Source organism: Archangium lipolyticum (assembly GCF_024623785.1).
GTDB lineage: Bacteria > Myxococcota > Myxococcia > Myxococcales > Myxococcaceae > Archangium > Archangium lipolyticum.
The window spans coordinates 1-57,671 of record NZ_JANKBZ010000042.1 but is presented as its reverse complement, the minus strand read 5'-3'; the positions used below and the strand labels follow the sequence as shown (position 1 = coordinate 57,671).

Here is a 57,671-nt window from a genome sequence, read left to right as displayed (position 1 = left end):
CCCGCTCACCACGAGCGCCTCGGTGGCGCAGCTCGGCGCCTTCTTCCAGGACCGCTGGACCGTCAACCGCCAGCTGACGCTGGTGGCCGGTCTGCGCGCGGACGTGGGCCGGATGTACGCGGACAACAACCAGTTCGTCACCAACCTGGTGGGCATCGGTCCCCGCCTGTCGGCGACGTACGACATCACCAATGACCGCAAGACGCTGCTCAAGGCGCACTACGGCCGCTCCAACGAGGTGGGTGATGTGTATGTCGCGCAGCACGCCAACCCCGAGCCCATCCAGATGGCGGCCAAGGTCGTCAACGGCGCCTTCGTGGAGTGCACCCCGGACACGGTGCTGGACCCCAGCAACACCAACTGCACCCGCTCCGGTGGTCTCGCCCGCCGCACCTTCGACAAGACGCACACGCCCCCCAGCGTGGACGAGCTGAGCCTGGGCCTGCACCGCGAAATCACCGAGGGCACCGTGCTGGGCCTGGACGTCACCTACCGCCGCTACAACAACCTGTGGGTCGACGAGGAGGTGAACCAGATCTGGGACGCCTCCGGTACGCGCGTGGTGGGCTACGTGGACCCCACCAAGACCGGCACGCAGGTGCTGGTGCACAACCCGGACGACGCCTGGCGTGACTACAAGGGCATGGACCTGTGGGTGCAGGGCCGGACCGGCGGGTGGGACCTGCTGGCCAGCTACACCCTGGGCTTCAACAACGGCACCGTGGACACCTACTTCGACGGCTACGGCGCCAACCCGCGCATGAAGTACCTGTTCGAGGGCGCGACGCCCGACGACATCCGCCACACCTTCAAGGGCTCGGTCAACTACAGCACCAGCTTCGGCCTCGACTTCGGCTTCCGCGCCCGCTACCTGACGGGCACGCCGCTGTGGATGAACCAGTCGGTGTCGTACCCCGACAGGACCACCCTGTACCGCTCGCCGCGCGGCACCGGCTTCTCCACCAACCGTGGCACGCCGAACTTCAACGACCCGTCCACCATCTCCGAGCTGCGCAACCCGGACCAGTTCGTCCTCGATGCCCAGGCGCGCTACGACATCGGCCGGCTGTTCCAGATGTCGAACAAGCTGGAGCTGACGTTCATGGTGGTGAACGTGCTGAACAACACCGACCCGACGTTCTATTACGACCGTTGGGCGCCCTCCAACAGCGACTACGGCCTGGTGTCCGGCCGCAGCCGCCCGCTGCAGGCGGAGCTGCTGCTGCGCTTCCGCAACTAGCGTCAAAGTCAGACACGTTGTGAATCCGGGGCCCTCCGCGAGCAATCGCGGGGGGCCTCTGGTTTTCGTATACGGTGCCTCCCATGTCCCTGCCCCGGTCGAGCGTCTTCCTTCTTTCCCTCTTGCTGTCCCTCGCGTGCGCCGCGCCGGCTCCGGCCGTGCGCGCCTCCGCTCCCGAGTCCACTCGTGCCGGGTCTCCTGACCTGGTGCTGGTGGAGAGCGTCCCCGTGGAGACGACGCTGGACCACGCGGACATCCCCGATGCCAGGGACGTGTGGCCGGAGATGGTGAACGGCGCCACGCGGACGCTCGACATCTCGCAGTTCTACGTGAGCAACGAGCCCAACAGCCGGCTGGAGACCGTCATCCAGGCCATCGAGGCGGCGGCGGACCGGGGCGTGAAGGTGCGGCTGCTCGCGGAGGAGAAGTTCTACAAGACGTACCCGGAGACGCTGGAGCGGCTGGCGAAGCGGCCGGGCATCGAGATGCGCAGGCTGGACACCGCGAAGTCCATGGGCGGCGTACAGCACGCGAAGTACTTCGTGGTGGACGGGCGCGAGGCGTACCTCGGCAGCCAGAACATGGACTGGCGCTCGCTGGAGCACATCCAGGAGCTCGGGCTGCGCATCCGCGTCCCCGAGGTGGTGCGCTCGCTGGCCGATGTCTTCGAGCTGGATTGGGGGCTCGCGGCGGGAGGCACCGCGCCGGCCACGGTGACGGCGGTGGGCGGTCCGTTCCCCGCGAACGTCTCGGGAGGCCCGGTGCGCGTGACGCCCGCGCTGAGCCCCCAGGGCTGGCTGCCGGACCCGGGCACGTGGGACCTGCCCAGGATGGTGAAGCTCATCGACGGGGCGAAGCGCTCGGTGCGGGTGCAGCTGCTCACATACCGGGCGCGCGGGCGTGACGGGAGCACCTTCCCCGAGTTGGAGGAGGCGCTGAAGCGGGCCTCGGCGCGCGGGGTGAAGGTGGAGCTGCTGGTGGCCGACTGGGGCAAGCGCAAGGGCACCATCGAGGGACTCCAGGCGCTGCACGCGCCGCCGGGGCTGACGGTGAAGCTCGTCACCATTCCCCAGTGGTCGGGCGGGTTCATCCCGTTCGCGCGCGTGGTGCACGCCAAGTACATGGTGGTGGATGGCGAGAATGCGTGGCTCGGCACGAGCAACTGGGAGCGTGACTACTTCACGCAGAGCCGCAACGTGGGCGTCATCGTGGAGGGCGCGCCGTTCGCGAGCCAGCTCGAGCGCTTCTTCTCGGACACCTGGTCGAGCCCCTACGCGGCCGAGGTGGACCCGAAGGCCACCTACACGGCGCCGAACATCAGCGGCTCGCCCTGAGCCACGGAAGAAAGCCGCTGGCTCGCTCCAAGGGGGCGCGCCAGCGGCGGGGTTCATCACCGGAACAGGGAGGGGCTCTTCACCTGGGGGTGCTCCTGAATTGGGGACCCAGCAGCCGCTTCAGCGCTTCCTGCTCGTCCCAGGCCGACGTCGGCACGGCGGGCTCCACCTCCACCCGGCGGGAGGCCAGTGGCAGCCGGATGGCGGGGTCCCCCAGCAGGATGTAGTTGGCGAGATCCTGGCGCTGCATCCACAGCCGGGCCTTGTCCGCCGGATCCACGGAGGATGGACGCCCATCCATGAGATCCATCTGCTCCTGGTTGTAGAGCATCGCCAGCTCGCTGCTCGCCTCGTTGAGGAACTGCAGCAGGGTGCTCAGGGCGACACCGGCGCGGCTCCCCTGGGCGAGCGCCCTCAGCAGTTCGATGAAGCGCGAGGGCGTACGGCGGCCCTTGTCGTTGAAGCTGTAGGACCAGGCCAGGTCCACGTGCCCCATCACCGCCAACGGCCCGTTGGGGTTGGCCAGCGCGGCCTTGGGCAGCGCGGCGATGAAGGGCTGCTCCCCCTGCTGGGGCAGCGCTTCGAAGCCCCTGCGCGCATTCGGGTCGGTCGGGGGGAGCTGGCGCAGCCAGTGCGTGTAGCTGCTCCGCGAGGGCGTCCCCGCGCTGAAGCACGCGAAGCTGAACCAGACACCACCCGGCAGGAAGGGCCGAGACGCGAGCGCCTCCGCCGACAGGAACCGCCCGTCCGGCAGCTTCAGCTCTCCCTGGTGCGCGAGCCGCTTCTCGGGCTTGTCCCAGCCGCCCGAGGGCCGGCCCCTGCCGTGGCTCAACGTGAACAGCACACCCGGCCCGGGCCGCTCCGCGTGGGACAGGAGCTCCTCGATGGACGCGGCCCCCTCCCCTCCCAGCTCGAGGATGTCCGCCGCGGGGAAGTCGTCCAACTGCTGGCGCTCCCGGCAGGCCTCGACGCTCGGGGCGATCAGCATCTCGTACCCCATCTCCGTCGCGCTGGTGCGGTCCCGCGAGGTGTAGAAGAGCATGCGCGCGCTCGCCTCTCGCGCGGCCGCGTCCTCCCACCGCAGCACCTTCTCGACATAGGCCTCGTAGCCCGCGTCCGACGAGAAGGCCAGCCGCCCCACGAAGGCATCGGTGGTCAGCGCCTGCTGCAGCTCCAGCGGCACCTGGTGCAGATCCCCCAGGAGCAGCAGGTAGCGCGGGCGGTTCTTCTCGGACATCTTCTCGTCGCGGAAGATCTCCCTCTTCCATTCCGCGGCGAACGCGCCGTCCATCACGGACGGGACGCGGTAGATCTCCACCGGCGCACCTCCCTGGGACGCCTGGCGCAGCCGCCGCAGCGGCTCGACGAGCGCCAGGAGCTTGTCACCATCGCTTCCCTCCGGGACCACCAGTCCCCAGCGCTGGGCGGGCAGGTCGTTGGGATCCTTCGTCGCGTCCCACAGGTCTTCCGGCAGCTCGACAGCCTGGGGCCGTGGAGCGCGCTGGAGCGTCTCCGCCTTCAATCCCTGGCCAGGCGCGGCCGGGCGTTCATCGTCATGAGCGAGCAGCAGCTCGAGTGTCATGGGTTCCCCCTCCGTTCCACGGTGAATCCATCCCGTCGCGGCTCACGGGTCAGTGCTGCGCAGTGACCTCCTGTGTGCTCGTGCGGAGGGTGCTCTCGCCGGTGGCGGGCGGAAGCGAGCGCGCATCGAAGGCCTGGGGGTGCGCCGTCCTGACGTACTGCTGCAGGTAGTCCAGCGGCGGCCAGTCGCAGAGCCCCACGTAGATACCGGCATCCCTCAACCGGGCGACGAAGCCATAGAGGTGCTCGCCCACATTGCCCCTGGCCACGAAGACGAACAGGTTCACGCCCGGTTCCGGGGCGCTGGTGCACACGCCCAGGGCCAGGAATTCCTCATGGCCGGGCAGCGGCATGATGAAGACCTTCCGCAAGGAGATGTACTGCGCGGGCCAGATGGGCTCGTCGGAGATGGGCACGGACAGCACCTCCTCCCACAGCAAGTGACCCGAGCCCCCCGCGTAGGAGATCCTCCCCGCGTCGGTCGAGCCCTTGGGCGGATCCGTCTCCTCACCATCGAAGGGGTCGTCGGAGGTGTACCGCTTCACGAGGGGCCACGGCAGCGGCACCCGCTCGTAGAGCTCCACGCCGGCCCCGGACCGCTTCATCCGCTCCAGGAAGTCCCCGAGGCGCTCGCCCACCCGGCCCCTGGCCACGAAGAGCACCGTGTTGGACGGGCCGAGCACGCCGAAGGCCACGAACTCGGCGGGGTTGGGCAACGGCATGAGGAAGACGCGCCGCGAGCGGTCCTCGACCCCGCGCCAGTAGGGGTAATCCACGGAGAACTTGAGGTTGTAGAGGACCGGCTCCTGATGGCTCATGACTGGCTCCTGTGCTGGGAAGGGTGGATTCGCTCCACCCGTGCACAAGAACGGCCCCGGCCCGGTTTGTTACCTCACCCTCTTTTTTTCCTCTCACTCGAAGAGGAGCACGCTGTCGAGCCACGCCGTTCCCCGGCCGGCGCGCAGCCACTGCACGCGCTCGTCACGCAGCGCGAGGGCCGGCGCCGTCCCCGAACGGATGCGCTCGCGGACGGCGTTGAAGAAGGCTCCCGCCTCCAGGTCCGGAATCTCCACTGTCGCCGCGAGCACGCCGCGAGCCCCCGCCTCGATGAAGGAGGCCGGGAGGCTGAAAGGCGTGTCGAACGAGTAGGCCGTGTGGGCGGCGTGGCAGGCCACGAGCACCACGAAGGGAGCACCCCGCAGGGAGGCGGAGCGCACCCGCGGCACGCTCAGCTCCGGGCCGTCCTGCTCGGGCGCCAGCAATAGGTAGGAGGTGTTGGAGTAGCCATCGACGATGCCGTGGGCCACCAGGTCGATCTCCGTGGCGTCCCTCATGGCGGAGAGGACCCGGGAAGGAGTCGCCTCGGTCCCCGAGAGCGTGACGCGCTGCTCGTCGGGGCCGAAGACGGGGGTCCAGGCATTGAGCCGCTCGAGAGAGCTCTCGGGTGGCAGCTCCGCGTCCACGTCGAAGACGACGAGGTGGACCGCGGGCCCCACACGCGAGGCGCGGGGAGCAGAGGTGCGCGTCAGGTAGCTCCAGGCCATCTCCGGCGGGAGCAGCCCCGCCCTGCCATGGAGCGGAGGCCGGGCCAGCACCTCCACCCGCGGGCACGTGCGCAGGGCCGCCAGGAGCTTCTCCGGCACGAACCCGTCGAGCCGCTGGGGCAGCGGCTGGCGCCGGGACTCGTCGAAGTGACCGAGCAGCTCCCCGGAGGCGCCCCGCGCCAGGAGCAGCGTCCGCTCCGAGTCCGCGGTGACCGCCAGCAGACACTTCCCTGGCAGCTCCATGCCCCGCTCGCGCGCGAACAGCTCCAGCGCTTCCGGGAAGGCGCCGCGCCGGCCCGCGTCATGCAAAAGGGAGGTGTAGCTGTAGGCGCGCGCCCGCCGCGCCCCCGGGTCATCCTCGAGGCCCGGAGCCGATGCCTCCTCGATGGCGCGCTGGAGCAGGGCACGCCCCCGCGCCGCGTCACGCTCGATGTAGAAGCGTCCCTGCATGTGCGTGGCGACCGCGCGCTCGCCCGCGCCCAACGTGGGCCTGGCCGCATCCAGCGCCCGGTTCAGGTGGGCCTCGTCCCCGGGCTCGCTCTTCAGCCGCGAGATGTCCGCCAGGGAGAAGGCGCCGCCGTACAGGAGCGGAAGACCCGTGGCCAACGCGGAATCGATCTCCCGCCGGGCCTCGTCCACCCGGAGCTCCCGGAACGCGATGCTCGCGAGATCCTGGTGGGCACGGCGCCGCATGTCCGGATCCTCCCGGCCCCGCTCGAGGTACTCCCCCAGGTAGGCGCGCGTCAGCGCCGCGTCGTTCACCACCCGGGCGATCCGCGAGAGGTTCCACAGCAGATCATTCTCCAGCTCCCACTCGTTGTTCTCGCGAGCCGACTTCCAGCTCCGCTCGGTGTGGGTGCGCGCGGCGTCGACCATGCGGCGCTGGATGTAGAGGTTGGACAGCTCGCGATCGATGCAGAGGCAGCGGTACTCGACGCCGCGCGCCGTGCAGAGGCCGCGCGCGGCGAGGAGGGTCCGGGTGGCCTGGGTCCAGCGCCCGGCGGCGCTCTCGACCCTTGCACGCTCCTGCGCCGCGAGGAGCTGGAACCAGACGTCCCCCGTGGCGGCGGCCTTCGCCTCGTAGAGCTCCAGGTGGCGGGCGGTGGCGCCCATCTGGATGAGCGCGCCCAGGAGGATGTCATCCTCCCGCGACTGGAGGAGCGCCGCGAGGAAGCGCTCCCGCTCCTCCGAAGAGAGGCGCTTGTCGATCAACTCCGAATACTGGCGGGCGAACGGGGCGCGGCGCGAGAAGTCCGCCTCCGCGATCCGGTGCACGTAGCGCTCGAGCACGTCACCGCCCGCCCGCGCATCCAGCTCCCGGGCCACGGGCAGCAGCGCCAGCACCCGCTCCCGGTCCGGGGCCGCGCGGACGGCGTCATAGAAGAAGAGCCGCGAGATGGGCACCTCGCCGAAGCCCTGGGGCGTCACGCCCGGAGTGGCCTCGCGAAGGGCCCGGCCCGCCTCCCGGGTGGCCATCCACCGGGTGCGGCGCTCGAACACGGCGCGCTGGAGGGCCTCGGCCTTCCGTGCCGCCTCATCGGACCAGCCGGGCTCCTTCAAGGCGGCGACCTCGGTGAAGGCCTTTGCCGCCAGCAACGGCAACCCCAGCTCGCGCAGCGCCAGGCCCCGGTTCCACAGCGCCTGCGGATGACGAGGGTGCTGCTCCAGCACGTCGTCCACCAGACGGAGGGCCTCCTTGGGCTGGCCCTTGAGCAGCAGCGCCACCGCGCGGTCGTTGTCCAGCTCCGGCGAGTGCGCCAGCTTCTCCAGCTTCCGGAGCGCCTGATCCGCCAGCCCCTTGTCGTCGCGAACCAGGTAGGCCGCCGCGAGGCCGTGGGGATCCTCCCGCTCGAGCCAGGCCATGGCCTCGAGCGGCAGCTCCTCCGGGTTGCCCGCTCCGCCCATCATCTTCGGAGCCGGGGGACGGTAGACGTCGGCGCCGGGGTGGCCGAGACGCGCCTCCAGCAGGCGCTCGGTGCGCTGCGCCAGCCACACGTCCTGACGGGGCCTGGAGGGCAGCAGGAAGCGCACCGCCACCAGCACCAGCAGGGCCGCGGCGAGAGCGGCTGGCACCAGCACGACGGGCCGCCGCCAGAAGGCCACGGGCATGACGCGCGATAATGGAGCCGGCGCGCTCTCGGCTGCGTTCTCGGCGTGGCGGTGTGCCAGGAGCTTGAGCTGCAGCAGCTCCGTCACCTCGCGCTGGCACCGGGCGCAGTCGGGAAGGTGCTGGCGGAACGCCTCGGCGTGTTCGGGAGCCAGCTCCCCGTCCACGAACAGCTCGACGTTGTCACAGAGGCTGTCCATCAGTTCACTCCGGATTGGATGTGCCGCAGGAGGAACTCGCGCAATCTGGCGCGGGCATCGTGCAGCCGCTTGGAGACCGTGCCCACCGGAATGCCGAGGGAACGAGCGATGTCCTGGTATTTCTTCCCGGCCGCGTGCAACTCGAACGTGGCGCGAATCTTCGGGCTCAACGTCTGGAGGGCCTCGGAGAACTGCGCGTCCGTGAGCGAGTCATAGACGGGCCGGGAGTCGGGCTCATGCGCCACCACCACCTCGTTGCTCAGGTGGGGATCCTTCGCGCCCTGGGCCTGCACCCGCCGCCTGCGGCACTGGTCGTAGAAGAGATGGGTCAGGGTGGTGACCAGCCAGGCCTCGCAGCTGCGCTCGTTGGGGAGCGCCTCCAACTGGCCGAAGGTCTGGATGAATCGCAGCAGGGCGTCCTGCACGAGGTCCTCCGCGTCGGTGGCATTGCGGCAGAGGTTGTGGGCCTGGGCAAGCAGCCAGGCTCGATACCGCGTGGCGAACTCCCCGGCTCGTTGCTCGCTCTTCGCCTTGTCCATTGGCTGTGGTGGCCCCCTTCGTCGCCCCGGGTCCTGCTCACGGGGACGAACAGGCAGCTTTATGACACGGGCCCCACCTGTTGGGGAGGGTCCGTCCGGCTCGGTCTGGCCCCACGACGGGGGGACGTCCGGTTGCCGGGCCTCACCGAGAGTGCGCGCCGCGTTCATCGAGGGTGCTTCGTGGGCCTCGGGATCACATGACCGTGGAGGAGCCAGGAGCCGCATCAATCGTCTCGTTCGAAGGAGCCAGGGGGAGGACCGCGTGTCCTCCCCGCTCCGGCAAGACGCGAAGGGAGGGATTTGTTACCCGCGCCGCCGACGGTGGACGCCACGGGTAACAAACCAGCCCCCTCGCGTCTTTTCCTCGCGGGGGCGGTGATTCCAAACGAACGGCCCCGGCGAACCCATCACTGACATCTGGGGGGTAACATGAAGCGGAATCTGTCTGGGATGTTCTCCAAGCTGGGCATGCTCGTTCTCGTGGCGGTGCCGGTCATCGGCTGCGGTGTGGAGCCGGTGGAAGCGGAGTCCGAGGCCAGGCGGGCCGCGATGGAGGACGTGGGTGTCACCGAGAGCGCCATCTCCTACGGCGGGCACGACTACCTGTTCGTCAGCACGCCCAAGACCTGGGACGAAGCGCAGACCTACTGCCAGCTCGCCGGTGGCTACTCACTGGTGACCATCAACGATGCCTCCGAGGAGTCCTTCCTCCAGACCCAGGAGGCCGCCCGGGGGTCGTACAACTGGTGGATTGGCTTCAACGACAAGGGCATCGAGGGGGCTTGGGTCTGGGCCAACGGCTCGTCCTCGTACACGAACTGGGACCCTGGCCAGCCCGACAACTGGCAGAACGCGGAGGACTGCGCTGCCGATCGCCTCGGCGATCCAGCCTACAACTACTACTCCGATACCTGGAACGACTGGTCGTGCAACCATGCGTTCTCCTTCATCTGCGAGCGGAATCCGGTGCCCACGGTCAACCGGGGCAGCTTCTCCTACAGCGCCTCGAACACCGATAACGCCAAGGTCAACACTTTCAACCACTCGCTCCACCTGTTTGCCGGGCAGGTCTTCACGGCCGGCACCTGCGGCGTGCCGGGCTCTTCCGGCTCTGGCGACACCTACCTGCGCCTCAACAACCCGACCGGGAAGGAGATCGCCAGCAACGATAATGCCGGCGGGCCGTGCGGCCTGCTGTCCAACATCTCCATCGTCGTCCCGGTGTCGGGCACGTACACCCTGCAGGCCGGCTGCTACGGCTACACCAGCTGCGGAGGCACGGTGGCCTTCAATTACTGAGTAAACCGCTCCTGGCCCTCTCACATGAGCGTGGGGGGGGGAGAGGGCCAGGAGCGGTGCTGGAAACAACGTGGGCCGCCCGCCTGGCGGAAAACCCACGGGAAATGGGTGCAGGTAACAATCCCGCCGCCGTGCGTCCTCTTCGAGGAACGCAAGCGAGGGGGATTGCACATGAGGGCAGCACACCTGGAGGCGGAGAGCCCACGGCCCGAGTCCGACCACCGCGGGGAGCCGGAGGCCGGCCCTTACGAGCTGGTGCTGGAGCTGTCACGCGCGGACAGTCCCGAGGATGCCCATGACTTCCACCAGGGGCAACGGGACTACCTGGTGAGGGAAGGAGAGGGGGGAGTGAAGCGCGCCAGCCTCCCTTGGGGGGAGCTGATGGGAGACCTGGCGGCGCTGACCGGGGGAAGACCCGACGGGGAGATCGCCAGACGGTTGGGGGAGCGGATGAGGCGCTTCCTGGACGTGCTGGACTGGGGGGGACAAGAGGAGCGGCTGGAGCAGGGGCGCTGGAAGGGAAGGCAGCTGCGGCTGGTGATGCGCTCGTCGGCGGCGGAGCTGTACTCGCTGCCCTGGGAGCTGGTGACACTCGAGGGTAGCGGGCGACACCTGGCGGACGTGCCGGGGTGCACGCTGCGCTACGAGTGGCCCGGCGAGCGGGAGGAAGGGGCTCGCGGGGAGGCGGCGCACGAGGGACGGGTGCTCCTGGCCTGGTCGGAGGCGGGGGGAGGCGTGCCGGAGGACAAGCACCTGCGGGCGCTGGAGAAGGCCAGCCGGGAGGGAGGCTTCGCCTTCGACTCGCGGAGAGACGTGCTCCCGAGGGTGTCGCTGGAGAGCCTGGACAAGAAGTTGAGGGAGGCCCGGGAAGCGCAGGAGCCGGTGTCCGTGCTGCACGTGCTCTGCCACGGAGCACCCCTGGAGACGTCGGGCCCGGGCCACCATGGGCTGGCGTGGAACGCGCCCGAGGCCAGGGGCGGTACCCGGGAGCTGGTGGACGGAGTAGCGCTGGGGGCGGTGCTGACGCCCTACGCGGACACGCTGCGCATGGTGGTGCTGTGCGCCTGCCATGGCGGAGATGGCGGCAGGCTGGCCAGCTATCTGGGCAGCGTGGCGCAGGAGCTGCACAGGGCCGGCATCGACATGGTGGTGGCCTCGCGGCTGCCGTTGTCGATGGAGGGCTCGGTGCTGCTGGCCGAGACGCTGTACGAGAAGCTGCTGGTGGACTCCAGCTCGTTGGAGGAGGCGCTGGGGGCGGTACGGCGCCGGCTGAGGGTGGAGACGAAGGGCTTCGACTGGGCCTCACTGCAGCTGTACGCGCGCCGGGAGGGAGAGGCGGACTTGAGGCCGGTGGTGCTGCGGCCCTACCGCGGCCTGCTGGCCTTCGGGCCGAAGGACAGGCGCTTCTTCTTCGGGCGGGGCCGGCTGGAGGCGAAGCTGCTGGGGCGGGTGACTCAAGCGGCTCGAGGCCAGCGGCCACGCTTCCAGGTGGTGGCTGGGGCCTCGGGGGCCGGTAAGTCCTCGGTGGTGATGGCCGGGCTGGTGCCGCAACTGCCACGGGAGGAGTGGGACTCCGTGGTGGTGAGGCCCGGCGAGCTGGTGCGCACCAGGCCGGCGGCGGTGGAGGGACGCTCCGTCGCACTGCTGGAGCTGCAACACCGGCTGCACCGGCTGTGGGACCACGAGACGCCGCCGACGGGCGAGAGCGCCAACCTGCTGGAGGTCGTGGAGGAGGTGCGGCGGCTGAGGCAGGCGCGTCCGGAGCGCAAGCTGTTGCTGGTGGTGGACCAGCTGGAGGAGGTGTTCACACAACTGGGAAGCGAGGAGCGCCAGGCGTTGATGAGGGCGGTGTGGGCGCTGGCCAGGGAGCCGGAGTTGGGGTGCGTGGTGGTGGTGACGCTGCGGGTGGACCACTTCGAGCGTTGCGGAGAGGTGGTGCTGGATGAGCAGACGCGACTGGACACCGTGGTGTACGCCGAGGAGCACCGGCTGTTCGTGGCCCAGATGAGCCCGGAGGAGCTGACCGAGGCGATAGAGAAGCCGGCACACGCGGTGGGGTTGGAGCTGGAGGCGGGGCTGGTGGAGCGGCTGTGCGGGGACGTGGGGCAGGAGCCGGGAGCGCTGCCGCTGCTGGAGCATGCGCTGGACCTGCTGTGGCGGAGGCGGGAAGGCAGGAGGCTGACGCACCGGGCCTACGAGGAGATGGATGGCGTGGCGGGGAGCCTGACCCAGACGGCGGAGCGGCTCTACGAGGCGCTGAGGGAGGAGGAGCGCCAGGAGGTGAGGCGGCTGCTGGCGGAGCTGGTGTCGCTGGGAGACGAGACGAGACCCGACAGCCGGCGGAGGGCGTGGCTGGAGGAGGTGTGGCCCGAGGAGAAGGAAGCGCGGGCCGCCCTCGATCGGGTGTTGGAGAAGGTGGTGGCCGAGCGTCTGGTGACGCGGGGCAGCGAGACGGAGGGCGGCGGCCGGGCCTGGGTGGAGGTTGCGCACGAGGCACTCATCCGCCGGTGGGAGCGGTTGCGAAAGTGGCTCCAGGAGAACCGGAAACGGCTGCTCCAGTGGCGCGAGCTGCAAGCCATGGCCGAGGCCTGGCAGGGGCACCGGAAGGATGCGGACCGGGGCGAGTCGTACCTGGCGACGGGGGCGCGGCTGGGGTACGCGCGCAGCATCCGGAGCGAGCACCTGGGACAGCTGACGGCCTCGGTGAGGGAGTTCCTGGAAGCCAGCGAGGCGCGGGAGCGGCGGAGGGTGAGACGGCAGTGGTGCGTGGGCGCGGCGCTGGCGGTGGGGATGGTGGTGTTCGCGGGGCTGGCCCTCTATGCCTCGCGCCAGCGGGCCATGGCGGTGCACCGCCTGGAAGAGGCGGTCAGCCTGGCCAGGCAGATCCACTTCGTCACGAGCAAGAAGCTGGGGCCCATCGCTGGCACGGCGGCCGTGCGCAAGGAATTGTTGCAGGGAGTGGAGGGGCTCTTGAAGAGCCTGGAAGCGACCGACGAACCCGACATCCAGCTCGAGAGCATCCGCAATCACCTGCAACGAGGTGATGTGGCCATGAGCCACGAGAACACGGTGAGCGCGAGCGAGGAATACGGCCGGGCACTCGCGATCATCGAGCGTCTGCTCGCGTCCGATCCAGATGAGCCCATCTACAAACAGGAGCTCGCCGTCATCCACTCGAATCTGGGGGATGTCGCTCAAACCCAGGGCCAGCTCGCGGAGGCGCGCGGGCATTACGAGAAGGCGCTCGCGCTGAGCCAGGAGCTGTCCGAAGCGGAACCGACGAGCGCCACGCTGAAGCAGGGCCTGACCATCGGCTACAACAGGCTGGGAAAGGTAGCGCAGGCGCAGGACCAGCTCGCGGAGGCACGCGGGCATTACGAGAAGGCGCTCGCGCTGAGCCGGGAGCTGTCCGAAGCGGAACCGGCGAATGCCACGTTGAAGCGGTCCCTGGCCGTCAACCACGACAAGCTGGGAGAAGTGGCCCAGGCGCGGAATCAGCTCACGGAGGCGCGCGAGCATTACGAGAAGGCGCTCGCGCTGAGCCGGGAGCTGTCCGAAGCGGAACCGACGAATGCCACGCTGAAGTGGGGCCTGAGCGTCAGCTACAGCAAGCTGGGAAAGGTGGCACAGGCCCAGGACCAGCTCGCGGAGGCGCGCGAGCAGTACGGCAAGGCGCTCGCGCTGAGCCGGGAGCTGTCCGAAGCGGATCCGACGAATGCCAGACTGAAACGGGGCCTGGCCATCAACTACGGCAGGTTGGGGAAGGTGGCTCACGAGCAGGGCCACCTCGAGGATGCGCGCAGGCACTACGCGAAGGACCTCGAGCTGAGCCGGGAGCTGTCCGAAGCGGACCCGACGAATGCCACGCTGAAGCGGGGCCTGGTCATCAACTACAACAGACTGGGAGAGGTGGCTCGGGCGCAGGGCCGGCTCGAAGAGGCGCGCGGGCATTACGAGAAGTCGCTCGCGCTGAACCGGGAGCTGTCCGAAGCGGACCCGACGAATGCCACGCTGAAGCGGGACCTGACCGCCAGCTACAGCAGACTGGAACAGGTGAAGTAGGCGCGAGGCGCGGGAAGCCACTCCCGGAAAACAAAAGTGGGTAACAATCCTGAAGCCCCACGTCTTCTTCATGTGATTGCCGGATGAGGTCGCACAGCGGTCCTCGGCGCTCGCAATCACAACAACACCAACCCAGGAACGACTCATGAAGAAGAATGACATTGTCTCGCCGCGGTCCTGCTTCCGTGCACTCACCTTCCTGACCTTCGCCTCCCTGCTGGGCGCCTGCGGCGAGGGCATGCCCGAGCCGACCGAGCAGCCGGCTCCGCAGGAGCAGCAGGGCGAGCCCCAGGTGCCGGACGAGGCCCAGGGGCAGGACGAGGCGCCGGACGTCCACGCCCTCGCCACCTCCGACTTCGTCTACCCGCAGGAGACGAAGACCTTCGCCAGCAACTGGTTCTGGCAGACCCCGATCTTCATCAACAACGTCAGCGGAGTCGATGTGCAGGCCCACGTCTGGTGCCCGAGGTACGCGTGGGACAGGGTGGTGACGGTCCCGCCGGGGCAGACCGTGGTCCTGAACGGGCCCTGCGAGAGCACCCCCATCAACGTCCACAACAATGCCCCGCTGAATTCTGGCAACGCTCTGTACGTCACCGTCAACAACTAGGCCGTTCGTCGTGGAAGAGGGCCGAACACTGAAGGCCAGACGTCACCCCGAGGGAGACCCGGTCCACTCCGGCCTTCCTCGGGGTGATGTGACCGCCTCACGCCAGCATCCACCAGCTCCCGAGCACCACCGAACCGAACGAGGCCACTCCCGGCACATGCCGCAGCAGCGCATCGGGCTTCGGCATGGCGCTCGAGCCGGCCGCCAGGGCCGCCGTCAGCGCCGCCATGGCCAGCGTGCTGCCGAACACGAAGCCACCGAGGTACAGCGCCTGCCACATCCGCGAGGCGGACACCGCCGCCGGGAGCAGCAGCAGCACCGCCGCCGCGCCCGTCAGGCCGTGGATGAGACCGATGGAGAGCACGCTCCAGGTGCTCGCCGCGCCCTTGTCCGAAGCGCCCGCTCCGTTGCCCGGTGTGCGGCGGATCAGCCAACGGCGCAGGCCCACTCCCCCCGTCACCACCAGCGCGGCCCCGGCCAGGCGCTCGCCCCACGTCGCCAGGATGTCGAGCCGCAGCGCCGCGGCCACCACCGCCACCGCTGCCACACACAGAAGCGTACCCAGCGCATGCCCCAGCCCCCACACCAGCCCCACGCGCCAGGCCTTCCGGCGGATGCCCAGGGAGAGAGGGGCCAGGCTCAGCAGGTGATCCGGTCCCGAGATGGCGTGAAGCGCTCCCGATCCCAATCCAGCAAGTGCCGCGACCATGGCCTTCCTCCTGATGCACCAGCGGCCCACACACGTCGGCCTCTGTGCAATCAGGATGTGCGCCAGGGCCTCATAACGCCAAGACAACGTTTCCATCTGGCTGATAGGCCCTGGTTATCATCCCCTCCGCCCCCCCCAGCGGGCGAGCAGGCGCGCGACCCGGACTCAGATGCGTGACGCGGCGACGGGCAGGTTCCGCAGGCGCTCCATCTCCTCGGGGGTGATGGGGTCCTCTCCGCGCAGGAACCGCTCCAGGTGGCCCAGCGAGTCGACACCGAAGAAGAGCTCCCCATCGGCCACGACGGTGGGGACGCCGAAGCCCCCCAGCGCGAGCAGTTCCTCCGTGTTGCGGCGCACCTGGTCCTTCACGGCCGGCGACTGTGCCGCCTCGAGCAGCTCCCGCACATCCAGCCCCACCGAGGCCACGACCGCGCGCACCCGCTCCGGCTCCACCAGACCTCCGCCCCCGGCCCACACCGCCGCGTAGAGCGCGGAGACGAGCTGGTGCCGGGCCTCCGCGTCCCCCACGGCGGCCGTCACCCGGAGCGCGAGCAATGGATTGAAGGGATGGCTCGCGGGCATGACGAAGGGCACGCCGAGCTCGTGGGCGATCCGCCGGGTGTGCTTGTAGATGTAGAAGCGCTTCGCGGGCACCTCGGCGGGTCCCGTCGTGCCGAGCGCGTTGAGCATCCCCGCGAACAGCACCGGCACCAGCTCCACGGTGCGGCCGTGACGCGCGGCCAGCGCCGGCAGCTGTGTCCACGCGAGATACGCGTACGGCGAGACGTAGTCGAAGAAGAAGCGAAGGGGGGGCCGGTTCATGGCCCCGACTCTACGCCGTCCGGACACCCGCGCGAGGCTCGGGAGAGGACTGTGACGTCGAGCCCGCCCGGCTCCACACCAGCGCGAGTCCCACCACCACCAACACCAACGGCACCGCGCACAGCAGGTCCGTCAGGTAGTGGAAACGTCCCACCAGGGTGGCCGCGATGAGACCCAGGCCCGGCAGCAGCATCACGCGGAAGACGCGCCGCTCGAAGCGGAAGGCATACAGCAGCACCAGCAGCGTGACGCCCGTGTGCCCCGAGGGAAAGCAGTCCCGCGCGAAGGGCGGCGTGCGCATCACCGAGTCCAGGAAGGGCGTCAGCCACAGTCCCACCAGGGGCTCGGAGAAGGCGTGGGAGAGGAAGTAGCGCGGGCCGATGGCCGGCACCAGCGCGTAGCTGAAGTAGTTGAAGGAGAAGAAGAGGCTGAGCGCCAGCAGGTACTCGTCGAAGGAGCTCCGCTGCCCGGTGAAGTACAGCACCCCCGCCAGCGCCACCGGCCAGATGAAGTGGCCGTAGTAGCAGACCATCAGGATCTCCGTGAGCCACGGAGGCACCATGTGCCCGAGCAGCACCGAGGCCTGCGCGCCGAGCAGCAGCTGGTCCATGGCGGCGAGCTGGGCATCGCGCAGCACCGGGGTGATGGCATCCACCAGGGGGTTGAGCAGCCCGTGGCTCACGCTCAACACCGGCAGCAGCCAGAAGGAGGCCACGAAGGCCAGCATCCGGTGCTGGGGGAAGGTGGACTCCAGGGTCCGCAGCACCAGCGGCCCGAGCGCGAGCGCCAGGAAATACACCGAGGACTCCGTGGCCCCGGGCGCCCACCGCGCCGGCCCCGCGAGCGCCAGGGCCGCCAGCGAGCAGGACACCAGGATGACGACATCCACGCCTCGCAGGTGCACCTCCCCTCTCAACGCACCCGCGAGAGTCTTCTCGTGCAGAACCCGTCGGAGATGTCTCATCGCGCCGCCCACCCGTTAGTTAGCTAGCATCAACTAACTAATATTGATTGGGTAATCAAGGGGCCGGACCGCTCATCAGCGAGCGGCTCCCGCCAGTTCCCGGACGAGGTCTCGCCCGGCGAGAAAAGCCGCCGCCAGGAGCAGCAGCCCCATGGCCCGCACCACCCAGGACAACGCGGAGCGCGGTAGTTGGTCCTCATAGCGGCGGAGCAGCCAGACGAACAGCAGCTCCCAGCAGGCCACGCCCGCGCCCGCCGCGGCGCCGAAGGGGAGCGCGAGCACCTCGGAGAAGGTGAAGAGCTGCCGCGAGTAGAGGAAGGCGACGGCCGCGCTCCACGTGGCCAGCAGGGTGGGGTTGAGCGCGGAGAGGGTGAAGCCGAGCAGGAAGCCCGTGACGTGCCACCGGCTGGAGGGCGCCACCTCTTCCTCCGCCTCGGGCTTCCACCGGAAGAAGTACACCCCGAGCAGCGCCAGCACGGCGGCGCTCACCCCGTGCGAGATGGGGAGGATGACGGGCCTGTCCGCGAGGAAGGTCGTGAAGCCCCAGAAGGCCACGGTGGCATAGAGGGCCTCCGCCAGCGCCGCCCCCAGGCCCACGCGCACGGCCACGCCGTAGCGCTTGCGCACCCCCAGGGAGAACACCAACACCGCGATCGGACCGGTCAGCGGAATGGAGCCGATGAACCCGAACGCGAAGGCCATGAGCGAAGTGAAGAACAACTCAGTCTCCTTCCGTCTCCGTCACCTTCTCGCCCAGGCTCTGCAGGCGCGAGTAGAGGCGCCTGCGCGTGATGCCCAGCAGCTTCGCCGCCGCCGTCTTGTTCCCCCCGGCCCGCTCCAGCGCCGCGTACAGCAGCTCGCGCTCGAAGGCATCCAGGTTGAAGCCCTCGCCCAGTACGTCCGCCGCCCGCACCGCCTTGCCTCCTCCCTTCGACAGCGAGGGACCCCCGGCCCCCACGTGCTCCGCCGCGATGTCTCCCTCCCCCGACAGGATGAGCGCGCGCTCCAGCGCGTTCTCCAGCTCGCGCACGTTGCCCGGCCACCCGTATCCCGTCAGCCGAGCCTCCGCGTCCTTCGACAGCTTCGACGCCGGCAGCCCTTTGCGCGACAGGAAGGCCCGCGCCATCGGCACGATGTCCTCCTTGCGCTCGCGCAACGGCGGCACCTCGATGCTGAAGACGTTCAGCCGGTAGTAGAAGTCCTCGCGGAACCTCCCCTCCCGCACCGCCGCCACCAGATCCCTGTTCGTCGCCGCCACCACGCGCACGTCCACCTTGCGCGCCTGCGTGCTGCCCAATGGAACGAACTCGCGCTCCTGCAGGAAGCGCAACAGCTTCACCTGCGTGGCCGGTGTCACCTCGCCAATCTCGTCCAGGAACAGCGTCCCCCCGTCCGCCGCCGCCAGGTGCCCCGCCTTGCGCTCCGTCGCTCCCGTGAACGCCCCCTTCTCGTGGCCGAACAGCTCCCCCTCCAGCAGCGTCTCCGGCAGCGCCGCGCAGTGCACCTCCACCAGCGGCCCCGCCGCGCGCTTGCTCGAATAGTGGATGAGCCTCGCCAGCTGGCTCTTCCCCGTCCCGCTCTCCCCCAGCAGCACCACGCTCGCGTCGCTCGCCGCCACCTGACGCGCCGCCCCCAGCGCCTGCTTCATCCGGGGGCTCTCCGCCACCAGGTCCGGCGTGAGCCGCCGCACCAGCCGCTCGCTCTTCGTCTCCGCCGCGCGCTGCTCGGCCAGCCGCCTCACCCGCAGCCGCACCTCGTCCATCGCGAAGGGCTTGGTGAGGTAGTCCGCCGCCCCGGCCTTCATCGCCGCCACCGCGTTCTCGGCGCTCCCGTACGCGGTCATCATCACCACCGAGGGCGGCGTGGGCAGCGCCTGCGCCGCCTTCAGCACCTCCAGCCCGTCCACCTCCGGCATCCGCAGGTCCGTCAGCACCACGTCGAAGCCGCCGCGCGCCAGCTCCACCAGCGCCCCGCGTCCGCCCGTCACCCGCGTCACCGCGTGGCCGTCCAGCTCCAGCGCCTCCGCCACGAGCTTGCCGAGCTTCACCTCGTCGTCCACCACCAGCACCTGCGCCATGCGTCACCTCCCGCGCGTCCGGGCCCATCATGCCTCGGACCCGGACACCTTCCGCCATTCCGAGGGGACCCCCCACCCATCCCTGGCCACGGAGCGGACGACCGGCTCGCTCCGGACAGGTGCGCCCCCGTCAGCCGCACCCCGGCGTCTGGCCGCCGCGGCAGTCGAGCACTCCCTCCTGGATGGGGAGGTCGAACACGATGCGCAGCGGGATGTTCGTCCTGGCGCTGGCGTAACAATGATCCGGAAGCGGGGCATCCTGCGGAGGATGCTCACAAGCCTCGTCCGCCGTCTGACGGCCGACGAGATTCACGATGGCCGTGCGGATCTCCCCCCGCAGCCGTCCATCCTGGAGGCCCGTGAGCTGCACCTGGAAGTCCGGCTGCCCCGCCCGGTGCACCACGCTGCGCGTGCCGATCCGCCAGCCGGCGGCCTCGAGACCCTCCACCGCCCTCAGCTCGTAGCTCACGTGTTCGAGGTGCTCGCGCAAGGAATCCAGCGTCATGTCCTTCACGACGATGGGATCGAAGCTGAGCGACAGGTGGATGCCGCTCGCGTCGTGCTTGTACAGGCGGTAGCTGTCGTTCTCGTCACAGACCACATGGAGGGGGCAGTGGATGACGAGCCCTCGGGCCGGATCCGTTTCACGCAGCTCGATGACGCGCTCCCTGCCCTCCTGCTCGTCCGCGAAGGACTCCATCCGATCCTGCACGGCGTCCTTGGACTCTCCACAGCCCGAGAAGATGACCGCCGCCAAGATGCCCATGATGAGGTGTCGCATGGCGCCCGGGCGAAGCAAACGCCAGGCCAGCCCTCGAACCCCCTGAGAGCTCACGCCTCTGATGCCTCGGTGAGCACGAGACCCTGACAGGATTGTCAGACTTTTCGCCATCGCGGCCCCACCCCGAGCCCGCGTTCTTGGCGGCGCCAGGGGGGCTCTCCAGCTTCTCGCGACGAGAAGCGTGGGGATGAGCCCCGCGGGGCCTCGTGAGGAGCATCCGCACATGAGAGTCACTCCCTGCGGGCACGGTCATCGAGGTGCTCTCCACCTATTGGTGGGATGGCTTCATGCGGGTGCGCGTCCGCCCTGCCTGGTGAGTCAACCCTCCTCCTCCTCCTCTTCCAGCTTGAGCTCGGGCCGATGGATGCCTTTCAGGTTCACCAGGCAGCCCATGTCATCGACGCCAGGGAAGCTGTGCGCGGGGACATCCGCGAGCACCACGCCCTGGTTCGTCAGGAGCCTGACCTGTTCCTCCAGGATGGGATCGAACCGTTCGAGCTCGTGCCCCTCGTTCTGGTACTCGCACTTCTTGACCCAATAGAAGAGAGCCCCGTCCCGATCGCGGATCACCAGATCATCGATCCCAGGCGCGGGGACCTTGAGGCAGTCATCATTGGGATCGATGGGCTGCGGGCCCTCCGCTGGCTTGTGCTGGATGGGCTTTCCGGGCCTCGGCGGTGGACGCCGGATGCCCCCCAGGTTCACCAGGAAGCACTGGGCCCCAACCCCTGGAATGCTGCCCACGGGAACATCCGCCAGGATCACTCCCTGCTCCACCAGGTGCATGGCCTGGCCAATCATGGAGGTGTCGATCTCATGGCTCTTGTTCTGATATTCACTTTTCTGGAGCCAATAGAACCTGTCATCCCTGCCGAGGATCACCAGGTCATCCATGCCTGGCGGGCGGGGGCGCAGGAGCTCCTCGTCGTCTTCTTCGGGTAGCTGCGGGTTTCCTGTCACATCGGGCTGGTTTTCCATCACGCCTCCTTGCCTTCACCGTGAAGGAACGGGGTTCTTCTTCTTCTTCTTCGCCTTTGGCTTCGAAATCGCCTCCCAATCACACATCAGCATCTGTCTCTCGGTGTCGGTGAGGAGCCGCCTGACGGCGGAGTAGCGCCTGCTCTCCCGCAGCCCCACCATCTGCCTGTAGAGGTCATTGGCATCCCCGAACCTCCAGATGTGCATGATCTCGTGTCCGGTGGGGACCCGAGCCACCACGTCCGCGGGTAGCGGGAGCTTTTCGCCGGCTGCCATGAAGTCCCAGGCGAACTCCTCGAGCAGCATCGTCATTTCCTGGATGTACGCCGGCAGCGCGTCGTGGCTCAACTTGATGGTGACGTTCAGGAAGTAGTCCGGGACGCGAATGGCATCCAACTGGCGATTGAGATCCTCCTTGGACTTTTTCAAATCCTTTTCCACGTCGCTCAACCTCCTTAGGAAGGTCTTCTCCCTGTCGTTCAGGATGGAGCGGGTGGGCAGGCTGGCGATGAGCTCCTCGAAAGAACGGACCTCCTTCTCGAGACGCGAGACCTCCTGGCGTGCCGCGCTGCTCGCGTCCGCATCAGCGACGGCACTCGTCCCTTGAGGACCCGAGAGTCTATCTCGAGCCCCGGCCAGCCTCTTCCGGGTGTTGTCGAGATCGGCTTGAAGCTTGTCGAACCGGGCGAGCTGCATCCTGTTCGCCTCACGCTCCCTCTGGAGCTGCCTTCGACTGTTCTCGAGGCCGAGCTGCTTCATGTGCTCCTCCATGAAGTCTTTCAGGAAGGTCTTGTATTGCATCGCGGGGAGCAACACCCCGTCCACCTCGTCCCCCTCTCGCCCCTCATCGCAACACGCCTTCAGTTCCTGATACTCGTCTTGCGCGCGCAGCTTCTCCAGGATCCTCTGCGCGCGTTCGAGATCGTTCGTCGGGATGCCATAGATTTCCAGGACGCGCTCGGGAATATCCGTCAAGGCATAGCCCACCAACACCCGGACCCATTTGAAGTGGTGCCGAAGCCATGCCGCCTGCCAGGTGATGGCGTTCATGAAGACCGCCATCTTCTCCGGCTTGACCGTTCTGAAGGTGCGCAGGATGAGGAAGCGTGAGACCTGCAACTCACTGGGAACGCCATTCGACATATCCGAGATACCTCCCTCCGGTGTTCATAGGAACCGCAACTCCCCGGCGATCCCGACCGCACGCCGCAGGTGCTCGAGCGCCGCCTGCCGCTGGCCCTGACCCCACGCCTCGAGCGCTGCCCTCAGTGCACCGGCCAGTGGCTCGGGCAGGGGAATCTGCGTCGGGTCCAGCATCATGCGCGCGCGCTCCACCGCCTCCTCCACCTCACCGCGCCGCGACTCCAGCGCCAGCAGCAGCAGCAACGCCTGCCATTGCCCGCCAAAGTGCGAGTAACGCGCCGCGAGCTTCCGCCAGCGCTCCACCGCGTCCCGCGCGTCCCGCTCGGCATCCTCCAGGCGCTGCTCCCTCCAAGCCACCCAGGCCCGGGTGGCCAGGGCCGCGCCCACGTAGTCGTCCATGCGCGCCTCGGTCGCGACCCGCAGGCTCCGCTCGAGCCAGACGCGCGCCTCGGACACCAGACCCCGCCGCCGGTACACCTGCAGCAGGTACGTCAGCAGGCGTGACTGCAACGTCAGGTCCCCCACCCGCTCCGCCAGCCGCAACCCCTCCAGGCCCTGCCGCTCCGACTCCTCCAGGTCCCCGTGGAACAACAGGGCGAAGGCGAGGAAGAAGCGGCACGTCGCCCGCTCGGAAAGGTCCCCGGCTTGTTCGCTGGCCTCCACCGCCTGCCGGGCGGTGTGCACCGTCCCGGCGGAAAGGACGTAGTTCTCACGCCGGAAGGCCCACAGGAGGATGGCCTGGAAGAAGCGCGCGCGTTGCGCGGACGTGCCTCGTGCTTCCACGGGAAGGCGGACCTTGTCGATGAGCGCACCCATCTCCTCGACCCCTCCCATCCAGTAGTAGACCCAGATGCGCTCCACTTGGATCTGCACCCACTCGTGCCACCAGCCGGACGCGGCCTCCTCCGCTCCAGCCTCACCGGGCTCCGAAGGGGGCAGGCCCAGCGCGGCCTCGGCCTCGTCGCAGGCGCGCAGCGCGGCCTCGTGCTGGTGGTGCGTCTCCCAGGTCTTGCCCACCTTGCGGTAGAGGCCAGCGCGCTCGCGCTTCTGGTCCGGGGAGAGCCGGGCCAGGGCCTCGCCATACGCGGCGCGCGCTTCCTCCTGCCGTCCACTGAGGGCCAGCATGTCTCCCAGACTCTCGTGGAGGTAGCGGAAGTCCTCGTCCGGGCCCTGGAGCAGCTCCGCCTCGGACAAGGCCGATTGGTAGAAGGAGATCGCCTGGCCATTGGCATAGGTGGCCCGGGCGCGATCGCCGGCCAGACGGAAGTAGCGGCTCGCCCGCTCGTGCACCTCGGCCTTCGCCCAGTGGTGGGCCAGGCTGGGGAACAACAGCGCGAAGTCCTGTTCCCGGGCGTGGCGCTGCTCGAGAGCCTCGGCGGACCGATGGTGGAGCTGGCGGCGCCGCTCGGGGGGCAGGCTCGCGTAGGTGAGCTCGCGCAGCTTGTCGTGGATGAAGCGAAGCCGGCCTCCCCCCACGTGCTCGAGAACCTGCCGCACCCGCAGCGTCTCCAGGGCCTCCAGGCCCGCCGGCTCACTCAGCGGAACGGTGCTCAGCAACAACTCGGCGTCGAGCTCGCGCCCGAGCACGGCGGCCAGCTCCACCATGACACGGGCCCGGGCATCCAGACCGCCCAGGCGCCGGTTGATGATCTCCGCGATGGACTCGGGGAGCGCGAGCGCCTCGAGCGAGCCAGGGGCCCGCTCGTCCAACCGCCAACGCCCGGAGGCGTCGCGGTACAGCAGCCCCTCCGCGATGGCGGCTCGCAGGTACTCGGCGACGAAGAAGGGATTGCCCTCGGATTGGAGCACCAGCCCGTCGAAGTCCGGAGGCAGTGAGTCCAGGGCCAGCATGCCGCGGACCATGGACCGGATGCTCGACTCGTCGAGCCGCCCCAGCTCCAGGTGCAGGGCCCTCGCGGACACCACTTCGCGCAGGGGCTCGCGCAGCTCCTCCATGCGGTACGTGCCCAGCAGCAACACGCCCCGCTCGGCCAGATCCTCATATCGAAGCTGTTTCAGGAAGCTCAACGTCAGCTCGTCCGCCCACTGCAGGTCATCGAGGATGAACAGCAGCGACTCCTCCTCGCCGAAGGCGAAGAGGACTTCCTGGAGGGAAGTGAAGATGCGCGCGCGCTCGGCCTCGTTGTTGGCCAGGGGAGGAGGAGGAGGCCGCTCACGCAGACAGGGAAGCGAATCCAGGGCGGGCTCGAAGGGGACGAGCACCTTGCCCCACGGCCCGAGGATCCGCTCCGTCTCCGCCTCACCCCAGGCGCGGCACCGGTCCACCACCAGGGTCAGCAGCGGGCGGAAGGGGTGCAGCGGAGAGGCCCGCGTCGTGGCGACCACCCGGGTGCCCGAGAGCCCGAGCGGAATGCACTCGCCGGTCACCACCGTCAGCTCGCTGAAGACGGCCTCGCGGGCCATCTCCATGGCCAACCGCGTCTTGCCCACGCCACTGCCGCCACCGATGAAGACGCGGTCACCCCGGCCCTGGCTCAGGGCGTCGAGCCTGGCACGGAGGCTCCGCACCGCATCCTCCCGCCCCGTGAAGAGGGACCGGTAGAGGTAGGGCCGGGGCCTGGGCAGGTGCGCCGGCCTCACCGCCTCCACCCCCAACTCCCCGAGCACCCGGTCGACATCCTGGGCGTAGCCCAGCCGGTCCTGGGGACGCTTCTCGAGCAGCTTGAGGATGAGCCATTCCAGCCGCTCCGGAAGTGGCTCTTCGAGGAGCGCGGAGGGAGGAGTGGGCGGCTGCCGGAGATGCTGCTTGCGGACGGCCCTGCTCGTGACCCCCACGAAGGGAGGGAAACCGGTCACGCACTCATACAGGATGCACCCGAGCGAGTAGAGGTCGGCACGGGCGTCCACCAGATCACCGAGGATCTGCTCGGGCGCCATGTAGAGGAGGGTGCCCAGCCTGGCCTCGTCCACCTGGAGCAGCTCGCGCCCGTGGGCACCACTGAAGGCCGCCGCCACGCCGAGGTCTCCGAGCACCACCGACCCATCCTCGCGGACGAAGACGTTCCCGGGCTTGAGATCACGGTGGACCAGACCACAGCCATGCAGGTAGGCCAGCGGCGCGCACAAGCTCCGCACGAGCTTCAGCAGTGGAAGCACGGGCAGCTCCGGGGAAGCGGCATCGAGCGGAGGCTCCTCGGCACGCCAGGAGCGCTCGATGAGGTGCTGGAGCGTGCGGCCCTTCACCAGCTCCATCGCATACCAGGGCAACCCACCGGAGATGCCATTGTCGAGGATCCGGACCACCCCGGGGTGCTGGATGCGGCCGAGCATCCGGACCTCCCACTGGAGACGGGTCAACGGGGATTCGAGCGCCCCCCGGACCGTCTTCAGTGCGACGAGCTCATTCCGGTCCCGATGGTGTCCCAGATAGACGACGCCCATTCCCCCGCGCCCGAGAACCCCCTGTAGCTGGTAGGGACCCAGGGACCGGGGCTCGAAGGGCTCGCTCTTCAGCAAGGATTCTTCGTGGTCCACGGCTCCGCTCCCGCTAGCGCCCGCGCGCCCGTCCAGTCGCGCGAAGGCACCACGCTGGTCGTCTCTCATGAATGAGGAGCGGGCACTGGATGTGACAAGGGAGACCGTGGGATACGGCAGGCGCCGGAGCGAAGGGGTGCCTTCATCCGTTCCCCTGTGGCCCCTCCGTCAGCCCGCTGACCGGTAGACCTGGTCCTCGCTCACTCCTCGCCCACCCGCTCGGCGAGTTCCTGCTCCAGGCGCAGGAAGCAATGCTCCCGCAGCACCGCGCGCCGGAGCTCGTCCTCGCCACCAAAACCCGCGCCGCGTGCGTACAGCGAGAGCTGGGAGGGGACGGGCCGTCCCAGCCGCTCGACGAAGTACCAGCGCCACAGTGCCGCCTCGTCGAGCCCGGCCTCCTCGAGCCCGGGGTGCTCCAGACCGGAGCGGGAGAGCATCCGCGCCTTGTGGCAGGCACGGTCCAGCAGCGGCCCGTAGATGCCGAGCGAGCGCAGGTGATCCGGCAGGCACCGCTCCACCTCCGTGGCGTGCAGCATCTCCGTCTGGCGTACCCACGCCTCATCCCGGAAGAATCTCAACGGTTCGGAGATGCGCTGCGCCACCAGCCACTGCTCGAATCGACGCAGCTCCCCCAGTCCCTTCTCGCGACGGAATGCCTCACAGACCCGCCGCACCGCCGACAGCTCGATCTCACCGCCCCGCTGCCGGGCCTCCTCCAGGGCCAGGGCACGCGCCAGGGCTCCGGCCCGCACCCGGGGAAGAAGGCCGCCGACCCGCAGCTCCTCGAGCAACGCCTCCCGTGGGAGCGGCTCGCTCTCCTCCCGGCGACCCGTCTCGAGCCGCCCGGCACACCTGCGGGCTTCCGCCCACGCATCGGTCTGGGCGAGCGTGTACGAAACCCGCTTGGGTCCGGGTCGGGCCGCCAGGTACTCGCGCATCCGGCGGAGCATGGCCAGTGCGTCCGCGCGCTTCTGGTCGACCCCGCCCCGTGGCAGCCACTCCCGCAGCCGCCGCAGGGGCTCGGGTGGCAAGCCCTCGTCCTCGGCCCGCCCGAGCAGGGCCGGCCAGCCCCGCTCCGGGTAGTAGAGCTCCTTGGCGAGCTGCTCCAGGGCTCCGCGCACCGGCGCGTCCACCACGCCTTCGCGCTCGGCGCGCGCCAGGGTGGCCCGGATGTTGACCAGGGCCTCCGACAGCGGGCGGAAGCCATCCTCGGCGGGCGCATGCGCGATGGCCACCTCGTCGTCATCCGTCAGCGCACCGCTCTGGAAGGCCTCGAAGATGGCCCCCACGCCCTCCATGCCGAACGAGGCCAGCTCCGCTGCTCGCAGCGCCCCCATGCTCGCGCTTCCGAAGACCGGGATGCCCTCGGCCATGGCCCAGAGGATCTCCTTGTGCCAGACGGAGGGGACACCATCGAAATAGCCGTCGATGAGACCGATGGCCGCTGGCCTCTCGAGCGCGGCCCGGTAGACATCCCCCTGGGCCGCGGGCGGAAGGAACACGGCCTCCAGCTCGCGCCTCCCCTCCCGCTCGGGCAGCGTGGGCCCCACGAAGACGTAGATCATTGGCAGCGCTCCTTCAGCACCTCGCGGCCCCGGCGACCCGGGACGTAGCCGGGCGCGTCGTGGAGCGCCTCCAGACCGGGCACCACCACCCGCACCACGGGGATGCGGAACTCGGGCCGGGACAGGTCCACCACCACCACCTGGTGCAGCCCCACCGCCGCCAGCCGCTCCAACTCCCACGCCACGTCCTCCTCGAAGGAGCGCCCCGCGAAGGTGGGGACGTCCTGGAAGGACCGGACCGGCGGCTCCCGGCGCATCCGCTCCACCTGATGGCGCCAGACGGCCGGGTCCCGGAAGGCGTCGTAACAGCGGGTGACCCCCATGTCGTCGCGAGCACCGGAAATGAGCGTGAGCCGCACCTGGGCCGCCTCGGTGAGCGCGCGCAGCAGGGCGATCTCCCGAGCCGGATGACAGCCCGCCCCCGTCGTGGGTGCACGGAACCGGAGCGGCTCCGGCGAGCGCTCGGCGAGCAGACAGAAGAAGGAAGCCAGCCCCACGTCGGTGGTCGTCTCCCAGACGGCCACCTCCATCCCGGCCCGCTCGAAGCGCTCCAGCACCTGGAGGCAGACCGGGTCATCCACCGTGCCCGGGTCCAATCGCGTCGGGTGTTGCGACTCCTCGCTCCGCAGGTGCCACAGCGTGGTGGCATCCCGCTCCACCACCTCACAGAGGCCGTGGCTGATGGCCTCCAGCGGATGGTTTCCGGAGGCCAGTCCATTCGAGCTCATGAGGAACGCGCCACTGCCCTCGGGCAGCGGGAGGGTGAAGTCCGTGTGGACCAACTCGAAAGGCAACCACAGGGGCGAGCCGTCCCGAAGGTCACGCCCCTCGACCCATAACAGCCGCATCGCCGGGTGGAAGGCGTTGACCGACAGGCGCGGAAGCGCGTCCACCTCCACCACCGGATGGCTCGCCCGCAGCTCGTCGTAGCTGGCGCGCCGCAGCGGCAGGTCGACGTGCTCGGCGTGATGGGACTCCACCGCCTCCATCAATCCGGAGGCTCGCGCCGCGGCCAGGTCCATCCCCTTGCCCTGCGACGCCGACAGCGAGCGCGCGTTGGGCCGGTACACCGCCACGACCGGAAGACCTATCCAATCCAGGCCGGTGAGATTGGCGATGCGCGTGATGCCCATGTCCCGCATGAGGGGACACACCCTCCGGAGCGTCTCCTCGGGAGGAATCAGCCGGTGCGTCCCCATGAGATGGGACTTGTGAGCTGGCGACCGCATGGCACCCGCCGGCTCGACGACTGTCGAGGTCCACACCATCGCACCCCCGGAATCCGTGGTGAATGAGTGGGCGTCGGACCCTGGTGTGACAAGGGAGCCCGAGAGGCATGGCAGGCTCCAGGGCAGGCCGGGCGGAGGCGGCGCACACGAGAACAGCTGGCGGGGTGATGGACGTGTCGGAGAACCGACAGGGTGGGCCTGGCGCAGCAGCCGCTCAGGGCCTCTCCTCGACGAGGGACCCCCGCTGTCCGGCCAGCACGCGCTCCACGTAGTCGTGGACCCGGCTGGGGCGTAGTGCCAGGGCCTCCATGGCGGGTCCCGGGTTGATCGGGCCGCCGAGCGCGACGTGGAGCATCAGCGCCGCCAGGGAGCGCTGGAGCGGGTCGGTGGCCCCCTCGAACCGCTCGCGAAGCACCTGCTCGGGGACAGACTCCAGCGTCCAGTGGCGTCCACTCCGCTCCTGGAAGAGACGGACCACGTCGAGCTGGCCGAGTGCCTCCTCCCCCCCGAGTTGGAGGACCGCGTTCCAGGCTCGCGGATTCTCCAGCGCGGCGGCGGCGAAACGCGCCACATCCTCGAAGGAGATCCAGTTCAGCCTGCCGAGCCCCCTCCCGAGGAGGCGCGCATGGGCATTCAGGAAATCGAAACCCAGGCCAGGGCTCAACCAGACCTCGGTGAAATAGGTGGGCTGGAGGAGGGTGTAGCGAGGAATCCCGCTCCGCATCAGCGCCTGCTCCACCGCGCGCTTGGCCCGCTGGAGGGGGAAGTCCACCTCCATGGGCGCGAAAGAGACGAAGACGAAATGCTCCACTCCCGCGCGCCTCGCGGCTTCCACGAGGGCCAGCTGTCCGTCCAGATCCACCGATTGAATCGAGTCTCCCGCCTGTCTCGAGGCCGTGGAGGTAGCCGTCGAGATGACCGCCCGGGCCCCCTGACAGAACTCATCGAGCGAGGACCGGTCCTTCAAGTCCCCCCGCCGCAACTCCACTCCCGCCGCTCCGAGGCGCTCGACCCGGTCCGGCGCCGAGGTCGGCCGGACCAGGGCCCTCACCGCCAGGTCCGATGCCCGCAGGCGCTCGCAGATCGCTCCTCCCAGCAGCCCCGTGGCACCTACGACGGCCGTGACGCGCTCCATGGCCTCCAACCTCCATCGACGGAAAGCCCCCAGGTAAAGAGTAGGGAGTCCATGAATGTGATGGCTGGAAACGGGCCGCCCGCCGAGGGCTCGTCTCCTGGCTCTCAGGCCACGGTGGCGGCGACCGGCTGACGCCGCAGCAGCGTGGCGGCGGCCGTGGCGAGCGCGGCCGTGACCACCAGCGCGAGGCTCGCGAACCCCACCGCGTCCCAGCGGATGAGGGGCAGGCCCCGGAGCGCATGGATCGCGAGCACCAGGGTCACTCCGATGTAGGCGACCCCCGCGGCGCGGACGGCGGCCAGCCGCTGCGTCTCGGAGAGGTTCCGCCGGCGCGCGAGCAGCACCACGAGCACCGGGAGGACCTGCATGCCGTGCAGCCCGAGGAAGTGCGCCGGCCGCATGTCACCCGCCTCCGTGCTCCAGCCGACCAGGGGCAGTCCCGGGCCGCCGTCCGCCGCGCCGAACGTGTGCGAACCCGACTCGGCCACCCCCTGCCCGCTCCGCATGGCCTCGAGCTGCGCCGCCTTCGGGTTCGTCATGAAGAACCCGAGCCCGCAGCCAATCACCGCCGCGATGAACCCGATGCGCAGCGCCGACGCGAGCGGACGATCCGCCAGCCGCGCACGCAGCAGGGCGATCGCGAGGACGATCATCGTCACCCAGAGCACCGTGATGGTGACGCCCATGGCGCTGAAGATGAAGGCATCGAAGGGCGTGGCGATGTTGAAGTGGCTGCGCACCCCGCGCGCCGCCTGGAGGGAGATGCCGACCATCTCGAGGACGCCGGCCGCCGCGAGGATGCCGCCCGAAATCCGGACGAGCCGCTTCCGCTCGGAGAGGAAGGACAGGAAATACAGCACCGTGACGTTGTACGCGGCGAGCGACAGGTAGAATTTCGTCGGCTTGAGCCACACGGGCTCGCCCACCAGGAGCCTCGGGTCGAGGACGAGGCCCAGCGTGGTGAACACGGCCCCGAGTGCCATGACCACGGTGGCGAGGGCGAGGGCCGGAGAGAGCGACCAGGCCCGGTTCCAGAGCGAGCGCGCGGACAGGGCGGAAGTGGTGGCGGACATCAGCGGACTCCTTCGGTGGCGACGGAAGCGGAGGACACGGGAAGCGGGGCGACAGCCGGCATGAAGCGCCGGGTGACGAGGCGGACGGCCGCGTAGGCGAGGTAGCCCGTGGGGCCGAGCATGAACGTCAGGAAGAGGCAGGGCACGACGAGCAGGTGGGGGATGCCGCGGCGTTGGGAATCGGCCAGCACCACCCGGCCCACCAGGAAGTCGAACGCCAGGTAGTGGATCCACCCCGCGAGCAGCATGCCGGGACGCTGGAGCGCGGCCCCGATGTGCTCCAGCGTGTCGAACTGACCGAGCAGGCCCGGCAGGTGCGGCGCCACCAGCGCCAGGTAGACGGCGCCGATCACCAGCGGGATGGCGTCGCTCTCCAGCACCCACCGCGTCACGAGCGCCCGGGGCGCCACCGCCATCGCCAGCCAGCCCAGCAGCACCGGCACGTTCAGGATCTTCAGTATCAGCTCGCCGTCCATGGCTCCTCCAGCGGTTCGTCCGCCTTCATGTTTCCAATGTAAACACCGTATGTATCCACTGTCAACATGCGCGGGCGAGAGGGCCCTGCGGTGGCGCACGCACGCATGCGCCCCGGGAGAACGGAGCCCACGCGGCGTCCCGGCCCGGGCATGGGAATGGGACTCCAGGTGTTCCCGGGGGGTGCGCTGACGGATTTCGAACGTTCGCGCGCGCGTTCTCCAACATGACGCGGAGCGGCACCTGCCTATCCTCGGTGCCCTCTCCCCTGTCGTTGCCAGAACACCCACCACCGCCGAGGTCCGAATGTCGTCGACCGTCTACGAAGCTCCGGGTCAGAAGGGCAGCAAGGTGCAGTACCTCCCCCGTTACGGGAACTACATCGGCGGGGAGTTCGTGCCGCCCGTGAAGGGGCAGTACTTCGAGAACATCACCCCGGTGACGGGCAAGCCGTTCTGTGAGGTGCCTCGCTCCACCGCCGAGGACGTCGAGAAGGCGCTCGATGCCGCGCACAAGGCCAAGGCCGCCTGGGGCCGCACCTCGCCCACCGCGCGCGCGGACATCCTCAACAAGATCGCCGACCGGATGCAGGCCAACCTGGAGATGCTCGCCGTCTCCGAGACGTGGGACAACGGCAAGCCCATCCGCGAGACGCTCGCCGCGGACCTGCCGCTGGCCATCGACCACTTCCGCTACTTCGCCGGCTGCCTGCGCGCCCAGGAGGGAAGCCTCTCGGAGCTCGACGAGCACACCGTCGCGTACCACTTCCACGAGCCGCTGGGCGTGGTGGCGCAGATCATTCCCTGGAACTTCCCGCTGCTGATGGCGGCGTGGAAGCTGGCCCCTGCCCTGGCCGCCGGCAACTGCGTGGTGCTCAAGCCCGCCGAGCAGACGCCCGTCACCATCCTCAAGTTCGCGGAGCTGGTGGGCGACCTGCTTCCCCCCGGCGTGCTGAACATCGTCAACGGCTTCGGCATCGAGGCCGGCAAGCCGCTGGCCAGCAACAAGCGCATCGCCAAGGTGGCCTTCACCGGTGAGACGACCACGGGCCGCCTCATCATGCAGTACGCCTCGGAGAACCTCATCCCCGTGACGCTGGAGCTGGGCGGCAAGTCGCCCAACATCTTCTTCGCGGACGTGTTCTCGCAGAACGACGAGTTCGCGCAGAAGGCGCTCGAGGGCTTCGCCATGTTCGCCCTCAACCAGGGCGAGGTGTGCACCTGCCCCTCGCGCGCCCTCGTGCAGGAGCGCTTCTACGAGGAGTTCATGCAGAAGGCCATCGAGCGCACCAGGCGGATCGTCCAGGGCAACCCGCTCGACACGGCGACGATGATCGGCGCGCAGGCGTCGAACGACCAGCTGGAGAAGATCCTCTCGTACATCGACATCGGCAAGCAGGAGGGCGCGAAGGTGCTCACCGGTGGCCGGAGGGCGAGCCTGTCCGGGGCGCTGGCGGAGGGCTACTACGTGGAGCCCACCATCTTCGAGGGCCACAACAAGATGCGCATCTTCCAGGAGGAGATCTTCGGACCGGTGGTGTCGGTGACGAAGTTCAAGGACGCGGAGGACGCGCTGGCGATGGCGAACGAGACGCTCTACGGCCTGGGGGCGGGCGTGTGGTCGCGAGACACGCACACGGCGTACCGCATGGGCCGAGGCATCCAGGCGGGCCGCGTGTGGGTGAACTGCTACCACCTGTACCCGGCGCACGCGGCGTTCGGCGGCTACAAGCAGTCGGGCATCGGCCGCGAGACGCACAAGATGATGCTGTCGCACTACCAGCAGACGAAGAACATGCTGGTGAGCTACGACCCGAAGCCGATGGGCTTCTTCTAGACCATCTCAGGATGAACCCGTGGCAAGCCCCCTCTCCCCCTGGGAGAGGGGTGGGGTGAGGGTCTTACCGATGACCGTGGATCGCGTCTCCGTCACACCCGCCGCCGAGGCCCTGCTGCGCAAGATGCAGGGCATTCACGGCCCGCTGCTCTTCCACCAGTCGGGAGGGTGCTGCGACGGCAGCGCGCCGATGTGCTTCCCGAGGGGCGAGTTCCGGGTGGGCCAGGAGGACGTGTTCCTCGGCACCATCGTGGACACGCCCTTCTACATCAGCGGTCCGCAGTTCGAATACTGGCAGCACACGCACCTGACGATCGACGTGGTGAAGGGGCGCGGGAGCGGCTTCTCGGTGGAGGCGCCCGAGGGCGTGCGCTTCCTCATCCGCTCGCGCGTCTTCACCGATGACGAGCACTACACGCTCCAGAAGGCGGGCCCGCCTCCTCGCGGGCCCCAACACGGCTGAGCCTCAGAGCTTGTAGAGGCCGAGTCCCACCCAGGGCAGCGGCAGGGGCGTGCCCCCGTGCTTCTGGGTCGGCGGCAGGTACACCCAGAGCGCCGCGACGTCGAGGCGCACGCGCAGCCGGTCCAGGGCCAACGGCCCGCGAGGCGAGTCGGCGCCCAGCAGCCAGCGCACACCCGTGGTGCCGAACGAGTCGCTGAAAGGCTTGCGCGGGAAGAACTCCGCCGCGAGCTCGCTGTGGGGCCCGAGCACGTACTGCGCTCCCACGAAGGCCTGCACCTGGGTGGGAATGCGGGGAAGCGTGGCAACCGAACCGCCGCCGTTTGCCCCGGAGTCCTCGCCCCCCGCGCCCGCGACGCCCACCGTGATGGCGGCCTTCTGCGGGATGAGGTGGTGGTTGTCGAGCACGTAGGCGCCCGCGGTGAGCTGGAAATCGCCGAAGTGCTTCGCCGCCACGACGCTGAAGAGGTTGAACTGGAGGTTGGCTCCAGCGGCCCCCGCTGCCCCGGCCCCGGCCACGCCATTGCCCAGGAGCACGATGCCCGCGCCCCCCACCGCTCCCGCGAAGACGTTGAGGAAGTCATAGGAGGCGGCCACGCCCGGCAGGTAGCGCGACTCGTCGAGCAGCTTCACCTTGAGGCCCAGGTCGAAGGCGCCGAGCACTCCGACGCCCGCCGCGCCCGCGCCGCCCACCGCGTGGATGAGGTAGAGGGGCACGCCCGTGGCCAACGGGATGGGCAGACCGCCGCCCCACACGTCGAACTGCACGCGCCGCCCCAGCCCCACGCCCGCGCGGAAGAGCAGGAGCTGGTCGTTGCTCACCACCACCTCGCCGGGCTCCAGCGTGAGCGCCGTGGGCGTGAGGAGCATCCGCTCGTCCGCCGCGCGGCGGGTGACGAAGTCCTCGCGCCGGAAGTCCATCTCCCGGCCGAGCGCCTCGCCCGCCTCGCGGCCCGCGCGAGGCGCCAGCGAGGACGGCTCACCCGCCGACTCCCACCGCACCAGGCCCAGCCGCCGCGTCCCCTCGGGCGACAGCAGCGTGCCCTCGAGAGCCAGACGCCCGCTCGACTTCGCCAGCCCGGTGAGCCCGAACGCCGTCCGCGCCTGCACGGCGACGCGCTCGGACGTCGAGGAGGCAGCGGTCTCGGGCGAGACGGCCTCCACGACGCGCAGCTCCAGCTTCAAGGGCTCGCCCGTCGCGTCCGCGGGCCGGCCCGCCCGGGCCTCCAGCGCGCGCTGGAAGGACTCGTGCAGCTGCTGCCTCGTGGCCTCGGGCACCTCACCCGTCACCTCGACGGCCACGCCACGCGCCTCCTCGTAGCCGCCGAGCGCGTCCACCTTCACCTGCCGCACACTGCCCAGCACGCAGCCGGTGAGCGGCAGGGCGAGGCCTACGGCGAGCCACCGCCAATCCATCTTCCGTGTCTTCAACTGGAGCCCCCTCCCGCGAGCCGCGGGGAAAGGGCGCCATCCTGTTCCGGCCACGCGCGGGGAGTCACCTCCCCCCACCGGCCCTCGCCCAGGCACTACACCGCGGGTGCGTCCCGCCCGGCTACCGCACCGCTGGCAGTCGCACCTCGAAGGTGCTGCCCTGACGCTGCTCGGGGACCAGTGCCACCGAGCCTCCGTGCCGCTCCACCAGCCGGCGGCACAGCGCCAGACCCAGCCCCGTCCCGTTCGCCTTCCCCGTGACGAAGAGGTCGAAGAGCCGCTCGCGCACCTCCGGCGGCACTCCCGGCCCGTCATCCTCCACGCGCACCCGCACCGCGCTCCCGTCCGCCTCCGCCGCCAGCCGCACCTCGCCCTCCACCTGCGCCTGCGCCGCGTTCTGCAGCAGGTTGGCGAACACCTGTCTCAGCCTCCCCGCATCCCCCTCCACCGGCGGCAGCTCCGCGAAGCTCCGGCGCACCTTCACGGCCGGGAACGCCGCCTCCGTGGCCCTCGCCGCCTCCTCCAAGACCTCCGACAACACCACCCGCTGCGCCGCCAGCGGCCGGTCCGCGCTCAGGTCCAGCAGGTCCTCCGTCAGCCGGCGCAGCCGCTCCACCTCGCCCAGCACGTCCTCCAGCGCCTCCTTGTCCCGCTCCGACAGCTTCGCCCCGCTGCGCTCGCGCATCAGCTCCACCGTGCCGCGGATGACGCCCAGCGGGTTGCGGATTTCATGCGCCGCCATCGCCGCCATCTTCGCCAGCACCTCGCCGCGCACCGCCTTCGCCGCCGCCTCGTGCCGCGCCCGCTCGTCCCGCAGCCACCTCGCCGCCACCAGCGCCAGCGCCAGCGCGCCCACCGCCGAGAGCGCCACGCCGCCCCACAGCGCATGCCGCAGCGTCTCGCGTGCGCTCGAGAAGGCCCGCCCCGCCTCCAGCACCAGCACCGACTCCACCTGCCCTCCGGCCCCGCGCACCGGGAAGTAGCCCACCGTCACCTGGAGGTCTCCCAGCGCGTAGCCCGGCCCCACCCGCGTCTGTCCCGCGAGCGCCGTCTCCACGCCCTCCGGGTCCGTGCGCAGCAGGTCCACCCGCCGCCGCGCCGGCCCCGTCGCGTCCGCGGGCACCGCCAGCTTCCGGTCCACCACGTACACGCCATCCAGCGCGTTGGCGTGCATCAGCGCCTCCAACCGCTCGGACGTGGGCGGCGCGTCTCCCAGCAGCAGCGCCGCGGACTCACCCGCGCCCCGCAGCCGCGCGTCCAGCGACTGCTCCAGCGCCGTGCTGCCCGCGCGGTGGAGCGCCAGGGTCGCCGCGAGCGCCCCCACCAGCCCGAGCGTCGCGAGCCCCAGCGGCCCCAGCGCACGCGAGCCGAGCCCCGGCATCAGTACAGCCCCCGGGACCACACCAGCCCCAGCCCGCCGACGAGCCGGCCATAGGAGAGCTCGGCCACGTTGGAGGACGCTCCGCGCCAGCCCACCGAGGCCTGGAGGCTCCAGTGCGCCGCCACGTCCCACTCCACCAGCGCCCCCGCGTCGAAGTAGCCGTCCTCGCGGCGGATGCCTAGCGGGTTGTCGAAGTTCTGGTAGCCGCGCAGGGTGTAGCCCACCTCGGCCAGGAAGCGCAGCCCGGGACGCGGGCGCAGGCGCAGCTCCACGCGCGGGCCGTGCTCGAGGAAACCGAGCGCCAGCTCATAGGTGCGCAGCCAGGCGCCATACCAGCCCGCCGAGAGGGTGAGTGGCTCGACGGGGCTCCACTCCGCGTCCAGCCGCGCCGTGCTCCGCCACCCGGCATAGTCGGCGTACACGGCGTCCTGGAAGTCCTCACGGCGCACGGCCCACGAGCCGTCCAGCACCACCGGCCCCACCGGCGCGCGCGCGGCCACCTGCAGCCGGTGTGTGAGCAGATAGGGCGTGCCCCCGAGCGCCAGGAAGTCGAAGCCATACTCCGCGGTCAGTTGCAGCGCGGAGCCCAGGTGCGCCCAGCCCAGCGAGCCTCCCGCGCCTCCCAGGTCGAAGCCGCGCAGCCGCAGGTGGCCCCGGTAGCTTCCGGAGACGCGTGCGTACGGGCCCCGCTGTCCCCAGGGGCGCAGGCGCAACTCCGCGAGCCCCGCGCCCACTCCGTCCGCGCTCCCGCCCTGCCGCCGCGTCCCATCCGGCGCGAGGTCCACGTTGGAGTCGTACTCGCTCCCCAGCCGCACCGAGAGCGCCACCCTCCCCTCGCGCGCGGCCAGCAGGCGCAGCGCCTCGGCCCGCCTCGCGAGCCCCGCGTCCGACGAGGCCGCCGCCGCATCGAAGAAGCTCCCCGCCTCGCTCGCGTGGCCCTCGCGCAGCGCGAGCACCCCGAGGAAGAAGGAGGCCGTGTCCACCAGCTCCGGCGCGGTGAGCGCCTCCTGGAAGGCAGCAGCCGCCGCCCCGTCCTCCCCTTGCTCGAAGAGGGAGAGGCCGGAGAGCAGCGACGCCGCCGCCTCGTCCTCCCGAGCCGGGGACGTCTGGCGGCAGAGGGACTCGAAGGCCGCCAGTGCACGGGCGTTGCTCGGGTCCCTGCGCAGCACCTCGCGCCAGGCGACGAGCGCCGTGTCCCTGTCTCCCGCGGCCAGCTCGGCCTCGGCCACCTCCATATATGTCGCGGCGGCGGCCGGGTCCGGAGAGGCCTCGGACACCACCGGGCCGCAGAGGCCGGGCTCGGCGAGCAACGCGGCCACGAGCAGGCCCGGGCTCACGGGCTCCTCCAGCCGACGATGGGCGTGGGCACCTCGGACAGCGCGCCCAACCCGGCGCGGGCCTCGGTGAGCCGGTGGCGGTCCGCGCGCCGCTCGGCCAACCGCGACGCCTCCTCCAGGTAGCGCGCGGCGAGCACCGGACGCCGGGCCGTGCGGGCCTCGGCGGCGCGCGAGTGATACCAGTCGATGGAGGCCGGCGTGGGCGCCGAGCGGAAGAGCGCGGAGATGTCCGAGCGCAGCTTGCGCACCTGCTCGCCGATGCGAGGCCCGGAGGCATCTCCCACCGCGTCCAGCAGCGTGTCGGCGCACAGGTACAGCTTCGCCTCGTAGCAGGCGAGCGCGTGGTAGTAGTCGAGCAGCGCGTCGCGCGCGTCCGGGGCGCTCCTGCGCGCGGCGGCGAAGGACTCGAGCGCCTCGTCGGCGCGGCCGAGCTTCACCAGCGACGCGGCGATGTACCAGTCCGCCTCGCCGCCGGTGCCCAGACGCTGGGCCACCTTGAACTCGACGAGGGCGTTGGCGAAGCGGCCCTCGCGGAAGTGGCGGGCACCCTGGAGCAGGTGGGGCGTCGCATCCGGCGGAGCGGCGGCCGTGAGCGCGAGCACGGCGAGGCACAGCACGAGGTGCTTCACGCGAGGCCTTCTATCACGGACCGCGAATGGGTTCCGACCGCGGCGGCCGCCCGTTGCCCGGGCTGTCGGGTTTGGAGTCCTTGTCCTTGCGCACCTTCTCGGCACGGGAGCGGCCCGCGGCCTCCTGCGCCTCGGAGCCCACGCCGGCCGCGCCCAACGCGGCGGAGCGGGCGGCCTTGACGCTGGCGCCGGGAGGGGTGCGCTCGGACATGCGCGCGGCGTGCTTCGAGGCCTCGCGGCGGGCCTTCTCGGCGGCCTCACCGCCGGTACGGGCGGCCGGGTTCCGGCGAGCACCATCCGTGGCGGTCTCCCGGGCGGACTCGGCCACCGGGGAGGCGGCATCTGGCAACTGGGGGAGCTGCTCCGGGAGCGAGGCCTGCACCTCGAGCGCCTCGAGGATGGCGGCGCGGGTCGGCTCACGGCGAGGCGGGTCCTCGGCGCTGGCGCCCATGGCCCACATCGAGATGGCGAGAAGCAGGAGCCCGCGCATGCGCATGAAGAGTAGCATTCTCCGTGCCCGGTGCCGGTTCCTCGTGAGCCGGGAGTGTCGGGTGCCCGCACCTGCCCCATTCGGGACACCCGGGTGTACCGGCCGGTACACCCGAGCTCCGCTGGTGGGCACCCAGGCAACCAGACAAATGGGGACGGAAAGCACCGGGCGGGTACACTGCGCCGCGCCATGCAGTCCCCCCCGCCCTCCGTCGCGACCGTCCCCGCGCCCCTCCCAGAAACCTCGGAGCGCCGCGCGCGGCTCCAGATCTCGCTGGCCTGCCTGGGAATGGCGATCGCGGCCGTGCTGCCCTTCTTCGGCTTCGACGGCTGGCCGAACAACCACGAGGGCCTGTCCATCTTCGAGCGCGCCGAGGGCTTCCGCCGGGCCTACGCGGCCGGTGACTTCTTCCCGCTGTGGACGCCGTTCTGCCACAACGGCCACGGCTCGCCCTGGCCCTTCTTCTACCACCGGCTCTTCAACACGCTGTCCGGGGGCCTGGCCTGGCTGGTGGGCTCGGCCTACCGGGGCGTGCAACTGGCGCTGGTGCTCGTCCTCTTCGTGGGCGCCTCGGGGATGGCCGCCGCCGCCCGCGCGCTCGGGGCCTCCGCGCGCGTCCAGGTGCTCGCGGCCTTCCTGGTCTGCTTCTCCCAGTACGCCTTCTTCGACTGGCTCATCCGCAGCGCCACCGCCGAGCTCTCCGCCATGATGCTCTACCCCTGGCTGCTGTGGGCATGCATGCGCCTGCACTCCGAGGGCCGGGGTGGATGGGTGGTGGGGCTCGTGCTCGCGGCGCTGTTCTACGCGCACACGGTGATGTTCCTGTATGCGTTCCTCACGCTGGCGGTCGCCCTGGGCCTCATGCTGGCGAAGCAGGGCTGGCGCCCCACGCTCATCGCCACGGGACAGGCGGCGCTGGTGGTGCTCGTGCTGTGCGCCCCCTACGCCCTGCTGATCCTGCGCCTGGAGAAGTTCTTCAACACGGACGCACTCGGCATCTACACGCCCGAGAAGGAGTTCGCGCCGCTCTCGCGGTACCTCTGGGACAACGAGTTCCACTGGGGCCGGCAGTGGAAGGGCATCACGCCGGAGATCGGCCGCGCGCTGCTGGCGGGACTCGCCGTGTTGGGCGGTGTGGCGCTCGCCTCGCGTGATGGCCTCCGGAGCCGGGGCACCGGGTTGACCTTCCTGCTGCTCTCCGCGGCCATCTACGCGGTGCTGCAGGTGCCCCTCTCGCTGCCCTTCTATCAAGTGGTGCCCTTCGCCAGGCTGCTCCAGTTCCCCTGGCGGCTGGTGGGCTACCTCACCCCGCTCCTCGTGCTCGTGTTGTGCGTACTGGTGGAGGACGCCTTCCAACGGGGCGGCTGGAAACGGAAGCTGGCGCTGGGCGTGGTGGGGCTGGCGATCTTCACGGACGTGAGGCTCGGGTGGAAGGCGACGCACCCACGCTATGAGAGCACTCCCCGGATGGAGCTGGAGGGCCACCTCGCCATGCTCGACCGTCCGTGGTCCGCCCTCGAATACTTCCCCCGGTCCATGGTCGCGACCGGCATGCCGCCACCGGCCGCCTTCCTCTCCCACGAGAACTGTGACGGGCTGAAGGTGAAGCCGGTCCGGGCCTTCCACGAGCCCGTCCACTTCGGCCGCATCAGCCTCTCGGTCTCCTCGCCCGGGGGGTGTACCGTGCACTTCAACCAGTTCACGACCCCCTTCCTCGCGGTCGAGGCGAGCGGCCCCGCGCGGTTCGTCACCACGAGGGCCGGTACGCTGGACATCCAACTGCCCGCCGGAGAGCACCAGGTGGAGCTGCGCCGCCGGGGCTTCCTCGAGCTGCTCGCGCGGGAGTTCCTGCCCCGGAAGGGAACCTGATACGGAAGGACGCCATGAGACTTGGCGGCTATGTCATCCACGGGAACAACCGGGACACGCTCGGGGCGTGCCTGGAGGGGCTGCTCGCCGTCTGTGATGAGGTGGTGGCGCTGGACTCGATGTCCACGGATGGCTCGGTGGAGCTCGCGCGGAGCATGGGAGCGCGCTCGGTGTCGCGGCCCTGGCAGGGTTACGGAGCCGCGCGAGCCGCCGCCATGGAAGCGCTGGGCCCGTGCGACTACGTCTTCTATCTCGACTCGGACGAGCGCCTGGAGCCCGAGGCCCTGAAGACCCTCGAGGCCTGGCGGAAGTCCGAGCCGAAGGAGCCCGTCTATCTTCTACCGCGCCGCGACTGGGCCGAGCTGGACGGGCACCGCTTCCGCTACCGCACCGAGTGGCGTGCGCGGCTGGTGCGCCGGGACGTCGCCGTGTGGCGCCCGGAGATGATCGTCCACGAGGCACTGCCACGGATGCGCGCCATCCGGGTGCACGCGCCCATCGAGCACCGCTTCGCCACGTCGCTGGCCGGACGCGCGGAGAAGGAGGAGCGCTATGCGCTGTTGTGGGCGGTGCGCGCCTACGCCGAGGGCAAGCGGCTCAAACCCGCGGCGCTCCAGCGCCCGGCGCACCTGGTACGCGACTGCATCCTGCACGGAGCGCTCTGGCGAGGCGGGCTCGATGCAGTGCGGCTGGCCTGGGCCGTGGCCAACTACCACGCCGCGAAATACCGCCACCTTCGAGCACTGCGCCAGGGACGATTTCCCGAGTTGGTGCAAGCCTTTGGCGAGCGCCGGTATGGCGAGGTGTTCGCATTGGTGAGGGATGGACGACTCGTGTGATGCTCCCTCTCCCTCTGGGAGAGGGCTGGGGTGAGGGTATTGAGAACCCATCCGCGCTCAATCCGGCTACTCGAGCCTGTCGCGCACACTCTGGATGAGTGCATCCACCTCTGGGTCGGAACCCGATCTCCTGCGCTGTGCTTCCAGGAGCAGCGCGAGTGCGTGGCCGAGCCGGTGCGCGACCCCCTCCATATCCCCGCGCTGCTGGAGGAGGTCCGCCTCCGCGCGCACCAGCTTCGCCAGCGCCTTGATCTTCTCCGGGTGCCCGAGCAGCTCCGCCACCGAGCCCGCGTCGATGGTGATGAGCATCCGGTACTCCATGCCGAACAGCGACAGGCTCGTCTGCTGGATGAGGTCGAGCGCCTCCTCCGTCTTCTGGCCCCGGCCCGCCTTCAGGATCGCCGCGAGCGCCGCCACCAGACGCTCGATCATGCGCTCGATGTAATCCTCGCGGATTCCAGCCATGGGGCACCGTTCCTCGGACGCAGAGGCCCTCCACGGAGGGAAGGCTCGTCAAAGTAAGGGGCGTTCCTTCGTTGGCAAGCCGGGCCAGGTGGGAATCCCGGAGAGCGAATACCCTCACCCCGGCCCTCTCCCAGAGGGAGAGGGTGCTCGAAACCCGAGTCCACGCGAGGGTGTTTGTCACGGGCTCAGCTGTTGTCGCTCAGCGGAGGCGCGTCACGCCGCTCGCTCACGCTCGAGTCATCCGCTCCGTAGCCGCCAACACCCTTCTCCTGGATGCGATCCACGCCCGCCTCGTCGTCCGTCACGTCCCGACGCTCCGAGCCCTCGGCCTGGTGCCGGCTCTCGCGCTCCAGGTCCTTCGCGTCCTTGTCCAACCGGGGGTTCAACGTGCCCTTGTCCGCGTTGCCCTTGTTGTGTGCCATGGCTCTCTCCCATCGCAGAGGGACCCCACGCGCTATCGCGCGAGTCCCGGTGTGAGGCAAAGGTCCGAAGCATCCCCGCCCCCGACAAGAGCCCGGCCCAAGCCCCGCCGCCTGCCCTCCTCCCATCCGGGAACTTCATGTCCACCGCGCGGGAATGCCCGTGCGAAGCGGAGATTCATTCCCCCGAAGGCGTCCACTCCATCGACGTGGGATTGGGTTTGAAGCCCATCTGTTCATAGAGGGGCCGTCCGTCCGCCGTGGCGTGCAGCAACAGCCGCCCCACGCCCAGCTCGCGCGCGAAGCGCGTCAGCTCCGCGAACAGCGCCCGCGCGATGCCCCGCCCGCGCCACTCCGGCTCGGTGTACATGTTGAGGATGTACGCCTCCAGGCTCGCCAGGGTGTCCGGCATGGGCGGCCTTCCGAAGGGCAGCAGGCCACTGCACGCCACCACCCGGCCCTCCGCCACGCCCACCCAGGCATGGAAGCTCCCCTCGGGCACGGACCGCGCGAAGTAACGCCGCGTGGCCTCCACCAGCGACTCCTCGTCCTTCAGCTTCTCCACCCCACGCGTGCTGCGCAGCAGCGCCAGACGCAGGCGGATGAGCTCGTCCACATCCTCCACGCTTGCCTTGCGGATGCTCCACCCTGCATGCATGCGACTCGTGCCTCCCGGCCCCTCGGGCTCTCGAAGTGCTCCCATACCTCGGAGCCGGGTGGCTCGGCCATGGACGGCGCCTCGGAATGCATCCCGCTTGCCGGGTGCCTCCAGCTTCACACTCCACGCGCCTCGAGGCGACGGTGGAGATCGACGAGGACACTCTCGGGGACATCGATGCGGTAGGGACGAGGAGGCATGGGCGGGCTCTGGAGAGCTCGCGGATCCTCGAGACGAGCGCCTCCAGCGCGAACCGCGCCTCCATCCGGGCCAGCTGCGCGCCCAGGCAGAAGTGCATGCCCTACCCGAAGGTGCGGTGCTGGGTGCCCGTCTCGCGGCCGGGGAGGAACTGCTCCGGCTGCTCGAACACCCGCTCGTCGAGGTTGCCGGCCGCGATCGGCGCGAGCCTGAGGAACGCCGAGGCGCCGCAACTCATTCGCCGTCCCAGTAGTCCACGCTCTTCCCGGCGTGGCCTATGTGGACAAAGCGCTGCTCCGGGTCGAACGCGCAGAATTTGCCGGAGTCCGGATAGTGGCAGACCTCGGGGACGCGGGCGGTGCTGACGGCCAGCACCTTCAGCTCGGCCGTGCCCGTGTTGACGATCTGGTGCGCCGTCTCGGGTCCACCCGCCGGGCAGGCGACCACGTCGCCCGCGCTGATCGGGTGGGTCTGGGCGCCGATGCGCACCTCGCCACGGCCCTCGATCACGAAGAACATCTCTTCATTCACCGCGTGACAGTGGAAGGGGTAGGCGCGCTTGCCGGGAGCGATCACGGTCACGTTGTACCCCAGCTGCCGCGCGCCGAGCTCACGACCGATGGGCGCGGTGCGTCCTCCATAGCGCTCGGCGGGCATCTTCGAGCCCTGTTGACGCGACAGGTCTTCCAGGTCGCTGTAGGTCGCCTCGTCGATGTTCAGGATCGGTCGGGTCATGGTGTCTCCTGTATCTGACCAACGTGCCGTGAGCCTACCGTAGGTTGGAAGCCACCAGCCAACCGCCGCCACCGTTGGCCCGGATACCCTGTTCAGGCTGGAATGAGCTCCACCGGCAGCACCCGGGGCCCGTGCAGGCCGTAGTTGGGGATCCACTCGATCTCCGGCGAGCGGAGCTTCAGCTCGCGGATCCTCGAGACGAGCGCCTCCAGCGCGAACCGCGCCTCCATCCGGGCCAGCTGCGCGCCCAGGCAGAAGTGCATGCCCTGCCCGAAGGTGAGGTGCTGGGTGCCCTTCTCGCGGCCGGGGAGGAACTGCTCCGGCTGCTCGAACACCCGCTCGTCGAGGTTGCCGGCCGCGATGAGGGCCAGCACCAGGCTCCCCGCCGGCACCTTCGTGCCGGACAGCTCCACGTCCGACGCCGCCATGCGGAAGTTGAGCTGGATGGGGGGCTCGTAGCGCAGCACCTCCTCGATGAAGCGCGGGATGTGCGCCTTGTCCGCTCGCGCCTGCTCGAACTGCTCCGGGAGGCGGGCGAGATGGATGACCGAGTTGCCGATGAGATGCGTCGTCGACTCCATTCCCGCGGTGATCAGCAGGAAGAGGAAGGACATGAGCTCGTCGTCGGAGAGCCTGCTCCCCTCCACCTCCGCGCGGACGAGGTCGCTCACCATGTCCTCACCCGGCTTGCGTCGACGCTCGGCGATGACGGCCCCCATGTCGTGCTTCATCTCCCTCACGGCGGAGCGGATGCCCTCGTACTGCTCGGGAGTGGCGGAGGCGATGAGGTTGATGGAGGACACCCACCGCTTGAACTCCGGGAAGGTGCTCGGATCCAGGCCGAGCAGGTGGCCGATGATGTTGCGGGGCAGGAGGAAGCAGAAGGTGTCCACGAGCTCCACTTCGCGCTGGCGGACCACGGACTCGGCGAGGGCCTCGGCCTCCCGGCGGACCACGGACTCCAGCCGGGCCAGCCCCGCGGGGCCGAAGGCTCGGCTCACCAACGCGCGCAACTGGGTGTGGCGGGGAGGATCCCTCGACAGCATCGAGTGGGCCAGCGGGTTGTGGCCAAGCCAGGACGGCTCGGCGGCCGCCGCGATGGCCTCGGCGGAGAAGCGCTGCGCGTCCTTCTGGACCACGAGGATGTCCTCGTAGCGGGACGCGGCATAAGCGCCAAAAGGCTCGACGCGGCAGAGCCCGGGCTCGTTCCGCATCTTCGCGTACAGGGCGTTGAGCTCGGACCTCGTGGTGGGGGCGGACAGATCATATGTCTGCAAATCATCCTCCGTGGAGAGGAACGATGTTAGACCATCAGTCCAACAGCCACCATGTACGCCGAGGTCAGTCCCATTGCGTGCCTGTCGCCGCCAGGCTCGCCATCCAACGCTCGCTCAGAAGTCGAGGGTCGCGGTCTCCGCGCGTGAACAATCCGTGACCTTCACCTTGACCGTCTTGACCACGCCCTGCTCGGGCGTGGTACCCGGGGGCGGCACATTGCCAGGCACAACCCGGCCCACCTGGCTCCCCTGCCCCGCGCATACGCTCTGCGCGAGCGCGGGAGCCGGCGCGATCCACACCTTCACCTCGAGATCCTCCGGGGCGCAGCCCAGGGTGTCCAAGGCGGTCTGGAACTTCACGGGCGCGGAGGAGGGCTCACAGAGGTAGCCCAACTGGTAGCCATCGTGCTCACCCGGGAGCTCAATCTCCTTGGACTCGTAGCGGATGCCCACCTCCACGGGAAAGCCCTGGCTCCAGTCCGCCAGGAATTGCTCGGAGAGGGTCACCTCCGCCGGTGCGATGAAGGCAGCATCGCATGCGGAGAGACATGACAGGGCTGTCAGGGCAAGCAGTGGACGAAACGGTGTCTTCGGCATGGATGATTCTCCCGACGGAGCAGGCCCCCGGCGGAATTGCCGGGGCACGGCCGCGCTCTGCACTTCATGTGCCGGGATGTGCTCACTCCTGGAGAAGCACCACGAGCCACTCCCATACGACACGCGTGTCATGTGAGGAGGCGGGGAAGAGGCGCGGGGACGGTGGGGTATGGCACGCTGATTGGACGGGAGCGCAAAGGCAGAGGCAGGGCAATCGCATCTCGCCGCGCGCCCCCGTTTTCTCATACTCGCATCTCGTGCGCCTCGGGTTCATCCATGTCGATGGGCCCCTGCGTGGGACCGAGCAGCATGGCGCAGTCGTCGCACAACCAGAACCGCACAATCATCCCGTTGTCACCGTTGGAGATGTACGACGAGCCGCTCACGGCTCCTCCCTCGGGCTTCTTGCAAGACAGACACACCCGCTGCTGGAACTTCTGGGAAGGGGACATCGTTGACCTCATGTGAGAAAGAGAAGGAAACCGGGTGCGCCGGGGCTCAGCTGATGGCCATCTGGTAGCCACCGTTGGGGTTCGAGCGGAGGAAATGCTCCATCTGCTTCGGGGTGATGGTCTTCACGTTCGCGTCGGCCGGGTCACGGACGATGAAGTTGCCCTTGGAGTCGATGCCGGCCACGGTGACGTAGTGGCCCGAGGTGCGGCCCTCGTTCTGGTGCGGCGGCATGGCGTGGTAGTCGCCGTTGGCCACCACCATCTTGCCGGCCTTGAGCTGCTCGGCCATCCACTGGACGTTGGGGCCAGGGCCCTTGGTGACGCACTTCTTGTCCATCGCCTTGGCCATTCGGGCGATGCCGTTCACGTCCGTGCCGTTGGAGCCGGTGCCGCCCGCCTTGCCCAGGTGCATGATGAGCTGCGCGTCCGTCATGTTCTTGCCGTAGCCGAAGGCCCGGGCAATCTGCGCCATGGACGTGGGGCCGCAGTTCGCCCCGCCGTTCGAGTAGTTGCCGTCCTTCCCCTTCGGGCTGTACTGGCTGATGTGCGGCACCTTGCTCGCGTCCACCGGCCCCTTGTCCGTGATGGGCGTGGCCGGCCCCGTCGGGTCGATGTCCACCGGACCCGGTTTGTTGGATGGCTTGAAGCCATCATCGTTGGGGCCGAGCGCGGCCGGCAGCTTGAGGGTGTCCCCGGAGATGATGAGGTTCGGGTTGGTGATCTTCGGGTTCAGGCGGGTGATTTGATTGATGATGTCCCAGTGGGAGCCCTCCATGCCCTTGCCCTTGAGCTGGGAGGCGATGTCCCAGAGGGTGTCACCGCTCTTGATGCGGTAGTCGGACCCGGCGCGAGGGCTGGAGGGGCTGCCCTCCGGCTTGGAGGAGTCACCACCCGGCGCGGAGCTGTCGGGCACGGAGCCGGTGCTCGCCGGCGTCTTGCCTCCGGGGAACAGCCGCTGGATGTGACCTTCGATGAGCCCCTGGTACTTGCGGCCAAGCGAGTCGTTCATGTTGCCGGCGCCGCGGTGCCACTCGCGCGCGGCGGCCATGCCGCTGCCGTGCTTCCGGGTCAGATCGCCAATCGTCTTCGCGAGGAACTCCACCTGCTTCTCCGGTGGAATCGTCTTCGCGCTGGCGCCGCGGCCCACCTTCATCCCCGACCACTTCTCGAACGAGGGCAGCAGGCCGTTGTCGTCCAGGCCGATGAGCCCGTGGCCCGTGCCGTCGCGGTGCACGCCGTGGTTCTTGAACGACGACTCCTGCGCGATGATGCCGGCGAGCACCTTCGGATCCGCGCCGTACTTCTTCGCGTACTGGTTGATATGGGGCCAGAGCTGCTGGAGGTCGAGTTGCGCGTCCCGGCCCTGCGGGAGCCTTGTGCTGTGCGAGTTCTGGGTACGGACGGTCGAGCGACCATCGACGCGGGGGCCAGTCATTGTCGGACTCCTGATGAGGTGTTTTCGAGGCGTATTGTCGGCGGCCGGAATTTCGGGTTGCTTTATTCCTCTCAATGACAATCAACCGCCCCGGCCCACCCGGTCAAAGGCAATACAAAGCCATACACTCACGTCCGGGAGGAGCCGGAGGACGTGAGCGCTCGGTGTACGAGGCCATGGGGGCCTCGACTCCAGGACACACGCCGGGCCCGGGTGGCGCATTTCGGCCGGATTGATTCCCGGGCCACGCGCCAACCCCTTGGAATCAGGGGGACGTCGGGTCACGCAGGGCGGTACGGATGCTCAGGTCGAGCTGGCTCTGGAGCTCGAGCAGGAGGCTGCCGAGCGCGGGCGTGTCCACGCCGATGCGGGCCGCGAGGCGCACGCGGACCTCCTCGCGCAGCGTCTCCCGGGACTGAGCGAGCCAGCGCTTCACCGTGGAGCGGTCCACGCGGTAGGCGCGAGCAATCTGGGCCGTCCCCACGCCATCCACCAGGTGCAACCGCAACAGGGTCCGGCTCCGGGGCTCCAGGGCCGTCAGCGCCTCCTGGAACGCCTCGGTGAAGTCCTGGCGGTAGCGCTCCTTGATGTAGCGCCGGTCCGCCTCGTCGAGGGGAGCGGCGGCCTCCTCGAGCCGGGCGTCGTCCAGGTCGAACGACAGCTTCCGCTCACGCATCAGGTTCAGGGCGGTGCGCAGGGCGGCCACGCGGAGCCAGGCCAGCAACGAGCCCTGTCCCGAGTAGTCGGCGATGCGGGGAGGACGATCTCCACTGGGGAGGAAGAGCCTCACGCGCAGGAGTTGGAGGGCCTCGTCCACCGTGGCCACATTCATTCCCCGCTGCTGTAGGGCCATGCGGAGCTGGGGGACGAAGCGCGTCTCGAACTCCGCGAGTGCCTCCGCCTCACCCCGCGCGCACGCGCTCGCGAAGGCCCGCTCTTCCTGGTGATCCGAGTCGCTCATCGTCATGGCCGCCCACGTCGACTATCATCTTCCTGGCATGGACTGCTTCGACACGCGACAACTCTTCGCCTTCGCGCAGGGCGAGTTGGGCGCCGAAGCAGCAGTGTCAGTGGAAAAGCATCTTGATGACTGCACCGTCTGTCGAGCGCTCCTGGCGGAGGCCGCGCGCGCGAGCAGCGGCCCAGAGACCCAGCCCTCCGTCCCCGGACAGCCGGCGGGTGGACCGGTGCAGCCCTGGCTCGCGCGGGGTGCCCTGCTCGGGCGCTACGTGGTGCTCGAACGAATCGGCGCTGGGGGCATGGGCGTCGTCCATGCCGCGTACGATCCCGAGCTGGACAGAAGGGTCGCGCTCAAGCTCATCCGCATCGACTCGACGAGCCCTGCGCGGCGGGAGCAGGCACAGGCCTGGCTGCTCAGGGAGGCCCAGGCCACCGCCCGTGTCGTCCATCCCAACGTCATCACGATTCACGACGTGGGGCGGTTCGGCGAGCACGTGTTCCTGGCCATGGAGCTGGTGGACGGCACCACCCTGCGCGCGTACATGGCGTCCCGGAAGGAGCGGCGGGACTGGCGCGAGGTGCTGGGGCTGTTCCTCCAGGCGGGACGGGGGCTCGCGGCGGCACATGCGCAGGGGCTCGTCCACCGCGACTTCAAGCCCGACAACGTCCTGGTCGGCCGGGACGGGCGCGTCCGCATCACCGACTTCGGCCTCGCGCGCATCGCCGAGGACCTGGGTGGCCCCCGCGAGTCCGTGCCCTCGCCGGCCCTGGTGAACCTTCACGGAGCAACCCTCACGCACTCGAACATGGTGCTGGGCACGCCGGCGTACATGGCCCCCGAGCAGAAGCGAGGGGAGCGATCCGATGCCCGGGGCGACCAGTACAGCTACTGCGTCGCGCTCCACGAGGCCTTGTACGGGAAGCGTCCCTTCACCCCGGGTGCGGAGACCGCCGGGGTGCCGGCCTGGGTACACCGGGCCATCCTCCAGGGGCTCTCGGAATCACCAGAGGCGCGCCACGCCTCCATGGACGAGCTTCTCCAGCGGCTCACCGACGCGCCGGGTGCGAAGTGGCGCCGGGTGGGCGTGGCGGCCACCGCGGGCCTGGTGCTCGTCGCGGGGGGAGCGGCGCTGCATCGGTCTGCGTCGGGGGACCCCTGCGGAGGCAGTGAGCAGGCGCTCGTCGGCGTCTGGGACGCGGCCCGGAAGAGCGCGGTCCAGGCCACCTTCGCGGCGAGCCCCCTTCCCTTCGCGGCGAGTGCGTGGCGCGAGGTGGAGCGCACACTGGACGCCTACGCGCGCGACTGGGTGGCGGCGAGCCACGAGGCGTGTGTCGCCACACATGTGAAGGGCCACCAGCCGGAGCGGCTCCTCGACCGGCGCGTCATCTGCCTGGACCAACGGCTCGAGGATCTGTCGGCCGTGGTCGACACGCTGACGGCGGCGGATGCCCAGGTCATCCAGAACGCGGTGCGCGCCGCCCATGGCCTGGAGAGCCTGGCGCCCTGCGCGGACATCCCGACGCTTGCCTCACCGGAGCCACCCCCCTCGGATGATGAAACGCGACGCCGGATGGAGGAGCTTCGCGCGCGGCGCGCCGCGGTGCGGGCGAAGCTGAACGCCGGCCAGGTGAAGCCCGCGTTGGAGCTCGCCACGGTGGTGGCCCGGGAGGCTCACGACGTGGGCCATGGCCCGCTGGAGGCCGAGGTCCTCGCCCTCCTCGCGGAGACCCAGGCACAGGCGCGGCAGCTCCGGGAGGCCATCCGGACGTGGCACCGGACCATCCAGGTCGCGGAGTCGAGCCGGCACGATCGGCAGGCCGCGGAAGCGTGGGCCGCGCTGGTCCGCCTGCACAGCTTCGAGGACGCGGGTCTGGACCCGGACGAGGAGATTCCACGTCACGCGGCGGCGGCCCTGAAGCGTCTGGGTGGAGATGCCCGCATCGAGGCCACCCTGTCCCGGAATCTCGTCAGCCTCCACCGGGCCCGAGGCAGGCTGACCCAGGCGCTGGAGGAGAGTCAGCGCGCGCTCGCGCTGGCCCGGAAGACCTACAGCGCGGAGGAGCCGGAGCTCGCCACCGCCCTGCTCGGCCAGGGACAGATTCTCGGGCTCCTGGGACGTCACGAGGAGGGACTGCCCTTCCTCCTGGAAGCGGAGTCCATCTACCGGAAGACGTACGGCCCGGAGCACCCCAACCTGGCGGTCGTCCTGGATACGCTCGCCGTTCACGAGGTGCAGGCGGGCAACGCCGCTCGCGCGCTGGAGTACGTGGGCCAGGCCCATGCCATCTACCAGCGGGTCCATGGCGACGAGCACCTGCTGACGGCGGGCACGCTCCACAACCAGGGCGGCATCCTGCTCGAGCTGGACCGCGCGGAGGAGGCACTCCGGACGTTCGAGCGCGCGGCCAGGATTCGAGAGAAGCAACAAGGGCCCGCTGACCCGAAGTTCGCGGCCTCCCTGTCCGGCATGGGGCGGGCGCTCGCGAAGCTGGGACGCTACCAGGAGGCGGCCGAGCACCATCAACGCGCGGTGGACATCCGGGAGAAGGCCCTGGGGCCGGAGAGCCTCCAGGTGGCCATCGATCTGCTGGGACTGGGCAGAGACTTCGTGGAGATGAACGCGCCGCGAAAGGCGCGCGCGCCACTCGAGCGCGCCATGGCCATCTTCGCGCGTGCACCGGCTGGGACGGAGGATGAAAACCTGGCGAGTGCGCGGTTCGCGCTGGCTCAGGCGCTGGCGAGCGAGCCGCGAGACCTGGAGAAGGCGCGCCAGCTCGCGAGCGCCGCCCTCGAGGACTACCGCCGGCTCCCCCGGACGCACGCCCCGGCCCTCGAGCGGCTCGAGCGGTGGCTGGCCGAGCATGGCGGCCCTTCTCGTGGCCCGATCACATCGGAGCGGTGACCCGGAAACAACGAGACTTCAGCGGACGCGCATCCGCGTCGAGAGTGTTTGACACCTTCTCGGCTGGTCTATTCGAGGACCGCCAGTGGATGGCGCCAAAAGACAATCTCAACCTGAAAAGAATCAACCATGTTTTGCAGACGCACATGGCGGGAGCCGTTGTCTTTATCGTGGCACCCGTTATCATTCCGCACCCCGATTACCCCGAAAGGATCTACCATGGACGCCGCGAAGGCCCGTCAGTTCTACGAGGATTGCCTGAACACTCTCTACATCCAGCGCAACCTGGGGCGACTGGGAGACTTCTTCGCCGCGAACATCATCTCCCATCCCACCTTTCCGGGGCAGGTCCCCGGCATCCAGGGCTTCGAGCTGATAACCCGCGCCTTCCTGGACACCTTCTCCGACATCAGCCTCCGCATCGAGTCCTTCTCCCAGGAGGGAGATACCTTCTCGTGCCACCTGGTCATGAAGGCCACGCACGTCGGCAACTTCATGGGCATCCCGGCCACCGGCCGTAAGGTGGAGGTCGTGGACAACCTGCGCTACCGGCTCGAGAACGGAAGGATCGTCGAGTACTGGAGCAACGTGGACACCCAGGCATTGCAGCACCAGTTGAGCGCGGCCTGACAAGCCGCTTCCAGCGCACAGGAGTGGAGCCCGTGTCCACCATCGTCCGTCCCGACATCGACACCGAGCGTCTCACCATGCGCTGCCCGCGGCTCGATGACTTCGAGGAAGCCCTCTCGATGTGGGGAGACCCGAACGTCACCCGATACATCGGCGGCAAGCCATCCACCCGAGAGGAGATGTGGGCCCGCCTGCTGCGTTACGTGGGCCACTGGGACCTGATGGGATTCGGGTTCTGGGTGGTGCGCGAGAAGAGCACGGGCCGGTTCGTCGGCGAGGTGGGCCTCGCGGACTTCCGACGGGAGATCGAGCCCTCACTGGGTGGCGCCAAGGAGGCGGGCTGGGCGCTGTCTCCGTGGGCCCACGGGAAGGGTTTCGCCACGGAGGCGGTGCGCGCGGCGCTGGGGTGGGCGGAGGGCCGGTTCGGTCCGGAGCGCGTCGTGTGCATCATCGATCCGGAGAATGCGGCGTCCCTCCAGGTCGCGCACAAGTGCGGGTTCCGCGAGTTCGCACGCGGCTCGTACAAGGGCGCGACGACGCTGATGCTCGAGCGGCTCCCCGGGGCCAGGTGAGCCCGCACGCGGTGTTTGACACCGCGGCCAGGCTACCGGTCCCCGGCCCGGAAGATGCTGCTCAGCGCGAGGCCGAGCTGGCTCCGGACGATGCCGAGGATGCTCTCGACCTCTCCCTTCTGGATACGAAGCCTCTGCGTGAGCAGCTTGTGTGTCCCTCGCAGCAGTTCCCCCCGGCCGTGTGCCACCCAGCGCGCCACGGTGGCACGGTGGACGCCGTAGACGGTGGCGATCCGCTCCGTGCTCAGTCCATCCAGGAAGTAGAGCCGCAGCACATTGCGCTCGTCGGCCCCGAGTCCCGAGATTGCGTCCTTCAGCGCCTGAAGGACCTCTCCCCGGTAGTGAGACTTGAGAAAGTCGAGCTCGGGATCCGACGTGGTGGGCTCGCGGAGCTCGTCCACCGGTGTCCCCACCGCCAACAAATCCTTCTTCCGCTGCTCGAGGAAGTTGAGCGCGGCGCGAATCGCCGCCACGCGCACCCAGCCCCCGAGCGGCCCCCGCCCTGAATACTCAGCGATCCTCGGCGGAGCTCCGGGCTGACTGACGAAGAGCTTCTCCCAGAACGCCTGCTTCAATTCCTCGCGCTCGGCCGGTGGCACGCTCCGCCCGCGCAGCGCGGCCTCCACCGTGGCCCCATAGCTGGCCTGGAACGCGGCGATCGCACCCGGAACACCTTCCTTGCAGGCGCAGGCCAGGTACAGATCCGCGCCATGCAATGCCGGGAGAGCGCGCTCCGGGTCGCGCCCCGAGGGGAGATGACGCGTGACGTGCCGCGCGAACGGCAAGGCCCCGAGCGGCAGCGACGGCCACGCCTCGCGGCCCTCATGGAAGAGCCGCTCGAGCTCCTTCTCCATCGCATCGCGCATCGGGCCCCTCTCTCCGAGCAGGAAGATAGCACCCTCAATGCGGGGCGGGATGTCCGGCCAGCCACTTCTCCACCTCGGCGGCGTCCTTGGCCAACGCGCTGCCGCCCCCGCGTGCCAGCTCGAGCGCGCCCTCCATCACGGTGCGCGCCCGCGCCCGCTCGTGTCCCATGGCCCAGAGGGTGTCCGCCAGCGTCATCCGGATCATCCCCCGCACGCTCCGCCCCGTGGCGTACGACTCCGAGATGGGGCGCGACTCGGCGACGGCCAGCGCCCGCTCCAGGAAGGGGAGAGCCTGGGCCGAGGCTCCGAGCCGGTGATGGGCCTGCCCCACCATGTGATACGTCTGCGCCAGGTCCGGATGGTTCGGTCCGAGGAGCTTCTCCTCGAGCACCACCGCGCGCTGCGCATACGCGAGCTGCTCCTTGGAGTGGCCAAGCATCCCGTGACTGATGGCCAGGTTCTTCAGGATGAAGGCCATGTCGGGGTGAGCCTCGCCGGGCACCTGCTCCTGGATCGCGAGCGCCCGCTCGAGGATCGGAATGGCGTCACCTGGCTCGCTGTGGACATTCGAGAGGTTGATCAGCGATTTCACCAGGGCGGGGTGATTGGGGCCGAAGGCACGCTCCTCGATGGCCAGGGCGCGCTGCATGTAGGGGATCCCCTCGGCGGGCCTGTCCGAGAGCGCCAGGACGAACGTGATCGAATGAAGCGAGGAGGAGCACTCGGGGTGCTCGGGGCCCAGCAGCCGTTCATTGATGGAGAGAGAGCGCCGCGCGGCCGCGAGGGCCTCCTCGAAGCGGTCCTGTGTCGCCAGCGCGAAGGCGAGCCGGCTGAGCGTCCTCGCCACCTGGGGGTGCTCGGCGCCCAGGACGCGCTCCTGGAGCGCGAGCGCCTCCTGGAGGAGCGCGGCGGCCTCGCTCGCGCGGCCCTCGTCCCGGAAGATGGCCCCCTGGACGAACAGCCGCTCCGCCGCGAGCGCTGGCACCTGTCCGAGAGGCTCCAGCATCGCCTGGCCGAGCTCCGCCCAGAGGTGCCCCTGCTCGTGCCGGCGCAGCATCAGGCCTTCGACCTGGGCGAGCTGGATGGAAGCCTGTGCGGCGCTCAACCTGTGCCCGCTCGCCTCGGCGAACATCAGCGCCCGGTGGAGTGCCTTCTCCGCCAGGGCTCCCTCCTTCGAATGGATGTGGCTCTGGGCGAGCGTCAAGTACGCCTCGGCCTCGAGCGGCTTGTAGGACAAGGTCTTCGACGCCTCGATGACCTCTCGCGCGAGCGCCCGGCCCGGCTCGTACCGGCCCGCGGCGAGCAGCGCCCCCACCTCGACGAGCTGCGCGCGGACGGACTGGATCCGCTCGCGGGTGGCCGCGTCCTGGGGCAGGCGCAGCGGCGCCGTGAGGGCCTCCTTCGAGGCGCACTCCTCGAGCGAGGGGAGCTGTCCCGCCGCTTGCACGGCCTTCTCCACGACGCTCGCGTCCGCGGCGCTCAGCACCAGGGACAGTGCGCGCAACGCCTCGCCACGCTGTGCCAGGCACGCCATGCGCAGATCCAGCAGCTCTCCGGATTGCTCGCCACGCACGTGGGTGGCCTCGCACGCATCGGTGCGTATCCGCACCCAGGCGTTCGCGTAGCGATCCATGAGGAGCTCCGTTCCCGACCAGGCGGCCTGGGCATGGAGCGATCCGGTCGCGAGGAAGGCGGCGCGCACCTGGTCCTTCCGGGTCTCGTCCCAGATGCCGGCGAGCCGCTCCCGGGCTCCCGCGCACACGTCCCGGGCCCGCTCGCGCCAGGAGAGGAACCCCAGGCCCGCCGCGAGCAGTGCCACCGCTCCGAGGGGCACGCCCCACCTGAGGAGCCGCTTGCGTTGCGAGGCCGCCTTGCGCTCGAGCGCATCGAGCAGCTCGGTCATGGACGCGAACCGCTCCTCCGGCGCGGAGGCCAGACCGCGAGCGAGGATCGGCCACCACGCGGGAGGGATGCGATTGCCACGTGGCAACTGCCGTCCCTTGAGCGGGCCCGGCTCGTCAGCGAGCTCGGCCACCGTGAAGGGGCGCTCGCCTTGAAGCGCTTCGTAGAAGGCGACACAGAAAGCGAACTGGTCGCTGCGCGCGTCCGCCGGAGCACCCCGCCACAGCTCCGGCGCCATGTACGGCGGTGTACCAAGCCGCGTCCCTGTCTGGGTTCTCGTCTCCGCGCCGGCGGGCAGCGCTCGCGGCAATGCATCTCCTTCAGCCAGCCGCTGTTCCCCTGGGTAGACGAGCCGCGCCAGACCGAAGTCCGTCACCCGCGCCCGGCCATCCCTGCCCACCAGCACGTTGTCCGGCTTGAAGTCGCGGTGCACCAGCCCAGCACGATGAGCGGCCGCGAGCCCACGGCCCGCGTCGAGGAACATCGCCAGGATGGCGTCCGCCGTGCGCGGCTGCGCGCGCAGCCACTGCCCGAGCGTCCCCCCCTCCAGGAACTCCATGGCCAGGAAGACCTGCCCGTCGAAGCGGCCGCCATCGAACACCGGTATCACGTGAGGATGGGAGAGCCGGGCCAGCGCCTGCGCCTCCCGGAGCAGCCGTGAGGCCGCCTCTTCCCGCGAGTCGCTGGGAAGCGCCTCATCGTGCACCAGCTTCAGCGCGACGCGCCGGTCGAGCTCGGGATCATACGCCGCATAGATGACGCCCATGCCGCCAGCACCGACCAGGTGCAGCACCGTGTAGCGGCCAACCCGGTCGCCCGCCGTGAGCCGAGGCTTCGTCTGCCCCGGTTCCGTGACGGAGAGGTCCCGTGGAGTCCCCACCTCGGGCACGCTCACGTCATGCCCCAGCGCGGCCAGGAGCTGCCGGCAGTCATCGCACGTGTCGAGGTGGCGTGCGGCGGCCTCGCGCTCCTCGGAGGACAGGAGCCCGCGGCTCAGCCCATCCAGGGTGTTCTCACCAAGGCACCGGCCCGTTGCTCCATCCGAGGGACCGTCGTCCATCCTGATTCTCTAGATGAATCCCTCCGGTAAGTAAAGGTAGGGACACGAGCGCAAAGGTAGGATCGCGAGCGGCCCTGCGTTTTCTTTGCGACATCCGGCGGCGACGACTGTCACCTCCGCGAGGCACTCACCCCGCGTGAGGACTCGTTCTTCCCCATTCGCAATTCTCGAGAAAGACAAACATGAGCATCGATCGACAGAATCACTTCCAGACGTGGCGCGGCATGAGCCTGGCCGTGTTGGGCGCCGCATTGAGCCTGGCTGGCTGCGGCCCGGAGCTGTCGGAGCAGGCGCAGGCCACCGCGAGCCGGAAGGATGGCGCCAGCCTGGCCACGTGTCCCTACAACTCGATCCAATCACGCGTGCACACCGACGTCTCGGTGCCCTGGGCGCAGAACATCTCCATCACCCAGGGTCTGAGCTTCGTCGTGGGCTCGTTCCAGAATGGCAGCGGCCAGCTCACCACCTGCTGTACCTCCATCACCGTGACCGGCCCCAACGGCTACGTGAGCTATCCCTCCAACCTGGATGTCATCACCCCGTCGGCCGTGGGTACCTACTACGTGGTCTCCACGTGCGGAGGCATCTCCGAGACGGCCACCGTCACCGTCACCCCGAACCTGGGCACGATCATCCTGCTCAACAACGGAAGCATGGAGACGCAGAGCTCCGCCCAGTTCGGCCTCATCAACGGCTGGGGCCCGAGCGGCGCCTGGGCGTGGCACTCCCAGTTCCCGCGCAACGGCAACGCGAGCCTGGGCACCCGCTTCGGCTACTACTCGGCCGGAACCCAGGAGACGGTGGGCCAGCTGCTCGGCACGGTGCGCTTCCAGGCCAACAAGCGCTACACCTTCCGCAGCTATGCCCAGGGCGGTGGTGACAACATCGGCGTGCTGCCCTATCAGATCGGCTACGCCGCGATCGACAACGACATCAACTCCTTCGTGCCGCTGGCGACGGCTCCCATCGCGGTGGGCGCGGACTGGGTGCTCACCAGTGGCGTGAGCTACACCACCCCGGCCTCCGGGGGTCCCCTGGGCAAGCAGGTCATCATCCGCTTCGGCAAGGGCAGCGACGGCGGCTCGAGTGACATCTGGTTCGACAACCTCGAGCTGCGCACCATGCCCTGACCGTTCCCAATGCCCTCGGGCGAGCACGGCCACGACGGTCCCGTGCTCGCTTCCGCTAGTGGAGTGTCCACGAAGTTCGTGGACATAGTCGTGTTGCGCATGCTCCCTCTCCCTCTGGGAGAGGGCGGGGGGTGAGGGTCGTCACCCGCGTGTTCCTCGCCCCGGCTTGCATCACGGCA

General features: G+C 69.6%; 48 protein-coding genes (1 of these 48 running past the window's edge). 13 read left to right on the top strand and 35 right to left on the bottom strand.

The window, feature by feature from the left end; translation table 11 throughout:
* Window positions 1–1,240 carry the 3' portion of a TonB-dependent receptor gene (locus NR810_RS46765; RefSeq protein ID WP_257462229.1) on the top strand. 1,562 nt of this gene lie to the left of the window's left edge, so the window shows 1,240 of its 2,802 coding nt (coding positions 1,563–2,802); its start codon lies off the left edge, out of view; it ends in the stop codon at window positions 1,238–1,240.
* A gap of 83 nt (window positions 1,241–1,323) precedes the next feature.
* Window positions 1,324–2,574 (top strand): phospholipase D-like domain-containing protein, encoded by a 1,251-nt coding sequence (locus NR810_RS46760; protein ID WP_257462228.1) that lies wholly within the window; start codon window positions 1,324–1,326, stop codon window positions 2,572–2,574.
* 79 nt (window positions 2,575–2,653) lie between these two features.
* Here NR810_RS46760 and NR810_RS46755 read toward each other — a convergent pair whose 3' ends face one another.
* The 4 genes from NR810_RS46755 to NR810_RS46740 form a co-directional block, all read right to left on the bottom strand.
* Window positions 2,654–4,156, bottom strand: coding sequence for a hypothetical protein (locus tag NR810_RS46755; RefSeq protein WP_257462227.1), 1,503 nt, complete (start codon window positions 4,154–4,156; stop codon window positions 2,654–2,656).
* Window positions 4,157–4,205: 49 nt separating this feature from the next.
* The gene (locus tag NR810_RS46750; protein ID WP_257462226.1) at window positions 4,206–4,973 is read right to left on the bottom strand and encodes a hypothetical protein; all 768 of its coding nucleotides are present in this window, start codon (window positions 4,971–4,973) and stop codon (window positions 4,206–4,208) included.
* 93 nt (window positions 4,974–5,066) lie between these two features.
* On the bottom strand, window positions 5,067–8,006 hold the full coding sequence (locus NR810_RS46745; protein WP_257462225.1) for a CHAT domain-containing protein: 2,940 nt from the start codon (window positions 8,004–8,006) through the stop codon (window positions 5,067–5,069).
* Entirely contained in the window at window positions 8,006–8,545 is a 540-nt protein-coding gene (locus NR810_RS46740) for an RNA polymerase sigma factor (protein WP_257462223.1), read from the bottom strand. The genes NR810_RS46745 and NR810_RS46740 overlap by 1 nt, the downstream gene beginning before the upstream one ends.
* A 429-nt stretch (window positions 8,546–8,974) precedes the next feature.
* Between NR810_RS46740 and NR810_RS46735 the strand changes: the two genes are divergently transcribed.
* From NR810_RS46735 to NR810_RS46720, 3 genes are all read left to right on the top strand, one after another.
* Window positions 8,975–9,844, top strand: coding sequence for a C-type lectin domain-containing protein (locus NR810_RS46735; protein ID WP_257462221.1), 870 nt, complete (start codon window positions 8,975–8,977; stop codon window positions 9,842–9,844).
* 171 nt (window positions 9,845–10,015) lie between these two features.
* Window positions 10,016–13,906: an nSTAND1 domain-containing NTPase gene (locus tag NR810_RS52440; RefSeq protein WP_306819087.1), complete on the top strand. Its 3,891-nt coding sequence runs from the start codon at window positions 10,016–10,018 to the stop codon at window positions 13,904–13,906.
* 145 nt (window positions 13,907–14,051) lie between these two features.
* Window positions 14,052–14,516: a hypothetical protein gene (locus tag NR810_RS46720; RefSeq protein WP_257462220.1), complete on the top strand. Its 465-nt coding sequence runs from the start codon at window positions 14,052–14,054 to the stop codon at window positions 14,514–14,516.
* Window positions 14,517–14,613: 97 nt separating this feature from the next.
* Here NR810_RS46720 and NR810_RS46715 read toward each other — a convergent pair whose 3' ends face one another.
* The 14 genes from NR810_RS46715 to NR810_RS46650 all read right to left on the bottom strand — a co-directional run bounded on the left by NR810_RS46715 (window position 14,614) and on the right by NR810_RS46650 (window position 30,963).
* Window positions 14,614–15,225 carry a hypothetical protein gene (locus tag NR810_RS46715; RefSeq protein ID WP_257462219.1) on the bottom strand — a complete coding sequence of 204 codons (612 nt, stop codon included), beginning with the start codon at window positions 15,223–15,225 and terminating at the stop codon, window positions 14,614–14,616.
* Between the two features lie 165 nt (window positions 15,226–15,390).
* Window positions 15,391–16,047 carry a 2-hydroxychromene-2-carboxylate isomerase gene (locus NR810_RS46710; protein ID WP_257462218.1) on the bottom strand — a complete coding sequence of 219 codons (657 nt, stop codon included), beginning with the start codon at window positions 16,045–16,047 and terminating at the stop codon, window positions 15,391–15,393.
* A 10-nt stretch (window positions 16,048–16,057) separates the two neighbouring features.
* Complete coding sequence (locus tag NR810_RS46705) at window positions 16,058–17,011, bottom strand: phosphatase PAP2 family protein (RefSeq protein ID WP_257462217.1); 954 nt, start codon at window positions 17,009–17,011, stop codon at window positions 16,058–16,060.
* Window positions 17,012–17,086: 75 nt separating this feature from the next.
* Window positions 17,087–17,731, bottom strand: a complete 645-nt coding sequence (locus tag NR810_RS46700) for a LysE family translocator (protein ID WP_257462216.1) — start codon at window positions 17,729–17,731, stop codon at window positions 17,087–17,089.
* 1 nt (window position 17,732) lies between these two features.
* Window positions 17,733–19,088, bottom strand: coding sequence for a sigma-54-dependent transcriptional regulator (locus NR810_RS46695; protein ID WP_257462215.1), 1,356 nt, complete (start codon window positions 19,086–19,088; stop codon window positions 17,733–17,735).
* 130 nt (window positions 19,089–19,218) lie between these two features.
* Window positions 19,219–19,854, bottom strand: a complete 636-nt coding sequence (locus tag NR810_RS46690; RefSeq protein ID WP_257462214.1) for a hypothetical protein — start codon at window positions 19,852–19,854, stop codon at window positions 19,219–19,221.
* A 333-nt stretch (window positions 19,855–20,187) separates the two neighbouring features.
* A complete protein-coding gene (locus NR810_RS46685) occupies window positions 20,188–20,847 on the bottom strand; it encodes a hypothetical protein (RefSeq protein ID WP_257462213.1) in 660 nt (219 codons plus the stop codon).
* 15 nt (window positions 20,848–20,862) lie between these two features.
* A complete protein-coding gene (locus NR810_RS46680; protein ID WP_257462212.1) occupies window positions 20,863–21,897 on the bottom strand; it encodes a hypothetical protein in 1,035 nt (344 codons plus the stop codon).
* 117 nt (window positions 21,898–22,014) lie between these two features.
* A complete protein-coding gene (locus NR810_RS46675) occupies window positions 22,015–25,485 on the bottom strand; it encodes a serine/threonine-protein kinase (RefSeq protein ID WP_257462211.1) in 3,471 nt (1,156 codons plus the stop codon).
* Between the two features lie 200 nt (window positions 25,486–25,685).
* Entirely contained in the window at window positions 25,686–27,050 is a 1,365-nt protein-coding gene (locus tag NR810_RS46670) for a TfuA-like protein (RefSeq protein WP_257462210.1), read from the bottom strand.
* On the bottom strand, window positions 27,047–28,279 hold the full coding sequence (locus NR810_RS46665; protein WP_257462209.1) for a YcaO-like family protein: 1,233 nt from the start codon (window positions 28,277–28,279) through the stop codon (window positions 27,047–27,049). The genes NR810_RS46670 and NR810_RS46665 overlap by 4 nt, the downstream gene beginning before the upstream one ends.
* A gap of 214 nt (window positions 28,280–28,493) precedes the next feature.
* Window positions 28,494–29,414, bottom strand: coding sequence for an SDR family oxidoreductase (locus tag NR810_RS46660; RefSeq protein ID WP_257462208.1), 921 nt, complete (start codon window positions 29,412–29,414; stop codon window positions 28,494–28,496).
* A gap of 104 nt (window positions 29,415–29,518) precedes the next feature.
* A complete protein-coding gene (locus tag NR810_RS46655) occupies window positions 29,519–30,487 on the bottom strand; it encodes a hypothetical protein (protein WP_257462207.1) in 969 nt (322 codons plus the stop codon).
* A complete protein-coding gene (locus tag NR810_RS46650; RefSeq protein WP_257462206.1) occupies window positions 30,487–30,963 on the bottom strand; it encodes an ABA4-like family protein in 477 nt (158 codons plus the stop codon). Before NR810_RS46650 ends, NR810_RS46655 begins: the two co-directional genes overlap by 1 nt.
* Window positions 30,964–31,267: 304 nt before the next feature.
* Between NR810_RS46650 and adh the strand changes: the two genes are divergently transcribed.
* On the top strand, window positions 31,268–32,797 hold the full coding sequence (gene adh, locus NR810_RS46645; protein WP_257462205.1) for an aldehyde dehydrogenase: 1,530 nt from the start codon (window positions 31,268–31,270) through the stop codon (window positions 32,795–32,797).
* A gap of 70 nt (window positions 32,798–32,867) precedes the next feature.
* Entirely contained in the window at window positions 32,868–33,260 is a 393-nt protein-coding gene (locus tag NR810_RS46640; protein ID WP_257462204.1) for a DUF779 domain-containing protein, read from the top strand.
* A 3-nt stretch (window positions 33,261–33,263) separates the two neighbouring features.
* Here NR810_RS46640 and NR810_RS46635 read toward each other — a convergent pair whose 3' ends face one another.
* The 5 genes from NR810_RS46635 to NR810_RS46615 all read right to left on the bottom strand — a co-directional run bounded on the left by NR810_RS46635 (window position 33,264) and on the right by NR810_RS46615 (window position 38,531).
* Entirely contained in the window at window positions 33,264–34,688 is a 1,425-nt protein-coding gene (locus NR810_RS46635) for a hypothetical protein (protein ID WP_257462203.1), read from the bottom strand.
* Between the two features lie 121 nt (window positions 34,689–34,809).
* Window positions 34,810–36,069, bottom strand: coding sequence for a two-component system sensor histidine kinase NtrB (locus NR810_RS52435; protein ID WP_306819085.1), 1,260 nt, complete (start codon window positions 36,067–36,069; stop codon window positions 34,810–34,812).
* Entirely contained in the window at window positions 36,069–37,406 is a 1,338-nt protein-coding gene (locus tag NR810_RS46625; RefSeq protein WP_257462201.1) for a hypothetical protein, read from the bottom strand. The genes NR810_RS52435 and NR810_RS46625 overlap by 1 nt, the downstream gene beginning before the upstream one ends.
* On the bottom strand, window positions 37,403–38,035 hold the full coding sequence (locus NR810_RS46620) for a hypothetical protein (protein WP_257462200.1): 633 nt from the start codon (window positions 38,033–38,035) through the stop codon (window positions 37,403–37,405). Before NR810_RS46620 ends, NR810_RS46625 begins: the two co-directional genes overlap by 4 nt.
* A 13-nt stretch (window positions 38,036–38,048) precedes the next feature.
* On the bottom strand, window positions 38,049–38,531 hold the full coding sequence (locus tag NR810_RS46615) for a hypothetical protein (protein ID WP_257462198.1): 483 nt from the start codon (window positions 38,529–38,531) through the stop codon (window positions 38,049–38,051).
* 183 nt (window positions 38,532–38,714) lie between these two features.
* On the opposite strand from NR810_RS46615, the gene NR810_RS46610 reads away from it, so the two are divergent.
* Together NR810_RS46610 and NR810_RS46605 are read left to right on the top strand one after the other, a co-directional pair.
* Window positions 38,715–40,394 (top strand): glycosyltransferase family protein, encoded by a 1,680-nt coding sequence (locus NR810_RS46610; RefSeq protein ID WP_257462197.1) that lies wholly within the window; start codon window positions 38,715–38,717, stop codon window positions 40,392–40,394.
* Window positions 40,395–40,408: 14 nt separating this feature from the next.
* A complete protein-coding gene (locus NR810_RS46605; RefSeq protein ID WP_257462196.1) occupies window positions 40,409–41,233 on the top strand; it encodes a glycosyltransferase family 2 protein in 825 nt (274 codons plus the stop codon).
* 66 nt (window positions 41,234–41,299) lie between these two features.
* Here the strand turns inward: NR810_RS46605 and NR810_RS46600 are convergent, their stop codons facing one another.
* The 10 genes from NR810_RS46600 to NR810_RS46555 form a co-directional block, all read right to left on the bottom strand.
* Entirely contained in the window at window positions 41,300–41,698 is a 399-nt protein-coding gene (locus NR810_RS46600; RefSeq protein WP_257462194.1) for a hypothetical protein, read from the bottom strand.
* Window positions 41,699–41,883: 185 nt separating this feature from the next.
* Window positions 41,884–42,120: a hypothetical protein gene (locus NR810_RS46595; protein ID WP_257462192.1), complete on the bottom strand. Its 237-nt coding sequence runs from the start codon at window positions 42,118–42,120 to the stop codon at window positions 41,884–41,886.
* Window positions 42,121–42,295: 175 nt separating this feature from the next.
* Complete coding sequence (locus NR810_RS46590) at window positions 42,296–42,775, bottom strand: GNAT family N-acetyltransferase (protein ID WP_257462191.1); 480 nt, start codon at window positions 42,773–42,775, stop codon at window positions 42,296–42,298.
* A 301-nt stretch (window positions 42,776–43,076) separates the two neighbouring features.
* Window positions 43,077–43,211, bottom strand: a complete 135-nt coding sequence (locus tag NR810_RS46585) for a cytochrome P450 (protein WP_257462189.1) — start codon at window positions 43,209–43,211, stop codon at window positions 43,077–43,079.
* Window positions 43,208–43,708: a cupin domain-containing protein gene (locus tag NR810_RS46580; RefSeq protein ID WP_257462188.1), complete on the bottom strand. Its 501-nt coding sequence runs from the start codon at window positions 43,706–43,708 to the stop codon at window positions 43,208–43,210. Before NR810_RS46580 ends, NR810_RS46585 begins: the two co-directional genes overlap by 4 nt.
* Before the next feature lie 92 nt (window positions 43,709–43,800).
* Window positions 43,801–44,985 carry a cytochrome P450 gene (locus NR810_RS46575; protein WP_257462187.1) on the bottom strand — a complete coding sequence of 395 codons (1,185 nt, stop codon included), beginning with the start codon at window positions 44,983–44,985 and terminating at the stop codon, window positions 43,801–43,803.
* Between the two features lie 114 nt (window positions 44,986–45,099).
* Window positions 45,100–45,582, bottom strand: coding sequence for a hypothetical protein (locus NR810_RS46570; RefSeq protein WP_257462186.1), 483 nt, complete (start codon window positions 45,580–45,582; stop codon window positions 45,100–45,102).
* Between the two features lie 242 nt (window positions 45,583–45,824).
* Window positions 45,825–46,034, bottom strand: coding sequence for a hypothetical protein (locus NR810_RS46565; RefSeq protein WP_257462185.1), 210 nt, complete (start codon window positions 46,032–46,034; stop codon window positions 45,825–45,827).
* 46 nt (window positions 46,035–46,080) lie between these two features.
* Window positions 46,081–47,469, bottom strand: coding sequence for a C39 family peptidase (locus tag NR810_RS46560; RefSeq protein WP_257462184.1), 1,389 nt, complete (start codon window positions 47,467–47,469; stop codon window positions 46,081–46,083).
* 265 nt (window positions 47,470–47,734) lie between these two features.
* Window positions 47,735–48,436, bottom strand: a complete 702-nt coding sequence (locus NR810_RS46555; protein ID WP_257462183.1) for a sigma-70 family RNA polymerase sigma factor — start codon at window positions 48,434–48,436, stop codon at window positions 47,735–47,737.
* Between the two features lie 103 nt (window positions 48,437–48,539).
* Here NR810_RS46555 and NR810_RS46550 point away from each other — a divergent pair, with 103 nt between their 5' ends.
* The 3 genes from NR810_RS46550 to NR810_RS46540 all read left to right on the top strand — a co-directional run bounded on the left by NR810_RS46550 (window position 48,540) and on the right by NR810_RS46540 (window position 52,534).
* Window positions 48,540–51,332 (top strand): serine/threonine-protein kinase, encoded by a 2,793-nt coding sequence (locus NR810_RS46550; protein WP_257462181.1) that lies wholly within the window; start codon window positions 48,540–48,542, stop codon window positions 51,330–51,332.
* 219 nt (window positions 51,333–51,551) lie between these two features.
* The gene (locus NR810_RS46545) at window positions 51,552–51,962 is read left to right on the top strand and encodes an ester cyclase (RefSeq protein WP_257462180.1); all 411 of its coding nucleotides are present in this window, start codon (window positions 51,552–51,554) and stop codon (window positions 51,960–51,962) included.
* Between the two features lie 32 nt (window positions 51,963–51,994).
* Complete coding sequence (locus NR810_RS46540; protein ID WP_257462179.1) at window positions 51,995–52,534, top strand: GNAT family N-acetyltransferase; 540 nt, start codon at window positions 51,995–51,997, stop codon at window positions 52,532–52,534.
* Between the two features lie 32 nt (window positions 52,535–52,566).
* Here NR810_RS46540 and NR810_RS46535 read toward each other — a convergent pair whose 3' ends face one another.
* Window positions 52,567–53,400 carry a sigma-70 family RNA polymerase sigma factor gene (locus tag NR810_RS46535; RefSeq protein WP_257462178.1) on the bottom strand — a complete coding sequence of 278 codons (834 nt, stop codon included), beginning with the start codon at window positions 53,398–53,400 and terminating at the stop codon, window positions 52,567–52,569.
* Window positions 53,401–53,434: 34 nt separating this feature from the next.
* Window positions 53,435–56,362 (bottom strand): serine/threonine-protein kinase, encoded by a 2,928-nt coding sequence (locus NR810_RS46530; protein ID WP_257462177.1) that lies wholly within the window; start codon window positions 56,360–56,362, stop codon window positions 53,435–53,437.
* A 182-nt stretch (window positions 56,363–56,544) separates the two neighbouring features.
* Here NR810_RS46530 and NR810_RS46525 point away from each other — a divergent pair, with 182 nt between their 5' ends.
* Entirely contained in the window at window positions 56,545–57,492 is a 948-nt protein-coding gene (locus tag NR810_RS46525; RefSeq protein ID WP_257462176.1) for a hypothetical protein, read from the top strand.
* Window positions 57,493–57,671 lie beyond the last annotated feature (179 nt).

Coding starts and splice junctions, on each gene's coding strand:
- NR810_RS46760 (WP_257462228.1), top strand. CDS start 1,324: ATGTCCCTGCCCCGGTCGAGCGTCTTCCTTCTTTCCCTCTTGCTGTCC.
- NR810_RS46755 (WP_257462227.1), bottom strand. CDS start 4,156: ATGACACTCGAGCTGCTGCTCGCTCATGACGATGAACGCCCGGCCGCG.
- NR810_RS46750 (WP_257462226.1), bottom strand. CDS start 4,973: ATGAGCCATCAGGAGCCGGTCCTCTACAACCTCAAGTTCTCCGTGGAT.
- NR810_RS46745 (WP_257462225.1), bottom strand. CDS start 8,006: ATGGACAGCCTCTGTGACAACGTCGAGCTGTTCGTGGACGGGGAGCTG.
- NR810_RS46740 (WP_257462223.1), bottom strand. CDS start 8,545: ATGGACAAGGCGAAGAGCGAGCAACGAGCCGGGGAGTTCGCCACGCGG.
- NR810_RS46735 (WP_257462221.1), top strand. CDS start 8,975: ATGAAGCGGAATCTGTCTGGGATGTTCTCCAAGCTGGGCATGCTCGTT.
- NR810_RS52440 (WP_306819087.1), top strand. CDS start 10,016: ATGAGGGCAGCACACCTGGAGGCGGAGAGCCCACGGCCCGAGTCCGAC.
- NR810_RS46720 (WP_257462220.1), top strand. CDS start 14,052: ATGAAGAAGAATGACATTGTCTCGCCGCGGTCCTGCTTCCGTGCACTC.
- NR810_RS46715 (WP_257462219.1), bottom strand. CDS start 15,225: ATGGTCGCGGCACTTGCTGGATTGGGATCGGGAGCGCTTCACGCCATC.
- NR810_RS46710 (WP_257462218.1), bottom strand. CDS start 16,047: ATGAACCGGCCCCCCCTTCGCTTCTTCTTCGACTACGTCTCGCCGTAC.
- NR810_RS46705 (WP_257462217.1), bottom strand. CDS start 17,011: ATGAGACATCTCCGACGGGTTCTGCACGAGAAGACTCTCGCGGGTGCG.
- NR810_RS46695 (WP_257462215.1), bottom strand. CDS start 19,088: ATGGCGCAGGTGCTGGTGGTGGACGACGAGGTGAAGCTCGGCAAGCTC.
- NR810_RS46690 (WP_257462214.1), bottom strand. CDS start 19,854: ATGGGCATCTTGGCGGCGGTCATCTTCTCGGGCTGTGGAGAGTCCAAG.
- NR810_RS46685 (WP_257462213.1), bottom strand. CDS start 20,847: ATGGAAAACCAGCCCGATGTGACAGGAAACCCGCAGCTACCCGAAGAA.
- NR810_RS46680 (WP_257462212.1), bottom strand. CDS start 21,897: ATGAACGCCATCACCTGGCAGGCGGCATGGCTTCGGCACCACTTCAAA.
- NR810_RS46670 (WP_257462210.1), bottom strand. CDS start 27,050: ATGATCTACGTCTTCGTGGGGCCCACGCTGCCCGAGCGGGAGGGGAGG.
- NR810_RS46665 (WP_257462209.1), bottom strand. CDS start 28,279: ATGCGGTCGCCAGCTCACAAGTCCCATCTCATGGGGACGCACCGGCTG.
- NR810_RS46660 (WP_257462208.1), bottom strand. CDS start 29,414: ATGGAGCGCGTCACGGCCGTCGTAGGTGCCACGGGGCTGCTGGGAGGA.
- NR810_RS46655 (WP_257462207.1), bottom strand. CDS start 30,487: ATGTCCGCCACCACTTCCGCCCTGTCCGCGCGCTCGCTCTGGAACCGG.
- NR810_RS46650 (WP_257462206.1), bottom strand. CDS start 30,963: ATGGACGGCGAGCTGATACTGAAGATCCTGAACGTGCCGGTGCTGCTG.
- adh (WP_257462205.1), top strand. CDS start 31,268: ATGTCGTCGACCGTCTACGAAGCTCCGGGTCAGAAGGGCAGCAAGGTG.
- NR810_RS46640 (WP_257462204.1), top strand. CDS start 32,868: ATGACCGTGGATCGCGTCTCCGTCACACCCGCCGCCGAGGCCCTGCTG.
- NR810_RS52435 (WP_306819085.1), bottom strand. CDS start 36,069: ATGCCGGGGCTCGGCTCGCGTGCGCTGGGGCCGCTGGGGCTCGCGACG.
- NR810_RS46615 (WP_257462198.1), bottom strand. CDS start 38,531: ATGCGCATGCGCGGGCTCCTGCTTCTCGCCATCTCGATGTGGGCCATG.
- NR810_RS46610 (WP_257462197.1), top strand. CDS start 38,715: ATGCAGTCCCCCCCGCCCTCCGTCGCGACCGTCCCCGCGCCCCTCCCA.
- NR810_RS46605 (WP_257462196.1), top strand. CDS start 40,409: ATGAGACTTGGCGGCTATGTCATCCACGGGAACAACCGGGACACGCTC.
- NR810_RS46600 (WP_257462194.1), bottom strand. CDS start 41,698: ATGGCTGGAATCCGCGAGGATTACATCGAGCGCATGATCGAGCGTCTG.
- NR810_RS46595 (WP_257462192.1), bottom strand. CDS start 42,120: ATGGCACACAACAAGGGCAACGCGGACAAGGGCACGTTGAACCCCCGG.
- NR810_RS46590 (WP_257462191.1), bottom strand. CDS start 42,775: ATGCATGCAGGGTGGAGCATCCGCAAGGCAAGCGTGGAGGATGTGGAC.
- NR810_RS46585 (WP_257462189.1), bottom strand. CDS start 43,211: ATGAGTTGCGGCGCCTCGGCGTTCCTCAGGCTCGCGCCGATCGCGGCC.
- NR810_RS46580 (WP_257462188.1), bottom strand. CDS start 43,708: ATGACCCGACCGATCCTGAACATCGACGAGGCGACCTACAGCGACCTG.
- NR810_RS46570 (WP_257462186.1), bottom strand. CDS start 45,582: ATGCCGAAGACACCGTTTCGTCCACTGCTTGCCCTGACAGCCCTGTCA.
- NR810_RS46565 (WP_257462185.1), bottom strand. CDS start 46,034: ATGTCCCCTTCCCAGAAGTTCCAGCAGCGGGTGTGTCTGTCTTGCAAG.
- NR810_RS46560 (WP_257462184.1), bottom strand. CDS start 47,469: ATGACTGGCCCCCGCGTCGATGGTCGCTCGACCGTCCGTACCCAGAAC.
- NR810_RS46555 (WP_257462183.1), bottom strand. CDS start 48,436: ATGACGATGAGCGACTCGGATCACCAGGAAGAGCGGGCCTTCGCGAGC.
- NR810_RS46545 (WP_257462180.1), top strand. CDS start 51,552: ATGGACGCCGCGAAGGCCCGTCAGTTCTACGAGGATTGCCTGAACACT.
- NR810_RS46535 (WP_257462178.1), bottom strand. CDS start 53,400: ATGCGCGATGCGATGGAGAAGGAGCTCGAGCGGCTCTTCCATGAGGGC.
- NR810_RS46530 (WP_257462177.1), bottom strand. CDS start 56,362: ATGGACGACGGTCCCTCGGATGGAGCAACGGGCCGGTGCCTTGGTGAG.
- NR810_RS46525 (WP_257462176.1), top strand. CDS start 56,545: ATGAGCATCGATCGACAGAATCACTTCCAGACGTGGCGCGGCATGAGC.